A 55,520-nucleotide genomic window follows, 5' to 3' on the forward strand; every position below is an offset into this window, starting at 1 on the left:
CGCCGATCGAGTTTGAAATAATGGACCAACCGGCCTCACTCGCGGCCTAAATGAAGTGTCAACTAAACCTTCAGCAGTCCCAGCTTGGCTTGCCGGCAGCCCCGGCGGTCCAGAACCGCACTGCATGGGCTTCGAACGCCGCACTCGACCAGCTCGGAATGCCCGACGCCACTGGCGGCGTCGTCACGGGTGCCGGGGCGGAATTCGCCATTGCGGGCCGCATTCCAGTTCCCGACTACTTGCGCTTCCTCGAACCTCTGATCGTCGCCCCCCAGCAAATCGACTCTGACGACCCTCATACCGTCAGCATCCTCGTCGTGATCGCGGAACGCCCCGACCTTGTCTCCCCAGTCTCCCAAGTGGTCCTGTCGGTGCTGGCCGTCGACGATCCGACTAAAGTTACGCTGACGACCAGCGAGGGCCTCGCCACCCTTCGCGCCCTCATCGAAGGCCAGCTTGGCAGCTTCGGCCGTAACCTCGTAATCGTTATATTCGCCCTCACCGCCTTGCTCGTAGCGGCGATCCTCTACGGTTTCGTGATGCTTCGCCGCAAGGATTTCGGACGCCGCCGCGCACTTGGCGCATCCCAAGGCCTGATCATTGGGCTGTTATTGACCCAGATGGCCTTCCTGAGTGGGATCGGTGCGGTCATCGGGTGCGCCGCGACTGCGATCAGCCTCGTCATTATTGGCGACCCACTCCCTGGAATCGCGTTCTTCGTCGCCGTCAGCGTGCTCGCGATCGCCGTCGGCGTCATCGCCGCACTGTTACCCGCTAGCGTTGCCGCACGACGAGACCCCCTCGCCGAGCTAAGAGTTCCGTGAAGCCCTGGTTTCAGCGGCTTGCAGGGCACTAACGACGTTGATCCCTCCTACGGTGAGAGAGTCAGGCGTTGAGCGCAGAGCATACACGTCAGCAGGGTGCGCAATCCGCAGCACCCGATACACATGGCTGGTAGACCCCATCGACCACGCGCAGAAAAGCGATTTCAACTTGGTACAGGACCAATCCCGTTCCTCCGCTCGGCGGCCGAAGAAGGCCCGCTCCCGGTGAGTCTGAGCAAGGGAAGTCTGCTGTCCGCCGACCTCCCATGGGCAACCGCCGCACCATCAGCCGAACCAGGGGCGCTGGAAATGGTCGTCGCCGCTTGCCCAGCCCGACATGAAGCCCGATCAAGCGAGCGTCTAGCACGACAACCTATCCAAACCAATTGAGCCGACGAGCCCCCTCGTTAGGCGAGCGACCAGCCGGTTGTGCAGGCGTGTGCTGACATTTGTGCAATCGTGAACGGAAAATGACACGCTCGCTACGCGACGTGGGGTGAAACAGAACGGTGGCATGCCACGATCGGTTCGCTGGAGTGTGGCCGCAGCGACAGCTGAACTGTGCGCATTGAATCGACACGAAACCGACTGAAAGCCGAAGATCTCAAGGTGGGGGTCAGGTCGAGCATGACTCCACGATTTCGATCGTGGATTTTCTCGACAAGGCGAACGCGGATGGCCTGTGTGGGAACGTTCACTGCTCAGCGCTCCGACGAGCGCGGGCGGCTACCCTAGACTGACATCGACGCTGGCCTCGGCCGCGTCACCCGATCACTGCTAATGGAGGCAGACGCTCATGGGATACGGCTTGAAGAGTTCGTCGTCGGTCCCGACCGGCGACGCGCGGGAGAGCATTGTCGCCCTGGAGCGGGCCCACGAATCCGCCATCACCGATCGGGTCTTTCAATCCGGGGTGCGCCAGCTCGTGCAGGACTCCTGGCAGCGTTCCCTGTCGCTGCGCCTCGACCCGTCGAGTGTGGCTCCCGAGCGGGCGCTGACCGACGGCGAATTGCGCGACCTGCGCAATCAGCATCCGCTCGCCGCGGTCTTGCCGGTCGTGCATAACCTGCTCATCCGCCACGCGACCGATGCCGAGCTGATCGTTGCTATCGGTGACGAATCGGGTCGACTGCTCTGGATCGACGGCGATCGGGTGCTTCGCCGCCGGGTTGAGGAGATGCTCTTCGTCGAGGGCGCCGACTGGTCGGAAAGCCGGGTCGGCACGAGCGCACCGGGAACGGCGCTCGCCCTCGACCGCGGAATCCAGATCTGGCGAGCCGAGCACTTCAACACTCTTGCGCACCCGTGGAGCTGCACGGCCGTGCCGATCCACGACCCGGACACCGGCAAGATCCTCGGGGTCATCGATATCACCGGCGGCGACCAGGCTGTCGCGCCACAAACTCTGCCGCTGGTCGAGGCTGCCGTCGCCGCGATGGAAGCGGAGCTGCGCATCCAACGACTCGACCGGCCGGCCGATTCACCGCTTGCCCAGCGGTCGCGGGCATCGATGTCGGTGAGTGTGCCGCGACTGGTGCCGGCCGGTCTGAGCGTGCTCGGTACCGATCACGGCCAGCTGCACTGCGCCAGCAGCACAGTGGATGCCTCGCCACGCCACACCGAAATTCTCACGCTCCTGGCCTGGCACCGCGAAGGACTATCCGCCGATCGCCTGGCCAGCTTTCTATCGGACCAAGACACGGCGGTGGAGACGCTGCGCGCCGAAATGGTGCGGGTACGCAAAGTGCTCGCGCTCCTCGACTCCCCCATCATGATCACTTCCCGCCCGTATCGGCTGGAATCCAAACTCGAGCTAGATGCCCAACGCGTGCTTGCCTTTCTGGAACGCGGCGCCCACCGCGTCGCCCTCGGCGCCTACCGCGGGGCTGTACTGCCGGGATCGTCAGCCCCCGGCATCGTCGAAATTCGCCAGGAAGTGAGCAGTCGGCTGCGCGAAGCGCTGCTCGCCGATGCATCAGTCGATTTGCTGCTCAGCTACGCGCGCACCGAAGAAGCCACCTGGGACACCGAGGTGTGGCGTGCCTGCCAAGAGCTGCTCCCGGCCCGTTCACCCAAACGCGCAATGGTCGTGGCGCATCTGGCACGCATTGAAGACGAAATCGGTGGGCATTGCAACATTCTGCAACGTTCCCGCTCTTAGAGTCGAAGCAGGTCGCAGCTTTGCGAATCCGACACCGTCGTCGATATACAGGAGTGACATGACCGTCTATGCAGTACCCGGAACACCCGGCTCCAAAGTTACCTTCAAGTCGCGGTACGAGAACTGGATCGGCGGCGAATGGGTCGCCCCGGTCAAGGGCCAGTACTTCGAAAACATCACCCCGGTCACCGGCAAGCCGTTCGCCGAGGTGGCTCGCGGAACCGCCAAGGACATCGAGTTGGCTCTCGACGCCGCGCACAAGGTGGCACCGGCCTGGGGCAAGACCAGCCCCGCCGAACGCGCTGCCGTGCTCAACAAAATCGCCGACATCATCGACGCCAACACCGAAATGCTCGCCGTCGCCGAAACTTGGGATAACGGCAAGGCTATTCGCGAGACGCTCAACGCCGACATCCCTCTCGCCGCCGACCACTTTCGCTACTTCGCCTCTGCGATCCGCGCCCAGGACGGCGACCACGCCCAGCTCGACGGCGACACCGTCTCATACCAGTTTCACGAACCGCTCGGCGTCGTCGGCCAGATCATCCCCTGGAACTTTCCCATTCTGATGGCTGTCTGGAAGCTCGCCCCGGCCCTCGCCGCTGGCAACGCGATCGTGCTCAAGCCCGCCGAGCAGACCCCGGTTTCGATTCTCGTGCTGTTGGAACTCATCGGCGACATCCTTCCACCTGGCGTCGTCAACGTGGTCAACGGTTTCGGCCTGGAGGCCGGCAAGCCGCTCGCCTCGAGCAACCGCATCCGCAAGATCGCCTTCACCGGTGAGACCACGACCGGCCGCCTCATTTTGCAGTACGCCTCGGCCAACATCATCCCCTCAACCGTCGAACTCGGCGGTAAAAGCCCGAACATCTTTTTCAGCGACGTCGCCCAAGAGAAGGATGCCTTCTACGACAAAGCCCAAGAAGGCTTCGTGCTGTTCGCCCTCAACCAGGGCGAGATCTGCACGGCCCCGAGCCGTGCGCTGCTGCAGAAGTCGATCTATGACAGCTTCCTCGGCGACGCCGTCACCCGCGCCGGGAAGATCATCCAGGGCAACCCGCTGGACACTGATACCCAGATGGGTGCACAGGCCAGCAATGACCAGCTTGAGAAGATCCTCGCGTACATTGACATCGGTACCAAGGAGGGTGCCAAGCTAGCCCTCGGCGGCGAACGCGTCGATCTCGGCGGCGACCTCACCGACGGCTATTACGTACAGCCGACCATCTTCGAGGGCCACAACAAGATGCGGCTGTTCCAGGAGGAGATCTTTGGACCGGTGCTCGCCGTGACGAGTTTCACCGACTACGACGACGCCATCTCGATCGCCAACGACACCATCTACGGCCTGGGCGCCGGGGTCTGGTCGCGCAACGGCAACGTCGCCTACCGGGCCGGCCGTGACATTCAGGCCGGTCGCGTTTGGGTTAATAACTATCACTCCTATCCGGCCGGAGCAGCTTTCGGAGGCTACAAGAGCTCCGGAATCGGCCGCGAAAACAACAAGCTCGCCCTCGGTCACTATCAGCAGACCAAAAACCTGCTCGTGTCATACTCCGAGAACAAGCTCGGCTTCTTCTAAACCGAACCGCTAGACCAATGGATGCTCACCCGTTCGATGGGAGTTCACTGAAGGTCTGGCCTGGGGGCTGTCGACGACGTAACGTCGGAGACAGCCCCCTTCTTCAGCAGAAAGGTCCGTCCTCAGCAGAAAGGTCCGTCAATGTCGACTCCCACAATAACCGCATCGGTCACGATCGCCGGTGAAACCATCCCTCGCGTCGAGCTCAGACCCGTTGCTGTTGACCTTCTCCGCAGCCTGTGGGAGGAGTACGGCCCGCTCATGTTTCACCAGTCCGGCGGCTGCTGTGATGGCAGTTCGCCGATGCTGTTCATGGCCGGCGAATTCATCACCTCCGACCAAGACGTGCGGCTCGGCCAGTTCGATCTCGCGCCGACCGGCGGGCCAGCCCAGCCGCTCGACTTTTGGATGTCGATCGAACAGTTCAACTACTGGAGCCACACCTTTCTCACCGTCGCCGTGGTGCCCGGCCGCGGCAGCGGCTTCAGCGCCGAGGCCCCGCGCGGCGTGCGCTTTCTCATCCGTTCCGAGCTCATGACCACGATCACCCCGTTCGCCGGTCCCGCAGCTATCCCCGCGTAGCGTCCCGTCCACCGCCGCCGAGCAGTGAGTGGCAAAGCCATAGCTTCCGCGCCGTGGGAAAAGGTGATGCTGCTACTGCCCGATGGCCTGGTACGCGCTAAACAGCAACGAGGCATCCGGGCCTTCGAGGATGGTGGCCTTGCCCACATCGTCGAGTACCACGAAGCGCAGCATGCCGCTACGGGTCTTCTTGTCGCGCTGCATGGTAGCGAGCAGGGTGGGCCACCGACCCACCGGGTAGCTGGTCGGCAGGGTCAGCGATTCGAGGATGCTGCGGTGCCGGTCGACGGCCTCGACCGAGAGCCGGCCGCTCAGGGCGGCCAGTTCCGCCGCGAACATCATGCCAACGGCGACGGCAGCGCCGTGGCGCCAGCCATAGCGTTCGGCGTGTTCGACCGCGTGGCCGAGGGTGTGACCGTAGTTGAGGATCTCGCGCAGGCCGGCTTCCTTGAAGTCCTCCCCCACGATGCGCGCTTTCATGGCGATCGACAGTTCGATCAGACGACGGAATTCGGGGGTGGTCGGGTCGGTGGCGCGCTCGACATCCGCTTCGATGATGTCGAGAATCTCGGGAACCTGAATAAAGCCGGCCTTGACGATTTCGGCGAAGCCGGCGAGGATTTCGTTTTTCGGCAGGGCATCGAGCAGGTCGAGGTCGCACAATACTGCGGCGGGCGCGTAGAAGGTGCCGACGAGATTCTTGCCCTCGGCGGTATTGATACCGTTCTTACCGCCAATGGCCGCATCGACCATGCCGAGCACGCTCGTGGGAATCTGCACGAGCTTCACGCCGCGCAGCCAGGTCGCGGCCACGAAACCGGCGAGGTCGGTGACGGCACCGCCACCGAGCCCGATCACGGCGTCGGTGCGGCTGAAGTCGGACTGACCCATGACCCCCCAGCAGAACGCGGCGACCTCGACCCGTTTAGCTGCTTCCGCGTCGGGAATCTCGGCTAGCAGAACCTCGGCGTAGGTTTCGAGCAGGCTGTCACGCAGGGCGACAGCGCGGGCGCCGACGGTCGAGGTGTGCACGATGAGCACCTTGTTGACACCGGTTCCAAGCTGCTCGGCGACGGTATTGACCAGGCCACGCCCTACGCTGACCGGATAACTGTCGACCCCAGTCACGGTGATCACGGTAGTACTGGTCTGTTCGATCATCTGTGTTGTCCCTGACTTCTCAATCATCATTTCTTTCTTGTACCCAGTTCACGATCTCGTCGGCAATGCCGGTGATCGGTCGGTTGGAGGTGTCCAGGCGAATCGTCGCGAGGGCCTCATAGGTGGGGCGGCGCAGGTTGTAGATGCGCTCCCAGTCGTTGATACCGCCGACCAGGAGCGGCCGTTTACTGCCGCCGAGGCGGGCCTGCACGGCCGCGGTGGTCACGCTGAGGTAAACCACCGTCGCAGATTCGAGGTCGCCCTGCGTCTCGGCGTGCAGCACGGCGCCCCCGCCGAGGGAGATGACGGCCGGCTCGCCGAGGGCCCAATCCACGGCTTCGCGTTCGACGATGCGAAAGTACTCTTCGCCCTCGCGCGCGAAGATCTCCGGAATTGGGCCGTAGCTTTCGACGATGCGCTTGTCAGTGTCGATGAACGGCAAATTCAGGTCGCGCGCCACTCGACGACCGATCTTGGTCTTGCCGGCTGCCATCGGACCAATGAACACGATCGGCAGCAAGGCGTTCCGCAGGGTCAGCATCGCATCGGCCTGTCTACAGCGACGCGTCGCTCGACGCGCCCGTGCGCAGGTTCGCCGGAATGTTGGCGAGGTACGACTCCAGGTTGCGACGGGTCTCCTCGATCGAGTCTCCGCCGAACTTCTCCAGCACCGAGTTCGCAAGCACGAGTGCCACCATGGCCTCGGCCACGACGCCGGCTGCTGGAACCGCGCAGACGTCGGAGCGTTGGTGGTGCGCCGGTGCCGGCTCACTCGTGGCGACATCGACGGTGCGCAACGCCCGCGGAATGGTCGCAATCGGCTTCATGCCGGCGCGCACGCGCAGCACGGTTCCGGTACTCATGCCGCCCTCGGTACCGCCGGCCTTGTCGCTGACTCGCTGAATGGCGCCATCCGCTTGAACGAGTTCGTCGTGCGCCTCTGAGCCGCGGCGGCGCGTGGTCTCGAAGCCGTCACCGACCTCGACCCCTTTGATCGCCTGGATTCCCATGAGCGCGGCGGCCAGCTGCGAATCCAGTCGGCGATCCCAGTGCACGAAGGAGCCGAGCCCGGGGGGAAGGTTGTAGGCAAGCACCTCAACGACGCCGCCGAGGGTGTCGCCGTCCTGGTGGGCAGCATCCACTTCAGCCACCATCAGAGCGGATGTCGCGGCGTCGAAACAGCGCAGCAGATCGGCATCGAGCGTGTCGACGTCCCCAGGCTCAGGAATCGGCGCGCCGTCGGGCACGCGTACCGGCCCGATGGCGATGGTGTGACTGACCAGGTGAATTCCGAGTTCGTTCAGGAACGAGCGGGCGACGGCGCCGAGCGCCACGCGGGCGGCGGTCTCGCGGGCGCTCGCGCGCTCCAGCACGGGGCGCGCCTCGTCAAAACCGTACTTCTGCATGCCGGCGAGGTCGGCGTGCCCGGGGCGGGGGCGGGTCAATGGTGCCCCACGGCCACGGCTCAGGGTGGCCGGGTCAACCGGCGCCGCACTCATCACATCGACCCATTTGGGCCATTCCGAGTTGCCGATACGCAGTGCGACCGGGCCGCCGAGGGTGAAGCCGTGCCGTACGCCGCCTGAGAGAGTGAGCTCGTCCTCTTCAAATTTCATGCGCACACCCCGGCCGTAGCCGAGTTTGCGGCGCGCGAGATCGAGGCGGATCGAATCAAGGGTGACCGGGATTCCTGCGGGCAAACCCTCGACAATAGCGATGAGTTCGGGGCCGTGGGATTCTCCGGCGGTGAGCCAACGAAGCATGATTCCTATCTTTCCACAGCATCGTGCTGGCCAGCGTCACCCGGGGTAGCGTCGCGGGTTAGGGCACTGCGCATGGCGGCGAGCACGTCCGGCTCGCTGGGGAGTGGTTCGAAGGGGTCTGCGGTCACGAAGACCCGTACCTGGATGAGCGCCTGATGCAGCAGCATGCCCAGACCGTTCAATACGGTTCCGCCGGCCGATTCCCATGAGATGGCCACCGCGCTCGGCCACGGCGAGTAGGCAACGTCGAACAGCGTCGTGCGCTCGCGCAGCTCGAGCGGCAGCGTGGTCGGCAGCACCGTCCCACCGGGCAGCGTGCTGATCACAAGGTCGCTGCCGGTGCCGGCGGACCCGCTGAAATCACCGAGGTCGACGACGACTCCGAGCGACCGGCCGAGTTCAACGAGCGACTGCGCCTTCGTGAGGTCGCGCACGAGCACGCTGACGAACTCAGCTCCAAGTTCCGCGGCGGCCATCAGAGCAGATGCCGCTGTCGCGCCGGCTCCGAGCAGAGTCACGTGCTTAGCCCGGGAGACGCCGCCTTCGGCCAACGCTCGCACCAGACCAGCGACATCCGTGTTGTAGCCCGTGAGAGTGCCTCGCCCAGCAACCTGACGTAGTAGCACTGTGTTGACCGACCCGGTCAGCTGTGCGACCCGGTCGCAGTCGTCAATGAAGGGCAACACCTCGTGTTTGAGCGGCATGGTGAGCGAAAGCCCACGCCAGTCCGGCCCGACGGAGCTCAGAAACATGGCGAGCAATCCGGCCTTCACCTCGACGGCGTCGTAGGACCAGTCGAGGCCCAGCTGCCGGTAGGCGGCCCGGTGCAGCAGCGGCGAACGGGAATGTTTGATTGGTGAGCCGAGCACCGCGAGCCGATTTGACGTGGCATTATCCATATTCGGGGTGCTCCCTCATCCAGTTCTGCCAAACGATAACGGCAGCATCGTGTTCCCCAACCGTGGTGGAGAAAGCCGTCTCGCCGGAGTCGAGGTTGATCGTCACGAAGAACAGCCAGGATCCGTCTACCGGGTGCAGGGCTGCGTCGATCGCGAGGTCCCCGGGATTCGAGATCGGGCCGACGACCATACCGGGGTGCGCATAGGTGTTGTAGAGGTTGCCGGCGTCGGCACGTTCAGCGTCGGTCGTAGTGACCAGGTGGGTTTTGCCCGTGCCATAGGCGACAGTCGCGTCCGACTGCAGCAGCCCGCTGTCCCACTGGGCCGGGTCGAGTCGGTTTAGAAATACCCGGGACACCTTGTAATAGTCATCACGCAGGCCGGCCTCCCGCTGGATCAGCGAGGCGAACACGATCGTCGACCAGCGGTCCGCGACGGCCACACCGGCCGCATCGAGGGCCTCATACTGCCGGTTAACCATGGTCTGCAAAGCAATCTCGGCGGTGTCCTCCGGCGAGAAGGTGTACGTCGCGGGAAAGAGAAAACCCTCAAGAGTGGTCGCTTCGGTGGGCAGGCCAAACTGGGCCACGTTGGCGGCCGCGGCCTGCAGGTTCGCCAGGGGAATGTCTGTTCCCTCGGAGATCGCCGCCAGCACGTCGACGGCCGCGGTCCCCTCAGGCACGATAACGGTCTGGTTCAGTCGAGTGTTTTCATTTAACAGGGCGTCCAGCGCGGTGCTCGCGACCATCTTCGTTTTGAGTTGGTACGCACCGGGCTGGAACACCGGCTCTGGGGCCGTCTGCAACAGGAGGGAGTAGAACGCATCAAAGCTCTTGACCACGCCCTCTTCGACGAGGGTTGCGGCGATCTCCGAACCGCCGTTGCCGTTATGAATCATGACGATCACGCTTTCGCCGGTCGCCGCTTCCTCCGCGGTGAAGTCGGCCGGGCCTTGCGTGGCAGCAATGATCTGGGAGATCGGTCCCTGCAGAAACAGCGCAACTCCAGCCACGAGAGCGGCGAGAACGACGAAGACGATCAGGCAGCCCCAAGCTCCCTTGCGGCTCCTCTTTTCCCGCCGCGGTTCGTCCGCGAGCAGTGAGCGCCGGTTCGTGCGTCCCCGACCGGAGCCACCGATCTCGCTCGCCGTCAGGAACGTGGCGGCATCATCGCTTGGTTCTGCCAACTCGGCTGCTCGTCTCGGCAGCAACGGCGGTTGAACAGATGCCGTTCCCCCGGACGGTGCCGCCGGCTCGGCTCGAGATTGCTCGACGCCAGTTCGATCTGTCGCCCCCGGTTCCGTCGCGCTCGTCTCCGCCGCAGCGGCCTGCTCCGCGCGTAATTGGCGACGGCTCGGCAGGGGCTCTTCCGGAGTACTCGGCACGATTACGGCCTCTCGGTCGGTTCGACGGGTGACCCTGGCAGCCGCCCGGAGGAACGCTCACTATTGAGCGCATGTTGCAAAATGATAGTCGCGGCCACCTGATCGATCACTGGCCGCTGCGTTTTCGCGGCACGACCGGATGCCCGCAGCGCGGATTGCGCCGACACCGTCGAGAGACGTTCGTCGACGAGCCGCACCGGAACGGCCAGAGTTGCGGCCAGGCGCGCGGCGAAACCGACCGCGTCGTCCGTGGAGGCGGTGGCGTTGCCTGACAATGCCAAGGGCAGGCCGACGATGACCTCGACGGCGTCAAGCTCGAGGGCCACCGCGAGAATGCGGGCCAGATCGGTCACTCCGGTCTGGTCGCGGACGACGGTTTCCACCGGGGTCGCGAGCATGCCGTGGTTGTCGCTGCGGGCTAGACCGATGCGTACCTTGCCCACATCCACGCCGAGGCGTACTCCTGAGCGCATCTTGCCGGGGACCGCATCCGGCACGACACCGCCGGACAGCTCCGCCGAACGACAAGGTTCGGCGGAGCCAGAGCGTGAGGGAGCTCGGTCAGACCTCATCGTTAGCGACTGACCGCCGCGACAACCGCCTGGAGAGCGGCCGGTAGGGCGTCGCCGTTGGGGCCACCGCCCTGGGCCAGATCGTCCTTGCCGCCGCCGCCGCCGCCGAGAATTCCGGCGACGGTCTTGGCGAGAGCCCCGGCCCTGTGGCCGGCATCCCGAGCAGCCTGGTTGGTGGCAACGATGACGACGGGCTTATCGGCGGCAACGGCCGACAAGGCTACGACGACCGCGTCCGTGCCGAGACGTTCCCGGGTCGCGAGGGCAAGCATGCGCAGGTCGTCCGGGGAACCGAGCACGCCGAGGTCTTCGGCCACGATCGTCACAGCACCGACCCGGCGAGTCGCTGCCAGCAGGGCAGGAACCCGGTCGGTCAGGGCGTGGGCTTCGAAGGCCGCAATCTTCTTCTCGGCCGTCTTGAGGCTCGTCACCAGATCGCTGATGCGTTCGGGCAGCTGGTCACGCGGAGTCTTGAGGCTCGAGGTCAGCTGCGAGACCAGCATGCGCTCGGTGGCAAGGTCGCGGAACGCTTCGAGACCAACGAGCGATTCGATGCGACGGTTGGTCGATCCGACAGACGCCTCGCTGATCAGGTTGATCATGCCGATTTCAGCACTGCTGCCCACATGGGTGCCGGCGCACAGTTCGCGCGACCACGGGCCGCCGATGTCGACGACGCGCACGACGTCACCGTACTTCTCTCCGAACAAGGCCATGGCACCGAGCGCCTTGGCTTCGGCAATGGGCAGTTCACGCGTGGTGACCGGCAGATTATCCCGAATGGCGTTGTTGGAGATTTCTTCGATTTCGGTACGGGTCGCCGGTGACAGTGCCTGGTTCCACGAGAAGTCGAGGCGAAAGAAGCCGGCTTTGTTGTACGAGCCGGATTGGTGGGCGTTCGGGCCGAGCACCTGACGCAGGGCTGCGTGCAGCACATGAGTGCCAGAATGTGCCTGGCGGGCGCCACGTCGCCAGCTTTCGTCGACCACGCTCGTCGCACTGTCCCCCACACCGACCTCGCCGGACTGCACGAGCACCTTGTGACTGATCAGGCCCTTGACCGGCTTCTGCACATCGAGCACCTTGAGCTCGTAGCCGGGACCGACGATGCGGCCGGCATCCGCGACCTGCCCGCCCGCTTCCGCCCAGAGCGCTGTCTCGGCGAGGATGACTTCGGCTGTTTTTCCGGCGACGGCGGTCGTGACGGACTCACCGTCGACGATCAGGCCGAGCACGCTTGACTCGTTCTGCAGATCGTCATACCCGGTGAACACGGTCTCTCCGATGGCGCGGAAGGCGCTATAGACACCAAGGTCGGCGAGGGTCGTCTTCTTCGACTTCGCATCGGCCTTGGCCATGGTGCGCTGCTTGGTCATGAGTACGTCGAACGCATCACGGTTGACACTGAGGCCAGCTTCTTCGGCGATTTCCAGGGTGATCTCGATCGGAAAACCGTAGGTGTCGTGCAAGAGAAAAGCGGTCGGTCCGGCGAGTTCGGTCTTGTTGGCCTTCTTGGTCTTAGCTACGGCGAGGTCGAGCACTGCGCTACCACTGGCGAGGGTGCGCAGAAAGGTTTCTTCCTCGGCAAACGCGGCCTGGCTGATTCGACCGAAATCACTCTTGACCTCGGGGTAGGCGGCACTCATTGCATCACGCGACGCTGGCAGCAGTTCGGGCATACTCACGGTGTCGACGCCGAGCAGGCGCATCGCACGCACGCTGCGCCGCAGCAGGCGGCGGAGAATGTAGCCGCGGCCTTCATTGGATGGCATGACGCCGTCGCTCATGAGCATGAGCGAGGAACGCACGTGGTCGGCGACGATGCGCATGCGTACGTCGTCGTCGTGGTCGGCGCCGTAACGTCGTCCGGAGAGCGCGGCGGCGCGGTCGAGTACCGGGCGTACCTGGTCGATCTCGTACATATTCTCGACACCCTGCTTCAGGAAGGCGACGCGCTCGAGGCCCATGCCCGTGTCGATGTTCTTCTTCGGCAGGTCGCCGAGAATCTGAAAGTCGCCCTTGCCGTTGCCTTCGCCGCGCAGGTACTGCATGAAGACGAGGTTCCAGATTTCAACGTAGCGATCGTCGTCGGTAGCCGGGCCACCGTCGACGCCAAAGGCGGGGCCGCGGTCGAAGAAGATTTCCGAGCAGGGGCCGGCCGGGCCGGGCTGACCGGTGGACCAGTAGTTGGAGTCCATGCCGAGGCGTTGGATGCGGTTGTCCGGCACGCCGAGCGCACGCCAGTAGCGGTGCGCCTCATCATCGTCGAGGTAGATGGTTACCCAGAGGTCGCTCTCGCGAAAGCCGTAGCCGCCCTGGTTCTCCGGGGTGGTCAGCAGTTCCCAGGCGAAGCCGATGGCCTCTTCCTTGAAGTAATCGCCGAAGCTGAAGTTGCCGTTCATCTGAAAGAACGTGCCGTGGCGCGGGGTCTTGCCCACTTCTTCGATGTCGTTGGTACGAATGCATTTCTGCACGCTGGTGGCGCGCGGATACGGCGCCGGAACCAGCCCAGTCAGGTACGGCACGAACGGCACCATGCCCGCCACGGTGAAGAGAAGGGTGGGGTCGTCACTCACCAAGGAAGCGGACGGCACAACGGTGTGTCCACGATCGGCGAAGAAGTCGAGCCAGCGCCCGCGAATGTCAGCAGTCTGCATGGTGTCCGTAGTTTTTCTAGTGCATGAGTGAGGTGGTGCGGTAAAACCTGGTGTTTCAACTGAGCGGATGCTCAGGGCGCGCTGGGTGTCGGTGCGTCGCCAACGGCCGCGTCCTTAACAACCTCAGCGACATCACCGAGTGCGGCGTGCAGCTCGGCCTCGCGCTGCCGGTACCCCTCGGAGATGGCCTCGCCGAACTCCCGGGCCTTGGTGTCGAGTTCGGTGAAGAACTGCTTGCCCTGCTGAGTCTTGTTGACCTCGTGGGCAACGACGAAGCCAGCGGCCACACCGATGACCAACCAGATGACATTCTTCATGGCACTTCTCCCTGAATCTGCGCGGCCTGTGCTTTCAGTCAATAGAACCGAATTGAATGGAGCCAGGCACCGCTAGCCGTAGCTATCGATAAGACGGGCGTGAGAATATCAACGCCGTATCCAGAGTAGCCGGTCAACCCCGATTTCGCCCGGACCCCGGCCGTCCGACGCGAAAGGCCGCCCGAACCCCGGCCGAGAAGCCCGCGAGCTTGATTAGCGGACCGCCGACGGTGGCGGCGAACAGAGCGACGAGCGCTGAGACGTTACCGGTGACATCCGCTACGTTGCTGGTGATGGTGTCGACGCGGGCCAACTGCTGGTTAGTGGAGCGGATGGTCTCGGTCGTCTCGGCCAGCATCGGGGTGATTCCCGCGCTGACGTCATGGATGGCCGCGGTGGTTTCGTCAAACACCCGGCCCAGCTTGACCAGTGGAACGGCGATGACCGCCACCAGAATCGCAAATACGCCGGCGGCCACCAGCCCTGCAATATCTCCACCCGTCACTGTGACTCCACTCAGATCAATGGGCCCCTGGGGAGCCCGGGTATACAAAAAGGGCGGATCATCCAGAGACGATCCGCCCTTCAGCGTACCGGTCAAAGACCGGTTAACGAGCTAGCGAGCTAGCGAGCTGCGTAGTACTCCACGACGAGCTGGACTTCACAGGTCACGGGGATCTCGATGCGCTTCGGGGTGCGCACGAGGCGGGCCTGAAGCTTGTCGAGCTCAACCTCGAGGTACGGCGGGAGCTTGGGAAGCAGGTCGACGTGTCCGCCGGCTGCTGCAACCTGGAAGGGCTCCATGCCTTCGCTGCGAGCCTTGACGTGCATGAGTTGGCCGGGCTTCACGCGGAAGGAGGGCCGGTCGACGAGCTCTCCGTCGACGAGGATGTGCCGGTGCACGATCATCTGGCGAGCCTGAGCGGTGGTGCGGGCGATAGCCGAACGAACGAGGAGAGCGTCGAGACGGGTCTCGAGGATCTCAACGAGGTTCTCACCGGTCAGTCCCTGACGACGACGAGCCTGCTCGAAGGCAATCTTGAGCTGGGCTTCGCGGATGCCGTACTGGGCGCGTAAGCGCTGCTTTTCGCGGAGGCGCACGGCATAGTCCGAATCGGTCTTGCGCTTGGTGCGGCCGTGCTCACCGGGTGCATAGGGGCGCTTCTCGAGGAAGCGGGCTGCCTTCGGCGTAAGGGCAATGCCCAGTGCGCGCGAGAGGCGGGTTTTACTGCGGGTACGTGACTTGGTAGACACGGTTTCCTTTCAATCGGACTCAATAACAGGGATACCAGGGCGAGTGCGAACGTGATCGACACAGGTCATGGGAGATCAGAGGATTGGGTGCCACGGGACGTTCGGCTACAGAACGATTCCCCTCCAAACTGGAAACGGACGCAGCCGCATGCCGAAACCAGTTGTAGGCAGAATAAAGGGTAGCACACGGCCGTCTTGAGCGGATGCGGTAAGTCCGGTTGGTGAGACCGCCATCGGCGGTCACGGACGATCTCCTTAGTGCTGGTCACGCACTCTACTCATTGCGTACTATTCGGCGGATTTTCAGGAGGCGGGCCGAGATGTCGCGCTCGTGGCCGTGCTCGGTCGGCTCGTAGTAGCGCGTGGATTTGAGTTCGGTCGGCGGGTATTGCTGGGTCACTACGCCGAGGGCGTCGTCGTGCGGGTACCGGTAACCCTTGCCGTGGCCGAGGCGCTTGGCGCCTGGGTAGTGCGCGTCGCGCATACCCTTGGGCACGCGGCCCATCTTGCCGGCACGCACGTCAGCGATCGCCGCGTCGAGCGCCACGTAGGCAGCGTTCGATTTGGGGGCGGTCGCGAGGTGAACGACGGCCTGGGCCAGCGGTATGCGACCCTCCGGCATACCGATCAGTTGCACGGCATCGGCGGCGGCGACGGCGATGAGGAGAGATTGCGGGTCGGCCATGCCGATGTCTTCGGATGCAAGGACGATGATGCGGCGGCAAATATAGCGCGGGTCTTCGCCAGCCTCGATCATGCGTGCGAGATAGTGCAGGGCGGCGTCGACGTCACTGCCGCGCACCGATTTAATGAACGCGCTGATCACGTCATAGTGCTCGTCACCGTTGCGGTCGTAGCGCAGCAGCGCACGGTCAACGGCGAGCGAGACGATGTCGGTCGTGATCACTGGCTTGCCGGGCGCACCAGCTTCGAGCGTTGACTCCGCAGAAACGGATGCCGCCTCCAGCGCGGTCAGCGCCCGCCTCGCATCTCCGGAGGCGAGGCGGATGATGGCGCCGCGGGCCTCTGGCTCCAGTTCGAACCGGTCAGCGAGGCCGCGCGCATCGGTGACGGCGCGGTCCACAACAATGCCGAGGTCGTCGTCGCTGAGCACCTCGAGGGTGAGCAGAAGGGATCGAGACAGGAGCGGGGAAATGATCGAGAATGAGGGGTTCTCGGTGGTTGCGGCGACCAGGATAACGACGCCGTTCTCGACCCCGGGAAGCAAAGTATCTTGTTGAGCCTTGGAGAAGCGGTGGATCTCGTCGAGAAACAGCACCGTCGACAGTCCATACAGGTCCCGGTTGGTTCGGGCGTCCTCCATCACCTGGCGCACATCGCGCACGCCGGCCGTCACAGCCGAGAGTTCAACGAAACGACGTCCGGAACTGTGTGCGATCGCCTGTGCGAGCGTGGTCTTGCCGGTGCCGGGCGGTCCCCAGAGAATGACCGACACGCTTCCGCGCTCCCCCGTCTTGTCACTGGCCAGACTGACCAGGGGCGATCCAAGGGTGAGCAGATGACGCTGACCTGCTACCTCATCCAAGGTTTTCGGGCGCATTCGTACAGCGAGGGGGGTTGCGCCGCTGCGCAGACCCGGTTGAGCATCCGACATTCCTCCAGCGTAGTTTGTGCGTAGAGTTCTACGAGGTCGGGAGCGTTGGCGCCCGATTGCGTTTGTCCGGTCGTCGCCAACCCCGACGGCCCTGGAGGGGTTCCAAGTGGCTTCGAATTACAAGCTTGAGCGTGCGGCACGTGAAGAGCGCGGACGTGTTCGTTCCTACCAGGCTCGACGGGCGGTGCACGCGCGCCAGACGAAGCGGCGCGTGCGAGACAACCTGATCGCCGGTGGGGGCCTGCTCGTCGTGCTCACGCTGATCGTGGTGGCGCAAGTCTTCTACTTCAACGGCGGACCAGGTACTCCAGGAGCGACCACTGCGGCAACCGACATCCCGACCACGACGCCGACAGCTGCCGACGGTGCCAATTCGGGTCAGGTGCCCGCCAGCACGCTGGCCGAAGGTCGCACCTGGACCGGCACCATGACCCTCAACGACATTCCGGTCGGAATCGAGCTCGACGGTGCTTTGGCGCCGCAGGCGGTTTCATCGACTATCAACCTCGTTCAGACCGGGTTTTACAACGGCCTCATCTGCCACCGCCTGACGGTGGAGGGCATTTTCGTGCTGCAGTGCGGCGATCCGGTGGGCGATGGCACCGGCGGCCCCGATTACAGCTACGGACCGGTGGAGAATGCACCGACCGACGACGTGTATCCGGCTGGAACTCTCGCCATGGCACGTTCCGGCGATGACGGTTTCTCCAACGGCAGCCAGTTCTTCATCGTCTATGAAGACAGCACCATCCCCGCCGACAGCGCGGGCGGCTACACGGTGCTCGGGCGCGTCACGAGTGGCCTCGACCGGATCAAGGCCGAGATCACGGAGGCTGGAATTACGGCAGGTGGCGCCTCGCCCGTCGTACCGACCACTATTACCGGCATAACAGTTCAGTAGGATCGATCGATCCCCCTGCGCTATTGCAATAGGCTTGTCAGCGTATGTCCTGGCTCCGCATTTTTTCTTCCCGCGGCGCCCACACAACAACTCAGCAAAGGTGAGACTCTTGACTACGACAGATCAGCAACCATGGGGTCGCGTAGACGAAACCGGCACGGTTTACGTGCGCGAGGCGGATGGCGAACGCGCCGTCGGCCAGTACCCGGATGCTACTCCGGAAGAGGCACTGGCCTACTTCGAACGCAAGTACGTTGAACTCAACGGGCAGGTAACTCTGCTCGAGCAGCGCGCCAAGGGTGGCGCTCCGGCCGCAGACGTCGCCAAATCGGTGGCCAATCTCACCGTCGCCGTTGCCAACGCCAACGCCGTCGGCAACCTGGCCGCGCTGGCCGAACGCCTCGGCGCCCTCGGCGGAGCCGTCAGCGAACTCACCGCGCTGCAGAGCATCGAGACCAAAGCAGCATCCGCTGCCGCCGTCGCAGAACGAGCCGAGATCGTGATAGAGGCCGAGCACCTCGCCGCCGAAGATCCGGCCAAGACGCAGTGGAAGCAGACCAGCGCTGCCCTCGATGCTCTCTTCGCGAGGTGGCAGGCACACCAGCACGATGCCCCGCGTATTCCCAAGGGCGAGGCCAACGACCTGTGGAAGCGCTTTCGTGCGGCCCGCACGACGATTGAGCAGAACCGTAAGGCGTTCTTCGCCGAGCTCGACAGCGCGCACAAGGACGTTCGTACCAAGAAGCAGCACCTGATCGAGCAGGCTGAGGCGCTCGCACCGCAGGGTGCCGACGGGGTGTCGGCCTATCGCAACCTGCTCGACGATTGGAAGCAGGCCGGCCGCAGCGGCAAGAAGCAGGACGATGCGATGTGGGCAAAGTTCAAGGCTGCCGGCGACGTGCTTTACTCCGTCAAGAGCGAGGTTGAAGCTCAGGACAACGAGGAATTCTCCGCGAACCTGATGCTCAAGCTGGAGCTGCTGACCGAGGCCGAGACCCTGCTGACGGCCACTGACCGCAACGTTGCCCGCGACACGCTCACGGTTATCCAGCGCAAGTGGGACGTTATCGGCAAAGTTCCGCGCGACCAAGTCAAGCCCATCGAGGATCGTCTGCGCAAGGTCGAAGCCGTCGTGCGCATGCTCGACGACGACCACTGGAAGCGCAACAACCCAGAGACCAAGGCTCGAACCGAGGGCTTCGCCGGCCAGCTGAACGACGCGATCGCCAAGCTTGAAGACAAACTGGCCACCGCTCAGAAGAGCCAGAACGCTCCCGCCATCAAGGACGCCACCGAAGCGCTCGAGGCTCGCAAAGCCTGGCTCAAGGCAATGGGTCAGTAGGTAGTACCGCAGCACGACCCGGCAGAAATTATCCCCACCTGCACAGGCGGGCGTTTTCTCCACAGATCCAGGCTCCTTGGGGGGCCTGGATCTGGTTTGGGGCAGTATGGCGCCATGATGAATCAAGGGGAACGAACGCTCACAGTCAACGACCTGCCCCTGGCCGAACTGTGCGGCGCCCGGCTCGACGGGCAGGTTTTTCAACTCGCCGACTCCTGGTGTGTGATCGATGAAATAGACGGATGCTCCAACCGGGCCGTCTCCGCCAGCCGGTTGGTCCCACCCCGCGCCATCGCGGAGCGCCTCACCACCGCGTGGATCTACGGCGTAGCACCTGAGCCCCTGCGCCACCAGTTCTGCGTGCTCATCGGCGCCCGCACGACCGCCGTCTGGTCACCACGAGTGCAGCTGCGCGAAATCGTGCGCTCTCCCGAGGATGTGCATAGCATTGCGGGCGTACGGGTGACCACTCCGCTGCGCACCGCCGTCGACCTGGCGCGCTACTGGTCACCGACCGCGGGGCCCGAAATCATCGCGCTTCTGACCCGACTACTGCACTGCGGCGGGTATCCGGATGTCGACGCGGCCGTGCGCCTCTGCCAACGCGGCAGTCCAGCCTTCAGCGTCATCGCCGTGGCCAGGTTCGCCGCGGTCAACGAAGCGTTGCGAGCCCTGTAACGGCCGACCGAAGCACCGAGTCAGCAGTGGGCGTCTAGCCGTCGTTGACCCGATAGACGTCGTAGACAGCATCGATACGCCGCACGGCATTGAGGACGCGATCGAGGTGGGTGGTGTCACCCATCTCGAACACGAACCGGCTGAGCGCGAGGCGGTCACTCGACGTGTTAACTGTGGCGGAAAGAATGTTCACGTGATGCTCAGACAGAACCCGGGTGACATCGGAGAGCAATCCGGATCGGTCGAGTGCCTCAATCTGAATGTGCACCAGAAACAGGCTCTTCGACGTTGGCGCCCAGTCGACCTCGATCATGCGCTCGGGTTCCTTGAGCAGCGACTGCACGTTGTGGCACGCCGCCTGGTGCACCGAGACACCGGCACCACGGGTGACGAATCCGACGATTTTGTCGCCGGGAACCGGCGTACAACAGCGGGCAAGCTTGACCAGAATGTCCGGGGCACCGCGCACGAGCACACCAGAATCAGCGTTCCGGGTGGTCTGCGGCCGGCCGCGGGCAGCAACCGGAAAGTCGTTGCTGTCGTTGTCTTCGATGCTCTGCACCGAGGACACAACCTTTTCGAGTACGGACTGGGTCGAGACGTGGCCTTCACCGACCGCAGCATACAAAGCCGACACGTCGTCATACTTGAGTTGAGCCGCGACCTCCGCGAAAGAGTCTTGGTTCATCAGCTTCTGTAGCGGCAAGTTCTGCTTGCGCATGGCCCTGGCTATGGCGTCGCGGCCCTGCTCGATAGCTTCGTCGCGGCGCTCCTTGGTGAACCACTGCCGAATCTTATTGCGCGCTCGGGGACTCTTGACGAAATTGAGCCAGTCCTTGCTGGGCCCGGAGTCGGGGTTCTTCGAGGTGAATACCTCGACAACGTCTCCGGTGATGAGTTCGCTCTCCAGGGGAACCAGACGGCCATTGACTTTAGCGCCCATGGTGCGGTGGCCGACCTCGGTGTGCACGGCGTAAGCGAAGTCAACCGGGGTCGCGCCCGAGGGCAGCCCGATAACGCGGCCCTTCGGCGTGAAGACATAAACCTCTTTGGCACCGATTTCGTAGCGTAGTGAGTCGAGGAACTCGCCGGGATCGGCAGTTTCGGCCTGCCAGTCCGATATGTGGGCCAGCCAGGCCATGTCGGTGTCGCTCTGCGGGCCGGGGCCCCCGGCGCTCTTGCCGTTGACCTGTTCCTTGTATTTCCAGTGCGCGGCGACACCGAATTCGGCGCGCTGGTGCATTTCGGTGGTCCGAATCTGAATCTCGACCGCACGACCGCTCGGGCCGAGCACTGTCGTGTGCAACGACTGGTACAGGTTGAACTTCGGGGTGGCGATGTAGTCCTTGAACCGGCCGGGCAGTGGGGTCCAACGGGCGTGAATGGATCCCAGCACGGCGTAGCAATCCCGTACCGAATTCACGAGAATGCGGATGCCGACAAGGTCGTAGATTTCGTCGAATTCGCGGCCGCGCACGACCATCTTTTGGTAGATCGAGTAGTACTGTTTGGGGCGCCCGGCAACCTTGCCGCGAATTCGAGCGGACTTGAGGTCATCATTGATGATGTCGATGATCTGCTGCACGAACTCTTCGCGCTGCGGGGTGCGCTGTTTGACCAGACTTTCGATTTCAGCGTAGAGCTTGGGGTACAACACGGCGAACGAGAGGTCTTCAAGTTCCCACTTGATGGCCTGAATACCCAGGCGGTGTGCCAGCGGTGCATAGATCTCAAGGGTTTCGGTGGCCTTGCGCACGGCAGATTCGTTCGGTACGAAGCCCCAAGTGCGCGCATTGTGCAACCGGTCGGCGAGTTTGATGATGAGTACGCGGATGTCCTTGGACATGGCAACGATCATCTTGCGCACGGTCTCGGCCTGAGTCGAGTCGCCGTACTTCACCTTGTCGAGCTTGGTGACGCCGTCGACCAACATCGCAATTTCATCACCGAAATCGGCGCGCAGGGCATCGAGGGTGTAGTCGGTGTCCTCCACCGTGTCGTGCAGCAACGCCGCAGCAATCGTCTTGGTGCCAATGCCGAGGTCGGCCAAAATCTGGGCCACCGCCACTGGGTGAGTGATGTACGGCTCGCCGCTGCGGCGCATCTGCCCGTCATGGGCACGTTCGGCGGCCGTGTAGGCACGCTCAATGATCGACAGGTCGACCTTGGGGTGGTTCAGCCGCACCGTTTTGACCAGACGGTCGACGGCCCCGGCGGGCTGAGCGCGGGAGAAAATGCGCGGGACCAGACGGCGCAGCGAGGCTGGCGATGGCGTCGTCGTGTCCGTCATGGTCTCACCTCCGAGTCCCCGCGGTAGAAACCGCGCGGGTTGTGCTTGCGTTCCCTCAATTATGCCGGTTCGTGACGCCTCCCCCGTACGCTGCCAGCGATCCGTCCCGACCACATGCAGCGAAACGGCCAGTCCCAAAGGACTGGCCGTTTCGATCAAGGTGCGGAAGCTAGGCGGTAACGGACTCCACAGCGGGTGTGGAGGCCTTGGCGCGCGCGGCCAAAGCCTGCTTGTCATGCTTGCCAATCGCTGCTTCACCGACGCGCAGCTGAACGTACAGCGGTGACGCGATGAAGATCGTCGAATAGGTACCGACCAAGATGCCGATCAGCAGGGCCAGTGAAATGTCACGCAGGGTACCAGCGCCAAGCACGAATGCCCCGATGAACAAAATGGATGCCACGGGGAGGGCGGCGACGACGGAGGTGTTGATCGAGCGCACCAGCGTCTGATTCACGGCGAGGTTGACCGATTCCGCAAAGGTGCGGCTTGAGCCCGAACCGTCGAAGTTGGTGTTCTCCCGAATCTTGTCGAAGACCACTACGGTGTCGTAGAGCGAGTAGCCGAGAATGGTCAGGAACCCGATCACCGCGGCCGGCGTGATCTCGAACCCCGTGATGCCATAGAACCCGGCCGTGATTACGAGGTCGTGCAGTAGGGCAACCATGGCCGCGACCGACATCTTCCAGGTGCGGAAGTAGACCGCCATGATGATACCGGCGAGCACGAGGAACACCACCAGGGCGCGCAACGCCTGGCCGGTGATGTCCTGTCCCCAGGTGGCCCCGATAAAGGAGGTGGCGACTTCGGTGACCGGAACGTCATAGCCGGCGGCGAGGGCGTCCCGCACGCCAGTGGTCTCCCCCTCTGACAGCTGGTCGGTCTGGATCCGAACACCGTCTGAGCCGACGGTGGAAACTTTCGATACCGCTTCCGGAACGACGCTTGCGACGGCATCCGTTGCCGTGGTCTGCGACTGACTCGTCGTCTGGGAGACGACGAATTCGCTGCCACCGGTGAATTCGATGCCGAACACGAAACCGCCGCGCAGCAGGAAGGGGCCGACCAGTGCGATGAGGATCATGCCACCGGCAATGAGATACCAGAGTTTGCGGCGCCCGACAATATTGAGCGACCGTGCCCCGGTATAGAGGTCATTTCCGAACTTCGAGAAGCTGGCCATCAGGAATCCTTCCCACCTGTCGATCGATCAGTACTGGTGCCTACAAGTTCTGAAGCCTTACGTTCGGCGATCGTTTGTCGCTTGGCCGCCTCTTTGCTCGAGGAAGCCACCTTCGTCGCCGACACGGCCGACGAGGGTACGAAGCGGGCACGGCCACGGTAAACCGCGCCGAGGGCACGAGGATCAAGGCCGCTGAACTTGTGACCCTCATTAAAGAACTTCGTCTTGGCGACTAGTTGCAACATCGGGTGGGTGAACATGCTGACCACGAGCAGGTCGACGATGGTGGTGAGGCCGAGGGTCAGGGCGAAGCCGCGCACGTTACCGACGGCCAACACGAACAGTACGACGGCGGCGAGAAAGTTCACGACGTCGGAAGCAACGATGGTGCGGAAGGCACGCTTCCAGCCGGATTCGACCGACGATTCCAGACCGCGACCGTCACGCAGCTCGTCGCGTACGCGTTCGAAGTACACGATGAAAGAGTCGGCGGTGATACCGATCGCCACGATCAGGCCGGCAACTCCGGCCAGCGACAGGCGGTAGCCCTCACGCCAGGACAAGATCGTGATGAGCAGGTAGGTGATCACGGCCGCCACTCCGAGCGAAGCCACAGTGATGAGGCCGAGCAGACGGTATTGGGCGAGCGAGTACATGACGACGAGGATCAACCCGATCAGGCCGGCGATGAGTCCGTTGAGCAGCTGTGTTGATCCCAGGGTGGCCGAGATTGTGTCCTGGCTCTGCACTGTGAAGCTGATCGGAAGGGCGCCGAACTTGAGCTGGTCGGCGAGGGCCTTCGAGCTGTCCTGATCAAAGGAGCCGGAGATTTCTGGCTTGCCGTTGAGAATAGCTCCCTGCGTGTTCGAGGGCGCCGAGATGACGGCACCGTCAAGCACGATGGCGAACTGGTTCTGTGCCCCGCTGAGGCTGTTCAGCCGGGTCGTGACATCGGCGAACTTCGTGGTTCCCTCGCTGTTGAAGACAATGTTGACGACCCACTCACCGGTGGTCGCGCCCGACGATGTGGTGCGCTGGCCGTTGGTGGCGTCTGTAATGGTGGAACCATCTACCTCAACTGGACCGAGGATGTACTTGATCGAGCCATCCGTTTCGCAGGTGATGAGGGGCTCATCGGCCGGTGCGACGTTGGTGGTGTTGATCGCGGCACAGTCGAAGGCGTCGTACTCGGCCTGGAGGGCCGGGGTGACGTAGTTGAGGTCGCTCGCGTCGGTGGGCTCGACCGTTGGAGTCGTCGACAGGCTCGGGTCGACGGTCGCTTCCGGTGCGGGGGTCGCGGTCCCGTCCGCGCCGACAGTCTGACCGGACGGCTGACCGGCCACGAGCACGGCGCGAAACTCCAATTTGGCCGAGGACTTGATGCGTTCCAGGGTGGCATCATCGGGGGTACCGGGGATCGACACGACGATGTTCTGGCCGCCCTGCGTGTTGACCTCGGTTTCGGAGACTCCCGAGGAGTTGATCCGCTGGCGAATGATGCCAACGGCCTCGGTGAGCTGCTCAGAAGTGACGGTCGCGCCGCTCTCGACCTGCGGGGCAAGAATAATCTGCGTCCCACCCTCAAGGTCGAGGGCCAGTTTCGGCGTCCACGACCCGTTCTGGGTGAACACCCCGAAGGCGTTGAGGGCGATCAGGCCGACGATGAGCACGCCCAGCCAGGTCAGGGAACGCCAGGCCTTTTTGGCTGGAGACGACGACTTAGCCACCTATGAACTCAGCTTTCTGTTGGCGCCCACACCAAAATGTGTGGGCGCGCCGCGTGTTGCAGTACGTGCGTTGTTGGTGCGGACTGGGACCTAGACTAAGCGTCGCCCTTTTTCGGCTGTTCGGTGGTGTCGATGTCGCTTTCGGCAACGCGCTGGCCGAATTCCGGCTCCTTGAGCGAGTCGATGCTATCAACAGTGGAGTCGTCTTCGACATCGTCGGCGACAATCGGCTCGACCACCCGAGCGATGGTCTGACGGTGGATCTCAACGATGACGCCGGGAGCGATCTGCAGCTCGACTTTGTTGGCCTCTTCGTCGATGGCAATGATTGTGCCGTACATACCGAAGTTGGTCATGACGTCGGCACCGGGAACCATGGTCGCCTGCAGGGCTTCCTGGTCCTTCTTGCGCTTGCGGCCATTGCGGAACATGAAGAAGACGAGTACGGCCAAAACGGCCAGCATGACGAGAGTCAAAGAATCCATGGAGCGGTGAAACCTTCCGATTGCGGCGCGGGTGGCCGAAGCTTGTGGGTGAAGAGCCGACAGCAGGCCTAGAGAGAATATGCCTCTAGACAGGCGGGCCAAACTGAATTATAGGTCAAGAAGGGTTGCACTTCCCTGTGGAGTCGCGCCCTGAGGTGGTGCGAGACCAAAATGTTGCCAGGCCGCACTGGTCGCAACACGGCCGCGCGGAGTACGCGTGAGGAATCCTATCCGTACCAGGAACGGCTCGACGACCGCTTCGACGGTTTCCGACTCCTCGCCGACCGAGACGGCCAGAGTGTTGAGGCCGACCGGACCACCACCGAATCGCGTCAGGATGATCTTCATGACCTCCCGGTCCAGACGATCCAGGCCGATTGCATCGACGTCGTAGAGTTCGAGCGCCGCGTGCACCGCGGCGATGTTGGCGCCGCCCCCGTGCACGAGCGCGTAGTCGCGCACCCGTCGCAGCAGGCGGTTCGCGATGCGTGGTGTGCCCCGGCATCGGCCGGCGATCTCGGCCAGCGCGTCGCGCTCGATCGGCAGGTCGATCAGCTGGGCGGCGCGATAGAGCACCTGTTCCAACTCGCTCTCGGCGTAAAACTCCAGGTGCGCGGTGAAGCCGAATCGGTCACGCAGCGGATTCGGCAGCAGGCCGGAGCGCGTCGTTGCCCCCACCAGGGTGAACGGGGCGAGCTCGAGCGGAACCGAGGTGGCCCCGGCGCCCTTGCCCACCATGATGTCGATGCGAAAATCTTCCATCGCGAGATAGAGCATCTCTTCAGCCGATCTTGCCATGCGATGAATTTCGTCGATGAACAGCACCTCACCCGGAACCAGGGAGGAGAGCACCGCAGCGAGGTCGCCGGCGTGTTGAATCGCCGGTCCACTCGACATGCGCAGCGGCCGGTTGCCCTCGTAGGCGACGATCATGGCGAGGGTGGTTTTGCCGAGGCCGGGCGGGCCGGCCAGGAGGATGTGGTCGGGCGTGCGGTTTTGCATCGTCGCGGCGGTCAGCAGCAGTTGCAACTGCCCGCGCACCTTTTTTTGGCCGACGAATTCGGCCAGGCTCGCCGGGCGCAGCGCGCCCTCGAAGGCGAGCTCAGACTCGCTTTCAAGGGAGGGGTTACTGAGTTCAGCGGCGGCGTGTTCAACACCGGAGTGTTCAACACCGGAATCGGTACTCATGGGTGATCCTTGCCGGACGCGGCTGCCGCCGAGCCGGTGGCGTGGTGCGCTGCCGGGCCGAGTCGGCCGAGGGCAAGCCGGAGCACAGCGGCGACGGTTGGGGGCGCTGAATCGGTACCGGCAGCATCCGTCAGCTCAGTAAGGGTCTCATCGACAGCCACAGCGGCGACCCGCTCCGACCAGCCGAGACCGATCAGCGCCGCCTGCACGCTTGCTGCGGCCGAGGTGGCGCCGGCCGGGCGGGTCGGGGTACTCGCCGCCGTGACGGCGATCTTGCCGGCGAGGGAGAGCACGATGAGCTTCGCGGTTTTCGGCCCGATACCGCTGACCTTGCGGAACGCGCCGTCGTCGTCGCCATTGACGGCCTGGCCGATCTGATTGGGGGTAAGCACGGCGAGCACCCCTAGAGCAGATTTAGGGCCAACGCCCGTGACGCCGACGAGCAGTTCGAACACGGCCAGTTCGTCAGCCGTGGGAAAACCGTAAAGGGTGAGGGAATCTTCGCGCACGATGAGCGTGGTCACAAGGCGGGCCTCGTCACCGATGCGCACGTTGAGGGCGGTGGCCGGCGTCACCTGCACGCCCAGCCCGACTCCCCCCACCTCGATTACCACCGTTGATGAGCTGGCGGTTGAGCCCACGGCAGACAGGACAAGGCCACGTACGGAAGAGATCACCGCTTAAGACTACGGGGCACCGCCGACACCGCTGGCACCGACCCACGTTCGGCGGCGCGCCAGGCCTTTTGCGCCGGGGTCAGCGCGGCAGGCGGGCCCGTGGCCGCTTTCACCGAGACGACGGTCGGCAGCGTGCCACCGGAGGCGCCGGTGCGCCAGGCATGGCAGATCGCGAGGGCGAGGGCATCCGCTGCATCGGCAGGTTTGGGAATTTCGGTGAGGCCTAGTATGCGAGCGACCATGGTGCCGACCTGCTTCTTGTCGGCGGCCCCGTACCCGGTGATGGCAGCCTTCACCTCGCTCGGGGTATGGAGGGTCACCGGCAGACCGCGCTGAGCTGCCAGCAACAGGGCGACGCCGCTGATCTGGGCCGTTCCCATGACCGTGCGCACGTTGTGCTGGGCAAAAACCCGTTCGATGGCGATGAATTGCGGCCGGTGCCGGTCGAGCATCTCTTCGAGGCGTTGGGACAGCAGCAGCAGCCGCCGTTCCAAGGGCAGTTCGGGCGCGCTGCGCAGCACGGTCACGTCCACCAGGCGGGCCGTGCGGTTGCCCTCGACATCGACGACGCCGACGCCGCAGCGGGTGAGGCCCGGGTCGATGCCGAGAACCCGGACCGCCATCGAACTACTCGGACTCGGCGGAGAGTGCGGCCTGTACCTCGACTGACAGGTCGTAGTTGGAGTAGACGTTCTGCACGTCGTCGAGGTCTTCCATGGCGTCGATCAGGTGGAACACCTTGCGGGCAGTTTCGGCGTCGACCTCGATTTTAAGCGACGGGATGAAGGCAATATCGGCGGACTCATAGTCGATGCCGGCGGCCTGCAGCGCGGTGCGGGTGGCGACGAGGTCACTCACGTCAGAGTGGATCTCGAAGGTCTCGCCCTCGTCGATGACCTCTTCGGCGCCGGCGTCGAGCACGGCAAGCATGATGTCGTCCTCGGTGATCGTGGGCAGGTGCTTGACCACAACGACACCCTTGCGGTGAAAGTTGTACGCGACGCTGCCCGGGTCGGCCATGGCTCCCCCGTTGCGGGCCATCGCGGTGCGTACCTCGGCCGCAGCACGGTTCTTATTATCGGTGAGGCACTCGATCATGATCGCGACACCGTGCGTGGCGTAGCCCTCGTACATGATGGTCGTGTAGTCGACCTGTTCGCCAGACAGCCCGGCACCACGCTTGACGGCCCGGTCGATGTTGTCGTTGGGCACCGAGGTCTTCTTGGCCTTCTGAATGGCATCAACCAGGGTTGGGTTACCCGAGAGATCAGCGCCGCCCAGCCGTGCCGCAACCTCGATATTCTTGATGAGTTTGGCGAACGCCTTGGCCCGTCTGGAGTCGGTGACCGCCTTCTGGTGCTTGGTGGTGGCCCATTTGGAATGCCCGGACATACATCTCCCGTTGTTGTGCTCGAACAAACTGTGCTCGAATAAGTTGTGCTCGATCGAGCTCTGGTGATCGCTGCGAAGTTGGTGCACGCTTGGTGCCGCCTCAGTCTATCCCGGTGTGACTTCCAGCAGCTTGTGCAGGGTGTGCAGGTTGCGGATGGTCGTGGTGTCACGGTACTTGAGCTTGGCACTCTTCTTGCTGAAGGCGCTCTTGATACCGACTGCCTTGCGAACCTCCCAGTACAGCACGCCGTGGCCGAGTTCGATGCGTTCGTCGGTCGTGTCGAGTTCCTTGGCGTGTCCAGCGAGCTCGCTCAGGTGGCTAGGGTCGGAGGAGAACATGACATAGGGATGCCAGCCATCGCGGTCGGCGTTAAAGGGGTACGAGCGCACGATGCGGTCGAGCGATTCGGCGTCGACGAGCACGATCCACGCTTCGTACTCGAAGCGAGCTGTCAGGGCTGCTTCGATGCGCGCCTTGAGGGCTGCAGTTTCCATTTTGTTAGCCAGCGGAGCATCGGCGAGTGGACTGTCGATGCTGAACAGCACATTTCCGCTGGCCAGCACCGTCTTGATATCGGTGTAACCAAGTTCGTGAAAGGTATCAGCGAGATCGGCCATGCTGACGGTGATGCCATTGACATTTATACCGCGGAGGAGTGCTACATAGCGGGTCATCGTTGACCACTGCGTGTCTGAGTCATGTCTGAACCCTAGCCACACTCGCGCGCCCGGCACAATTCCGGCATCGGTCAGCGCGCGGCAGCGATAAGTTTCTGCAGGAAATACTCGTGAAAACGGTATTCGCCGGTGATTTCGGGGTGAAAGGAGGTACCAAGCAGGTTTCCTTGTTGCACAGCGACACAGCGGCCGTCGGCGAGGGCGGCGAGGGCGGTCGCTTTTGGCCCGACGGTCTCCACGACCGGCGCCCGAATGAAGACCGCGTGCACGGGCTGGTCGCCGAGCGCCGGAATATCAAGGTCAGTCTCGAAGGAGGCGGTCTGCGAACCGAAGGCGTTGCGGCGCACAGCGATGTCAAGTCCACCGAGGCCCTGCTGGCCGTCCATGCCATCGAGAATCGTGTCGGCAAGCATAATCAGCCCCGCGCAGGTGCCATAGACCGGCAGCCCGCCGCGGATGGCAGCGCGGAGCGGTTCGGCGAGGCCGAAGGTGCGGGCGAGTTTGTCCATGACGCTCGATTCGCCGCCCGGAATGACCAGACCGTCGATCTGGTCCAGTTCTTCCGGGCGGCGCACGAGGGCGACGTTCACGCCGAGCTCGCGCAATACCTGCGCGTGCTCACGAAAGTCGCCCTGCAGGGCGAGTACCCCAACCCGCAGTCTTGCCGGTACAGCGATTTCTGCCGGTCGGGTACCCATCGAGAGAATCGTCACGAACGGATGCGCTACCAGCCGCGCGTTGCGAGGCGGTGCGGTTCAGCGATGTCGGACACGTTGATGCCGACCATGGCCTCGCCGAGACCGCGCGAGACATCCGCAATGACCTTGGCGTCGTCGTAGAACGTGACAGCCTTGACGATGGCCGCTGCACGCTGCTCCGGGTTGCCCGACTTGAAGATGCCGGAGCCGACGAACACACCGTCAGCGCCGAGCTGCATCATCATGGCGGCGTCGGCCGGGGTGGCCACGCCTCCGGCGGTGAACAGAACGACGGGGAGTTTGCCGGTCGCGGCGATCTCGGCGACGAGCTCGTAGGGTGCCTGCAGTTCCTTGGCGGCAACGTACAGTTCATCGCGGCTCATCGAGCTGAGGCGCTTGATCTCACCGTTGATGGTGCGGATGTGCTTGGTGGCTTCGGAGACGTCGCCGGTTCCGGCCTCGCCCTTGGAGCGAATCATGGCCGCACCTTCGTTGATGCGGCGGAGCGCCTCACCGAGGTTGGTGGCGCCACAAACGAAGGGGATGGTGAAGTTCCACTTGTCGATGTGGTTCACGTAGTCGGCAGGGCTGAGCACCTCGGATTCGTCGATGTAGTCAACGCCGAGCACCTCGAGAATCTGCGCTTCGACGAAGTGGCCGATGCGGGCCTTCGCCATGACCGGAATGTTGACCTCGGCGATGATGCTGTCGATCAGGTCGGGGTCGCTCATGCGGGCCACGCCGCCCTGCGAGCGGATGTCGGCGGGAACGCGTTCAAGAGCCATGACGGCGACAGCGCCGGCATCTTCAGCAATACGAGCCTGGGCAGCGGTGACGACGTCCATGATGACGCCGCCCTTGAGCATTTCGGCGAATCCGCGTTTAACGCGGCTCGAGCCGAACTGCTCGGCAGAGGTTGATTCAGTCATAACTACGATCCTATTCCTTACGCGGTGGTGGTCTGACCGGGACTGGTATCGGTCGAACGGATGACCGGGGCGAGCCAGCACACTGCCCGGTCTTGAGAAAAACTAGAGGGCAGCTGTCGTGGCGTCTGAGGGAGTCAACGCGCCCGGCCAGGCGTCGGAAATCTCGCGGCGCACGTCGCCGAGTAGGCGCGGGATGGCCTTGGTGCCGGCGATGATCGGAAAGAAATTCGAGTCGAGGGCCCAGCGCGGCACGATGTGCTGGTGCAAGTGCTCGGCGATGCCGGCTCCGGCAATGCGCCCCTGGTTCATGCCGATATTAAAGCCGTCACAATTCGACACCTGAGTGAGCACCCGCATGGCAATCTGGGTGAGCTGGCCGATTTCGGCGATCTCCTCCGGCGTGGCCTGGTCGTAGGTGGCGACATGCCGATACGGACAGACCAATAGGTGGCCGCTGTTGTACGGAAAAAGGTTGAGCAGCACGTAGGCATGGGTGCCGCGCGCAACGATCAGCGCCTTCTCATCGTCCAGGGTCGGAGCGATGCAGAACGGGCAGTCGTCGGGGTGCGGCTGCTGCCCGTCCTGGATGTAGACCATCCGATGCGGCGTCCAGAGCCGCTGAAAGGCATCCGGAACACCGGCGAACTCGGCAGCGGTCTCCCCCGCGCCGGCGTCCACCGCGTCGGAACCGCGCAATCGATCTGCGGGAATGGCCGGCATGCTAGGCCTCCACTTCGGACACAGCCACGAGTGGAATCGTGGTCACCTGCGCGCGGTTCTCGATCGACTCCACGATGATGCGCACGGCCTCGGTGACCGGAACCCCGTTTTGCTGCGTGCCATCGCGGAAGCGAAAGCTTACCGCGCCGTTGGCCTGGTCGTCTTCGCCCACAATGAGCTGGTACGGCACCTTGGCCTTGGTGTGGGTGCGGATCTTCTTCTGCATACGGTCGCCCCCGTGATCCACCTCGGCGCGCACTCCGGAATTCTTCAGAGTCGCGATCACGTCATCGAGGAAGGGGCCATACTGCTCGGAAACGGGAATACCGACAACCTGTACCGGGGCCAGCCAGACCGGGAACGCTCCGGCGTAATGCTCAGTGAGCACGGCAAAGAAACGCTCGATCGAGCCGAACAGGGCACGGTGAATCATGACTGGGCGCTGGCGGCTGCCGTCATTCGCGGTGTATTCGAGGTCGAACCGTTCCGGCAAGTTGAAGTCGAGCTGAATGGTCGACATCTGCCAGGTGCGCCCGATGGCGTCCTTGGCCTGCACCGAGATCTTGGGGCCGTAGAAGGCCGCTCCACCCGGGTCGGCGACCAGATCGAGACCGGATGCCTCCGCGACCTCGCGGAGAGTCTCGGTGGCTTCAGCCCAGGCTTCGTCGCTGCCCACGAACTTTTTCGGGTCTTTGGTGGAGAGCTCGAGATAGTAGTCCTCGAGGCCGTAGTCGGCGAGCAGCTGCAGCACGAAGTTGAGGGTGGTCGTCAGCTCCTCTTTCATGCCTTCCTTGGTCGTGTAGATGTGGGCGTCGTCCTGGGTCATGCCGCGCACGCGGGTGAGGCCGTTGAGCACGCCGGACTTCTCGTAGCGGTAGACCGATCCGAATTCGAACAAGCGCATCGGCAGATCACGGTAGCTACGGCCACTGGACTTGAAGATGAGGTTGTGGAACGGGCAGTTCATCGGCTTGAGATAATAGTCAACGCCCTGGCGGGTGACGTGACCGGTGTCGTCGCGTTCCTCGTCGAGGTGCATCGGGGGAAACATACCTTCGCGGTACCAGTCGAGGTGGCCGGAGGTTTCGAACAGGGTCGACTTGGTGATGTGCGGTGAGTAGACAAAGTCGTAGCCGGCTTCGGCGTGGCGTTTGCGGGAGTAGTTCTCCATCTCCTGCCGAATGATGCCGCCCTTGGGATGGAACACGGCCAGGCCGGAGCCGATCTCTTCCGGGAAGCTGAACAGGTCGAGTTCGGCGCCGAGCCTGCGGTGATCGCGCTTAGCCGCCTCTTCCTGACGTACCTGGTAGGCGCGCAGTTCGTCCTTGGTGGGCCAGGCGGTGCCGTAGATGCGCTGCAACTGCGGGTTCTTCTCGGAGCCGCGCCAGTAGGCGGCGGCCAGGCGGGTGAGCGAGTAGCCGTTGCCGATCATTCGGGTGTTGGGCAGGTGTGGGCCGCGACAGAGGTCCTTCCAGACCGTCTCGCCCGTCTTCGGGTCGACGTTGTCGTAGATGGTCAGTTCGGCTCCGCCGACCTCGACCGACTCTTCGTCGGCAGTTGCGCTGTTGTTGCCACCCGCGTCGCCGCCCTCGCCGGGGCCGCCTTTGATTCCGATGAGCTCGAGCTTGTACGGTTCGGCGGCCAGTTCGGCGCGGGCCTCGTCGTGGGTGACGACGCGGCGCACGAACCGCTGGCCCTGGCGGATAATACGGTCCATCGCCTTCTCGAGCGACTTGATGTCCTCGGGAGTGAACGGGTCGACCACATCGAAGTCGTAGTAGAAGCCGTCGGTGACGAATGGGCCGATGCCGAGGCGGGCGGCCGGGTTGACGGTCTGCACGGCCTGGGCCAGCACGTGGGTGGCCGAGTGACGCAGAATATTCAGTCCGTCGGGAGTGTCTATGCTGACCGGCTCGACAATATCCGTCGGCAACACGGTGGCCGCCAAATCTTTCAACTCACCGTTGACGCGCATCGCGACAACGGATCGGTCGGTGAAAAGCGCAAAGCCGTCAGCCACGTGTATTACTCCCTGTTGTTTGCCTACTCGTCAACTTTAGCGGCGTGCGCAGGGCTGATCGTCGGCTGAGCGACGGGGAGCCCACGATAGTGCTCGCACGCACTACAAACCGAGCCGATATGAGAGTACTTTGTCCGTGATTTGGGGGCCCGAGCACCACCGACTGCAAAGAAGCGAGACATGACACCATTACCGCACCCGTCCCCATCCCCCCGCCCTGGCGCGAAGCGCTCCTGGCGCCTGCCCGCGCTGGTTATTGCGTCCGTGCTCGGCGCCCTGATCGTCGCACCCGCCGCCTCGGCAGCAACGGATGCCCCGACCCTTTCGACGGGGCGGGGCACGGTCAGCATTAACGCCGGCACCTATGACTTCTACTTCGCCGGCCAGGCGGCTTCCGTTTACGGCGAGATCTCGGCCGTCGCCCCCGCCACCGCCGTTCCGACGGGGGGTGTGCGCGTCGTGTCGCTTGAGCCCGGCAACCGCACCGAGACACCCGTGCTCCTGCCGAGCGACACGGCCGGTATTTTCTACTCCGATGCCTACCCCAGCAAAGCCGGTACGCGCCAGTTCCGAGTGGACTATCTCGGGGATAGAAACTTTGCCCCGGCATCGAAAACCTTCAGCTACTTCGTTCCGACCGGACCGGACACCAAAACGACCCTGACCGCGACGCCGTCCGGCATTATCACGGCCGGCCAGCACACCACCTTCACCGCGGACGTCACGGACAGTCAGGGCCGCGCCCTGAACGGTGATCGTTCCGGCGAGGAGATCACCTTCTTCGACAATGGCCGACCGCTGGTTGGCGATCAGGTATTCGGAAAGTGGCACTCCACGCTGACGACGACAAGGCTGTCCGTGGGGGTGCACCGCATCACGGCTGAGAGTTTCGCGGTCTTCTACAACTCCTCGACGTCACCAATTGTCGTCATTACCGTCGTGGCGAAGCCGGCCAGAGTCAGTGGAACGCTGACCATAGCGCCCCGAGGCGATGTGCACGTGGGCGTGCCCGTCTCGGCGACGGCGAACTTCACCTCCGCGACCAAAACGGTGACCGGTTTCGTACAGTTTTATAACCTGGTGACGAAGGTCGGCCAGCCGGTGGCGCTCGTTCAGGGTTCAGCCACACTCACGTACGCATCATTGAAGGTCGGCAGGCACGCGCTCGCCGCCCGCTATCTGGGTACGACAAAGCATGCTCCGGCGGTGACCCTGCCGCGATTGGTACGGGTTATTCGGTAACGGGTGCGGGGTGAGAGTTCAGTGCGGCTGAACTCTCCCCCTCCCGGTGATCTGGGCGCGGCATCCGCTTTCGCGGGTTGGTCGACGCGCAAATCAGGCGCTGACCTAGACCGATTCCGACGAATGTTCGATCACGAAGTCGGCGCCGGGGTACACGATGCTCTCATGCCGGTCGTCGAACAACACGAGGTACGGCGGCCCGCCGTCGATCCCACGAACCTCGAGTATCTCGCCGCGACGGTCCGGCCGCTCCACCGTTTTGCCGCGAATGACAATCCGATCTCCCTCTGTGGCGCGCATTGCACTCACCTCCTGCGCGTAAAACTACGCGGGCAGCGGATGCTGCACAAGGGCGCATCAGCTGGCTTATCGCCCAGATCTTGCACGGCCGGTTCTGGGTACAAAAAAACCCCGGCTGACCGGGGTTCCTGTGTTTTGTTGCGATGCTCTGTGGGCGATACTGGGATCGAACCAGTGACCTCTTCCGTGTCAGGGATAGGATCACGATGTTAGGCAGTCCCGTTCACGCCTGAACCGTGTTGTTTACTGGCATCGGTTCAGGCCTGAATGCTGTCTAGTACCCGGTTAGATTGTCCTGAACCGCGCAGTGTGCACACACGAATGCACACACGAGTCGCGCGATTACGTCTAGTACTCGGTGCACTGATCAAGTGCAGCGGGTGAGTCCGGGGAGTACATTACAAATGACGTCCCATCGTCTTCCGCCACTCGCACGAACGTGGTGCCCTCAAGGTTCGTTGCGGCCTCACAAATCGTGATAGCTGACAGGGCTTCGGCGCTGCCGTTGTCGCCGCGAGGATCAACTATTGATGTCTCAATCTCGAGCTCCCCAGGGGCGACTTCTTCGGCGGATGTTACAAGGGCCGCCGTGTCAGCATCCAAGCCCGCCGTAACATCGGCCGTCACATCGACGCCGCTCTCTGCTACCGGCGCCGTCTCCTGAGGCTCTGAGTCGGCTGGGCTGGAAGAACAACCAGACAAAAGAAGGGCGGCGACAATGGCTAAGGGAGCTAGTATTTTCATTCCTTTACCGTAAGGGGCACGCTACAGGCGTGGGCGTTCCCACGCCGAAGCCCCCTAAACCAGCATCGGCAAGGTGGCTTCGACATATGGTTATGCAGTCAGGCTGATCTTTTGGATCGCCGCCGCCTGCGGGAAAGCGAACGTCACACGCAGAGTCGCCCGAATCGCCGTTCGGTCACTGGTGAAATAGGCGCTCTTATCCGTCTGAAGGTCGACATCGTTACGGCGAACGATGATCGAGCGCACCTTCGGGATACCCCAAACAGTGCCGACAGCCACACCGGGCGACGTAAGCAACGGCACACCCTGCAACAGTCGCCGGGTCGCGTTTGTCGGATCGGAGCCAAGCAGAGGCTTGTTCGAGCCGGTGGACTCTTTCAATGTCGCCAACAGCAGAGCGTCGGCAGGGTTCGCGATGAACGTATCGACGGCGAGGCCGAGGCCTTCCACGTTCGAGATTGCCTCAGCGAACGGGTCAAGATTGGCCCATGCCGTCGAACCGGTTACATCGGTAACACCCGCCAAATCGCCAAGACCGGCAGGCTGAACGACGCTTGCACCCTTCGAGCCGAAGAAAGCAACGTCAATCTTTCGCGCGATGTCGCGGGCAAGACCATCACCAACAATCGCGGCTGCCTGCGGCGATGTATCCGCTGCCAGCTCGTTAGTGATGATGGTCAAACCGGCAATCTTGGCAGGCTCTGCCACAATGTCGTCAATGGTCGGATCGGATGCCCCGATTTCGTCACCTTCCGCAACCCATGCGGCGGACGGGTCGCCCGTCACGAGCGGAATGTGTGTTCGTGTCGCATCGGTCGGAATGAGCGTCGAAGCCTGCACGGCGACGGATGCCGCCTCAACGGGCAGCACAAGCAGCTGAGAAATGGCATCGGGTGAAATGCCCTTGACGTTATCGGTTGAAGTGAAAACGGTCATCAAAAAAGCCTCCTTAAAGGCAGTCAGAAATGGTATTGGATGACTGCCCCGCATGGAGGCTGATCGAAAGGGGCGCACGGCCTTACTTGACATAATACCGCACGCCCCCTGATATTCACCCGCCGATTACGTCGCCCCATGTCGCGGCATGCTGAAAATCAGTCTGGGAACCAGTGAACGACTCCGCACTCGACGCTATCGCTGCCCCTGATTGCGTGAACAGGTGCGGGCGTTCACTCCTGAGGCTGCTCAGCGCCGCCGACGTTTTCGCCGCGTCAAGTGTGCCGTCGTCTCCGAGAATCTGATCGAGCTGTAAATGCGCGTCCAGGTCTGTAAGCGCGGTAGGTGCCACGCCTGCCTCAGTAGCAAGATCGTTTAATGCGCTGCGTTGAAAGCCGGTCACAACGCCGCTGAGCTTGTCGCGTTCCCCTTCCACGTCACGCAACCGCGCGCGCACGTTCGCCTCAGCTTTGCGCTTGTCTCGGAGCATTTGCGCCAACCGTTCGGCGGGAAGTTGCGCGAGCTGATCGTCGGCAACCTCTCCCGTCTGCATTCCGGTGCTGGCGTCGGTGTCTACCATGTTGTTCCCCTTCCAAGGATTTCCGTATTCTCGACCACATCCGGTCGAGAAATTGTGTTCGGCTGGAACAAGGCAAACGACAGCGCGCTCACAAGGTCGCCGTGCCCCTCCCCTGCCCGACGAGCAATGTCGTACGAATCGCGGCCTGACTGGCTGACCGTCTGCCTAAACGCGGTCAGTTCCCGTTCCAACTGCTCACCCAACAGGAGGCGTTCCGCAATTTTCAGGTTGCCCTGCTGCAACGGCACTTGAATTGCCGCCAGCAGATCGGACTTTGGCACATGCCAACCGTTACGGTCATGGCCTGCCGTCACCGTCACCGCGACAGGTCGCCAACACCCGAAATTGTCTTGCTGCCACTCGTCGCGGAACATATCTCGAACCGCCCGCCCGACACCGGTTCCATCAATAAAAAGCATCGCGTCGCTCATTGGCGGGGTTCGCATCATGGCGGCAACATCTTTGACAATCACCGGGTACGGTGTGCCAAGCTCCCAGCGCCGCAAATGCCGCACCCTCAGCTCGTCTTTCAGCGCGTCGCCATACGTTGCGGGCTGACGGTAGAACGCGCCCAAGCTAATCAGCGGCGGCAACACGAGCACCCGTTCGACCACGGCGAGCGCCGAGAAATCCTGTCCCTGTCCCAGGTCAAGGCCAACAGTGTAAGAGGTCATGCGAACTCCAATGGTTTGATAGCGGGTGTGAATGCGGCGCGCACCATCTCAGTGCCGAAAAGTTGGCTGTCGGTGTCGCCGAACTCGCACTCGTAATCTGACGCGAACACGTACGAGCCGAGCGCCGCTTTCACCTCCGCGATACGGTGCGGGCCGTACTGCCCCGACTCATACACGGTCACTTTGTGCCGCTGCCAACCGTTCGCCACGTCATCGTGCAGTTCGTAAAACCAGCCGCGCCGCCCCCACGGTGTCGAGAGCGCCCAGATTGCGCCGTCGCTGGCTACCATCGGCAGTACTGAGGCGAAAATGGAATCTTCTACCCGCGAAGCCTCATCCAGCACAATCAGCTGAGCGCCCGAAAAGCCGCGCGACGTGCCCTCAGTACCCGGCAAAGACACAATCCGCGAGCCGTTCTCAAGCACCAGCTCAGAGCCGGAATCCTTCGCCAGCTTCGCCCGCCCAAGCGTCCGATACAGCGCCTTCACCCTCAGCAGCATCTCGTCAGACTGGCGCTGAGACGGCGAAATAATCAGCACCAGAGAACCCGAACGATACAAAGCCACATGCACAGCCTTGAAGCTCGTCGTCTGCGTCTTACCCACCTGCCGAGCACACCGCACCAACACCCGCGAAGCCGTCGAACGCAACAGCCGTTGCTGCCACGTCTCCGCGTCGAAAGCCAACCGACCAGCAAACGCTACCGGGTCGAGAGCCGCCGCCAAATCAGAGCCGAGATCAAGCACCCGGCACCCCCTCCGCGAGCGCGCCAGCGACGGCCTGCGCGGCGTCAGGGTACGGTGCGAGAGCTTGCATCAGCGCTCCGCGTACTTGCACCCACTCCGGCGACGCCGTGACGTTCAGCACCTGTACGGTCGGCCTCTCGTCAAGCTCCCCTGTCAGCTTCGCCAGCAGTTCCACAATGCCGCGCAGCTCACGGATCGCCGCCAGGGACAGCGACGCTTTACCGTCGGCTTCCGCAGCTTCGAGCACGCCCATAGCTTTGCCGTGTAACGCCTCCACTCGGTCAAGGGCTTTGACCGCTCCCGCCGTCTCCCGTCTCGACACAGCCGCCCGTAGCGCAGGTGACAGGTGCGATTGCCGGTGCCGCCTCACACTGTCTTTCGAGAATCCCCACTTGTCTACCGCACCGGTGTTCGTCAGCCCTGACACCAGCTGCCGGTCAATCTCTGCCCGGTCGTGGTGCTGGCATACCTTGCATCGTGCTTCACTCATTGGTTGCCCCTTTCGAGCTGTGCGCGCAGGGCGCGCGCTCTGACACGAGCACGGGCGCACTCGTCGCGTAATGCGGACACGTAGACGCGGATCGGCTGCACTGCTTCAGGCACCTGCTGCCCTATGGACTCAAGGGCTGCGCCGTACCCACTGAGTAAGCGGCTACGCCTGTTGTCCGGGTTGCGCGGGTCGCGCGGAATGGCGCGGGCCTGAATGCTTCCGCGTGTGGGAAGAGACCCGCTGGAATCCTTTACGTTTACTGGGCTCTTTTCCGCGTGTGTGCGCTCTGTGTGCATCTCTGCGCGCTCCCCAGCAGAACCCGCGCGGACAGGAGGGCTCGCCGCTGCGTGTGCCCATTGCTTCCAGATGGTTACGATAGTGTCCCGGGGTAGCAGTTGCCGACTGTTGAGTTCGTGCATGAGGTCGTTGAGCGCGAGTTTCTGCCGGGTGGTTGTGAGCTGGTTGCTGAAGTCTGTAATTGCGTCGTTGATGATCATGATGTCTCCCTTTCTGAGTTGTTTTGTGGGCTGCTTCCGCTTCCCTCCTTAGAGGAGTGGGAAGCGGGAAGCGCTATGCCTACTTCCTTGCTTCCTTGCGCTTCTGGGAAGCGGGAAGCGCGCCAGTGTTTGAGTGCCACGACTGCGCGTCGTGATGACCAGTGCATGCGTGCTTCTACGTCGCGGGTGCTGATCGGCTCTGGATCGAGGCCGTCGAGTTGGAGGGCGTCGGCGGCGATTTTCGGGTCAACGGTTTGGTCGTCGTTACCTTTCGGTGCCCAGAATCGCCAGTCGATGGCTCCGTCGCGTTGTATGAGTTGGAACACGGCGGCGAGTGGTTCGCGGTCGCCTACAGGTGATACGGCTTTGAGGCCCCCGTGGCGATCTTTGGCGATTGCGAGGGATGCTTTCCCGCCGTGCCCTGGTGAGAACGGTTGTTTGACTGTGAAGCGGAGCATGGCACCATCGACGGCGCGTTTCTTTGCTGCGGTGCCGCTGCTGCCGTAACTGCGGGAATCTGTGCCTTTCGCTTCGTGGTCGATTGCGATTAGTGCCGTACCCGACGAGACGAGCGCGGTCATGACCGCCCGGTTTACGCGGGTGTAGTCGTCGGCGTCGTTTGAGTTCGCTCCAAACATGGGGAGCAGTTCGCCGATGGAGTCGAGGATGGTGAAGGTTGGTTGCCAACGTTTTGCTTCCGCGACGATGGCGCGCATGGTTTCGGCGTCTTCGGGTGCCGCGTACCGGAAACGGGCTGGGTTGCTAAGAGTGTCTCCGCTCACGCCAAAGCTCCGGAACCGTGCGAGGGTCGCATGTGCGCCGTTGTGGTCAATGTCGATCACGAGCACGCTGCCGCCATCGAAGAGAGTGTCGGCGGCGATAGTCGAGGCGGCGAGGGTCTTTCCACTTTCGGGCGGGCCGAAGAACACGTTCAGCGCGTCGGCGTACACCAGCCCGGAGCCGTCGCTGCGTCTGCCTACCGTGGGTTGTGGCGGTTCGGGCGTGCCTCCCGCGAACATGGCGGCAACGTCGGCATATAGGGAGGGCGTGTAGCTGACGGGAGTCATGAGGCATCCCCGAAGCGGCGTCGGTTGTCGGCGTCGATTTGGTCGGCGTGTTCATGGTTGCCGCGTATGCGTTCAAGCTCTGCATATGACGGGCCGGGTTTGATCGCCGAGCGCGGGTTGAATGCGGCTGCGTAGTACCGGTCGGCGTCGGCGTTCGCCTGGTAGAGGGCGGGTCGCAACGACTCGATGCCGTTGGTGTGGCCGAGGTTGTAGAGGTCGGCGAGGCACAGCGGCAGCTGGTACAGCTCGACGTGCCCGATGATGAGGTCGTCAACGAGCCGGGTCAGGTAAGAGTCGGCGCGGCGGCTGAGTCGAATACGTGGGGGGTAGTCGTTGCTCATGCGTCGTCCCCCTCAAGCAGAGCGAAAAGACGAGCGGTTGGGATGAGAACGCGCCCGCCGATGCGGAGCGAGGGTAGATCACCGGTGTGAACGGCGATGTAGGCGGTGTTCCTGCCGATGCCGAGCACTTGGGCGGCTTCGGCGACGGTGAGGGTGGGTCGAGCGCGTAGCTCGTCGAGTGTGGGCGGGTTCGCGAACATCGGGGGGGGGGCCTTCCTGAGGCTTGAGTCGTAAGGACTCGCTCAACGGCCCCGCCGGATGTTGCGATGTGCCAAGCCTGCCCGATGCGTCCTTGCTTGTCAACTCATAGCGTGTAAGAATATGAGCTAGTTACACACAATGAGATGGGACAGGATATGCCTAAAGTGAGCGAACACCGGCTTCGCGCGGTCGAGGATCAGATCGCCCAGCGCATTGAGCGCGAGCGCACCGAACGCGAATGGAGCTACGAGAAGCTCGCGGAGCAAATGCGTGAGCGAGCCGGGTACACGATCCATCCGAGCGCCATTCACCGCGTGGAGCGAGGTAGTCCGCGCCGTCGCATCGTCGTCGATGAGTTCGTGGCTTACGTTCGCGTGTTTCAGGGTTCCGTACTCGAATGGCTAATGGACGGCGACGAGCGCGAACGAATGCAGTTCGACCGCTACCTGCGTGACGGCTCCCAACTGCACGAGCTTGTCGAGGTCAAGCGGCGCGAGCTTGCCGACGCCGAGCTGCAACTTCACGACGCAATCAACGAGGCGACGAAGAGGCTCGCCGCGATGTCGGATGATGCGCGCGCCGACGCTGTCGATGAAGCGAGCGAACTCGACGAGGACTTCGGCGAACACTGGACAGCATTCCGAAATGCAGTCGTCGAGCACGACCAGAAGTAACCCCAGCTTCGCCGACTCAGGTGGTCGGCGATGAACAGGAAGAGAGAACCATGAGTGCCGCAATTTATCGACGCTGCGGATGCCGCAACGAGTCAGGGAAGGCGTACCCCGTACTGCCAGACAAACCGACCGCCGGTCAGATTACGCGCGCCTGCCCTCGCCTCACGGCTGATAAGGATCATGGGAGTTGGGGTTACTACATCTCCGCCGGTCGTGACCCAAAGACCGGCAAGCGTCGGCAGGCCAGGAAGATCGGATTCCCCAATGTGACTGTCGCGAGGCAAGCACGCAACAAGGAAGCCGTGAAGGTCGATCAGGGGGCTTACTTGCCGCCGAGCAAAGACACGCTGGCCGATTATTTGGATAAGTGGCTCCCCCGCTATGCTCTCACCGCAAATCGCGGTAAAGGGCTCCGGCAGACCACGCATGAGCAGTACGCGCGGTACATCGAGAACGACATCAAGGGAAGCCCGTTGGCGGCGATGAAGCTCAGTGACATCCGTCGGCACCATGTTGTGAGATTCTTCGACGAGTTGCGCGCCAGTGGCCGGGGAGTGCCAACACAGCATCAGGTGCTCAAGAAAATTCGCGCTGCCTTCACGTCTGCCGTCGACGATCAGCTGATCGACAGTAACCCCGCCGCACGAATCCCAATGGAGGCGGAACGCCCTAAAACGTTCGAGGCATGGACTGCGGGGCAGGTCGGCGGGTTTCTGGATGTTGCCGTGAAGCACCGCCTGGGTGCACTCTTCGAACTCGCGTTTCTGAGTGGACTCAGGCGCGGCGAGCTAGTCGGCCTGAAATGGTCAGAGGTTAACCTATCCAGCCGCACGCTGCGTATCTCGTCGATTCGTGTGCAAACCGCCGACGGCGTTATCGAGGGCGCACCTAAGACAGATGCCGGTGTGCGGGTGGTGTCTTTAGACGACACAGCTACCGGTGCCCTGATCGCGTGGAAGCTACGTCAGGAAGGCGAGCGTGACGACTGGGGCGACGCCTACGCCGACTCCGGGTTCGTGTTCACCTATGAGGACGGCCAACCGCTGAAGCCGGATTATGCGACACGGCTCTTCGAGAAACTGCGCGTGAAGGCCAAACTGCCGAAGATCACCCTCCACGGCACGAGGCACGAACACGCCTCAATGTGGGTCGATGCCGGTGGGGACATCACGCTTCTATCGAAACGGCTAGGACATGCGAGCATCCGGATCACATCCGATATTTACACGCACCGGATCGGTGACGCCGACCGTGCAACAGCCGAGCAAGTAGCAAGTTTGATCCCCCGAAGAATGACGGATGCACACAAGGTGCACACAAACGCGGCTATTTCCAGTGAGACCGCTGCTTAGTTAAACAGAAAAACCCCGGCTGACCGGGGCTTCTCGTTGTGGGCGATACCGGGATCGAACCGATGACCTCTTCCGTGTCAGGGAAGCGCGCTACCGCTGCGCCAATCGCCCAAGATTCTGGGAAGTACGGTGTCTATGCAATGCAGTTCTCGGCGAGTGCACCAGGAATTGAGGTGGATACGGGATTCGAACCCGTGTTAACGGCTTTGCAGGCCGCTGCCTCGCCTCTCGGCCAATCCACCAGTTGGGTTCATACCAAACGAATTGGAACCGGTCCGTAGGCCGATTCCATTTCATTCGAGCGGATGACGAGATTCGAACTCGCGACCCTCACCTTGGCAAGGTGATGCGCTACCACTGCGCCACATCCGCAACTGTCCGCATTTCTGCGTACTCAGTGACTCTAGCTGAATAGCAAGACGGAAACCAAACCGAGGCTTGTACGGCGTGTTGCGCGGGCTGTTGCGGGTGGTGTGCGGGGTGTTGCGGGTGGTGTGCGGACAGGGCCGGGCGACGCGACTCTGCCGTCGAGCTGGAGTAGGCGATGACCCGCGCCACACCGGTGTGCGGTGTGGATGTGCGGCGACCCGCCAGTCTGGGCTAGTATCAGAAGTCGCACCAGCAACTTCGATTTTGCGGTGTGAGTACAACTGGGCGATTGGCGCAGCTGGTAGCGCGCTTCCTTCACACGGAAGAGGTCGTGGGTTCAAGTCCCGCATCGCCCACCACGACTACACGAAAAGCCCCGAGAAATCGGGGCTTTTTTGTGCCTTCACTCCGCATTAGTGCAACCTAGTCTGAGACGCATGGACCTGCTCTTGGACATCTGGCAGCGCATGACGACTTCGCACGCCGCTCTAGCCCCCCTCACCGCGTGGCTGACCGTGGCGGCGGCCGCGGCGACCGTGCTGTTTCCGCCGGTTTGGCGCATCGCCCGTCACGCCATCACCATCGTGCACGAGGGCGGCCACGGAGTCGTCGCGGTGCTCTGTGGGCGGCGGCTGGGCGGCATCCGCATGCATTCGGATACCTCGGGGCTCACCGTGAGCCGCGGCCGCCCGAGCGGGCCGGGCATGATCTTCACCCTGTTGGCCGGGTACCCAGCCCCCGCGCTGCTCGGCTGCGGTGCAGCCTGGCTACTCAGCCGGGGGTTCGACGTAGGACTGCTCTGGGCGCTGCTCGCGGCGCTGGCCCTTCTCCTCGTGCAGATACGCAACTGGTTTGGGCTCTGGTCGGTCGCTGTCACGGGCGCCGTCGTCTTCGGCGTCTCCTGGTTCGGCACGCCGCAGATGCAGGGTGTGTTCGCCTTGCTGGTCACCGCACTTCTCCTGCTCGGTGCGCTGCGCACGTCCCTTGAGCTACAGCAGTCCCGATCCCGCACGGCCGGGTTATCGTCGGACGCCGACCAGCTGGCTCGGCTCACCCACATTCCGGGGCTTTTCTGGGTAGCCGTCTTTCTCGGCATCCAACTGGGCTGCGTTGCGCTCGCCGCGATACTGCTGCGTTTTCTTCAAGCCTGAGCGCTTCCCGCAGCCAATCGTGACAGGCTGAATGATATGACAAAAATTGCGATCATTGGCGGACACGGAAAAGTTGCCCTCCACCTAGCCCACCTGCTCACCACTGCCGGCCATGAGGTCAGCTCCCTTATCCGCAACCCCGAGCATGCCTCCGACGTCTCAGCGACCGGCGCAACCCCGCTGCAAGCGGATGTCGAGAATCTGTCCACGGATCAGCTCACGACGCTCCTGGCCGGCCACGACGCCATCGTCTGGTCAGCCGGGGCCGGCGGGGGCAGTACTGCGCGCACCTACGCGGTCGACCGCGATGCGGCCATCCGCTCAATGGTTGCCGCCGCGCAGGCCGGTATCTACCGTTACGTGATGGTCTCGTATAAGGGATCGCGCGCCGTCCATGGCGCCTCTCCCGACGACGGCATGTTCGCCTACTACGAGGCTAAGGCGGCTGCCGACGGCTACCTGCGGGCAACCTCACTGAACTGGACCATCCTCGGACCGAGCGCGCTGACCCTCGATGCCGCGAGCGGTTCCATCAGTGTGGGATCAGGCAGCACGGACAGCGACACCTCTCGCGAGAACGTCGCGCTCGTCGCCGCAGCCGTGCTCGCGAGCGACAACAGCATCGGCAAATTCATCGAGTTCACTGACGGCGACGTTCCCATTGGTGAGGCCATCGCCGCCCTCCACTAACGGCTCTGGAAGATTAGAACCCGAAGTCTCCACCGAAATCACCGCCGCCAAAATCTCCTCCAGCGTCTCCACCGGAGTCGCCGCCCGAATCGGCGTTGGTTTCGCTGTTCGCGTCGGCACCGGCATCCGTGCCGCCGCCGTCCATCGACATGAAAGCGCTCACCAGCGCTGATCCGATGAAGAATCCGGCGACCGGACCGAGCAGTGATCCGCCGACCATGCTGCCAAAGCCCATGCCATTCTGGTTTCCGAAGGTTCGGGTGAGTGTGCCCGGCTCGCGGAGCTCGGCCCGGGTCGCCGCCTGGGCCAGGTGGGCCGGTACGGCATCCGCTGGACGCTCACTCGGTTCAAGGTTCTCGGTGAGTTGGCGAAAAAGAATATCGCGCTGTTCCTCAGTCAATTTGGAGAACGCCTCGGTGTGCACCTTCTCGATGGTCTCGGGCGGTGCAGTGCGTAGCAGGTACTGGTACCGCTCGACGGCAATCTCGTCCTCGCTGCCTGCCGAACCATTGTTTACCGGACCATTGTTAAACCGAGGCGACCGGTCGCCGGTCGGTGCCTAGTCCTTTCGGCCCAGCAGAAAGTCAAGAAATCCCATGCTGTAATACTCCCTCGATGACGCGGTTGTTGTCGGTATTTTTTTAGAACTTTCTAAGTGCTGGCACCATGTCAACGACCCCGGCCGAACCACGTCGTCACTCCGGGAGAGTACAGAACCGAGTCGGGAGCGCGTTCGGTCAGACCGGTGAAACCGGCGGCGGCCAGCAGCGTGTCGTCGAGACTCACGAGCTCGGCACGGTACAGCGGCCACGGCTCGTGATGGTTGCGCAAATGCACGGTGCGACCGCGGACGCGCGTGAACAGCGCCCAGCGCGCGGTCAAGAAGTCGGCCAACGAGTCATCCACCACGGCGACTGAACTCGGCCGAGCAACCACCTCGGTGTGCGCCATTCTGTCGCGGTGGCGCGTCGCGGTGTACCGGTACTGTCCCGAATCAACCGATAGCCGCGTACGCGACCAGATGTAGGGCAGTGAGAACAGCGCACGCGCAGCGAGCACGGCGGCGAGGCGGCTGGCCTCCAGCGATACGAACACAACGCCGCGACGCCCCTGGGCGTCGACGGCATAGAGGCGCACGTTTACTTCAACGAAAGTGCCGAAGTACGGAATCGGCATGCTTCCAAGAACTGTCGCGCGATCGAGGACGAACGGGATGAGGCCCACCCAGCTCGATCCGTCATGCTCATCGGGAACCAGGCCGCTGGGCAAAAGCGGCGCGATCAGCGCAGCATCCACTCGCCAATGCAGAAACACCAGGTGCGACCAGCGCTGGCTGGCCACGGCCCGCCCGGCCAGGGGTGGTGCGATCGTTGAGATGGGCAAGGACTCTGCTGGAGTCACCGCTGTACTTTCGGGCCAACGTCGGTCATCGCTTCACGATACTTCAGTTTGGCGTGCCCCGCGCCTGTTGATCGGCCGGGAAAGAACGCGGGGCGGGGGCTGCGCTCAGCAATCGCGAAGGAGGCCTGTGTAACCATGAATAAGGCGAAATCGTGACCAAACAACACGTGCAGCATCAACTCAGGGAGAAGCATGTCAGGCTCAACCGTGCTCGACTTCTTGCTCATTCTGTTGTTGGTCGTCGCCCTCGTCAACGGCTACCGCAGTGGTCTGTTACGCAGCCTGACCGGCATCATCGGCGCGGTCGCCGGTGGATTCGCCGCCTTCTTCGTCGTGCCGCTGGTCGGCGGCTGGATTCCCGCTCCGGAATGGCGCACCCCCGGCACGATTGCCGTGGCCGTTCTGCTCGTGCTTATTGGGCACTCGATCGGTGCTTCCGCCGGCAGCATGGTCGGCCGCAAATCGAAGCGTTCCCCACTCGGCACCATCAACCGCGTGCTTGGTGCAGCATTCGCGGCGGTCGCATCGGCTCTCGTGGCGTCGATGGTCGCGTTCAGCATCGGTGCCCTGGGAATCCCATTCCTCTCTCCCGCCATCGCTGAATCTACCGTGGTGTCCCGCATCGACTCGGCGACTCCTGACCGGGTCAAGGCCTTGATGGCGCAACTTCGCTCCGTTGCAGTGTCACAGGGTCTGCCACGCATCGTCGATGCTTTCACCGGCCCGACACCGGATGCTGCTCAGGCCGACACGAGCAGTCCGGCCCTGGCTGTTGCCGCGCAGTCCGTCGTGCGCATCACCGGAACGGCCTACGCCTGTGGCCAAAGCCAGTCGGGCAGCGGATTCGTGGTGTCCGACGGCCGCGTCATCACCAATGCCCACGTCGTGGCCGGGGTGAACCAGCCCGTGGTTGAGACACCGTCTGGGGAAGCCCTTGCCGGGGAGATCGTCTACTTCGACCCGGTCGATGACCTCGCCGTCATTTCCGTGCCTGGCCTCGGCGCAGCCCCGCTCGCCGTCGGCAACGATCTCGCCGCGGGCAGCGGCGCGGTCGCTGATGGGTACCCCTTCGGCGGACCGTACGTCTCCGACCTGGCCCAGGTCATCTCGCTTGGAACCATCAGCGTCGCCGACATTTACGGCCAGGACCCGACACCGCGCCAGGTGTACACCGTGGCGTCCGACGTGCAGCAGGGCGAGTCGGGTGGTCCGCTGCTGAGCGAGTCCGGCCTCGTCGTGGGCGTCATCTTCGCCAAGGCGTCGAACACCGACAACGTCGGCTATGCGCTTGCGCTCGATGAGGTTCAGCCGGTCATCAACGAGGCACCGGGCCTCGACGCCCCGGTCTCCTCCGGCACCTGCGTTCGCGGCTGAACCAGCGGCATCCGTTCACCGGCAGCACCCTGGTCGGGCATGCAAAGGGCGAGACTGAAGCGGATGATTCCGCTCCAGTACCGCCCGATTGCCTGACCAGTCGGGAGTGTCAAAGACTAGACACGCTCGAGGGCGTAGCCAGTTTCGCCATGCACGCTCGTGTCGATTCCGGCCAGTTCGTCTTCGTTCCTGATGCGGAAGCCGATGGTCTTTTCGATCGCGAGACCGAGCAGGTAGGCGATGACGAAGGAGTAGACGAGGACCGAGAAGGCCGCGATGGCCTGAACGGCGAGCTGACCGAAGTTTCCGCCACCGGTGAAAAAACCGGTGTCGATGGCGAATAAGCCGAGGTAAAGCGTCCCGATAATCCCGCCGACAAGGTGGATTCCGACCACGTCGAGCGAGTCGTCAAAGCCGAGCTTGAACTTGAGTTCGACGGCAAGAGCGCAGACGGCACCGGCGACGGCACCGAGCAGCAGGGCCCAGCCGGGCTCGAGGTTGGCGCAGGCCGGGGTGATGGCGACCAATCCGGCAACGGCACCGGAAGCCGCACCGACCGAGGTGGCCTTGCCGTCCTTGAACTTCTCGACCAGCATCCAGGCGAGGATGGCCGCTGCAGTGGCACCGAGGGTGTTGACGACGATGAGGCCGACGTTGGCGAGACCAGTGATCCATTCGGCGCCGGCGTTGAAGCCAAACCAGCCGAACCAAAGGATTGCGGCACCGAGCAGCACTAGCGGAACGTTGTGCGGCTTGGTGATGCCCTTCTGGAAACCGATGCGCTTGCCAAGAACCAGAGCGAGAGCGAGAGCAGCGGCACCGGCGTTGATGTGCACCGCGGTGCCGCCGGCGTAGTCGATGACGCCCGGCAGGCCCATGCTGTCACCGAGGTTGAGGATCCAGCCGCCGCCCCAGACCCAAGCCGCGACCGGGAAGTAGACAAGGGTCGCCCAAACGCCGGCGAAGATCATCCAGGAGCCGAACTTCGCCCGGTCGGCGACCGCACCACTGATCAGCGCGACGGTGATGATCGCGAAGGTGGCCCCGTAGGTGGCGCTGAGGAGACCAACATTGCCACCGACACTCGTCGCGAGCTGACCCAATCCGAAATCGGAGAAGGGGTTTCCGGAGAAAGCCGTTGGACTGCCAGCAACGCTCATGTTGTAGCCATACAAAATCCAGAGCACACTGATGAGCCCGAGAGCCCCAAAGCTCATCATCATCATGCTGATGACGCTCTTGGCCTTGACCAGTCCGCCGTAGAAGAAGGCGACACCCGGTGTCATGAACAACACCAGGGCGGTGGCTGTGATCAGCCAGGCAATGCTTCCGGTATCCATAAAAAAATCCTCACGCGTGTCGAGTGTGTACGGTGTAGCGCGAGGTGAACCGCCTCGGATACGACTCCAGTATCTGAGGCGGCTGTTACAACAAACGTTCCGACGTGTTTCGTACCGGTTACGAGCCTGAGTGATTTGTTAACGTCACGTTTCGCACACAGCAGCTTCATGTCCGGTCAAATTGTTCCGGGTCAATCCGAACTAATCGGTGTGCGGCGGCAACTCTCCGGTGGTGAGGGCGACCATACGCGACTGCGAACGCTGGTATTTCTTGCGGTAGCCACCCGCCATCATTTCGTCGTCGAAGACCTCATTGAGTGGGCGCCCACTCGCGACGATGGGAATTTCAGCGTCGTAGACGCGGTCGATGAAGGCCACGAGGCGGAGGGCATCCGTTTGATCGGTCAGCAGGTACACCCCGCGGATGGCGATGACCTCGACGTCGCGAATGACCTTCACATACTTGGAAGGATGCACGGTACCGAGGTGGCGCATGAGGGCACCGAAGTCGTCTTCGGTAACCTTTGAACCGCGCTGAAGAAGGGTATTGACCAGGTGTTCGCGGGCTTCGGGTTCGACGGAGACTGCCTGGCCGGATACGTTACGACGACGGTAGTCGAGGCCGTCGATGCGCAGGGTCTCGAAGTTGGCGCTCATCGCGGAGATCTCCCGCAGAAAGTCCTGCGCGGCGAACCGTCCCTCGCCGAGCGAGTTGGGCGGGGTGTTCGATGTGGCGGCCACCCGGGTGCCGGTGGCGACGAGTTCGCCGAGCAACCGGGTCATCACCATGGTGTCGCCCGGATCGTCGAGTTCGAACTCGTCGATGCAGATGAGTTTCGCGCTGCGCAGTTCCTTGATGGTTTCCTGGTACCCGAGCGCACCGACCAGTGCGGTGTACTCGATGAAGGTGCCGAAATACTTGGGGCCGGTCGCCGCATGCCAGAGCGCCGCGAGCAGGTGGGTCTTGCCGACGCCAAAGCCGCCATCGAGGTAGATTCCCGGCAGGTCGTCCTTGGCCTGACGGCGGCGGGAGAAGAACCCGGCCGGCCGAGGATTGACAAACTCGATGAGTTTCTCGACCGCGGTCATCTGGGACGGATAGTCATGGTCGGGGCGGTAGTTCTCAAACGAGGCGTGTTCAAACTGGGGAGGCGGCACCAGCTCGGCCACGATTTCGCGACCGGTGATCGTCGGCGTGCGGTCGGCGAGTTGCGGAACCGTGTGCTGTGCCTTCTCGTGGGCCTCTGGTGCCATGCTGAAACGCCCATTCTCGTTCTTCGTGCTGCAAAATGCGCAGTGATACCAAAATGCGTAGTGTGCCGGCACCGCGTAGGTTTAAGTGGTGGGCATCGATAAGCCTAATCCGCGGTCAACCCGACTTGCGAATGCATCCCCGGTCCACCTGGAGGTTACATGTCTGCCCCGTTCGACACGACCGAGAAATTTTCCGCCTACGCGCACCCCTCGAAACTGGTTTCCACACAGTGGCTGGCCCAACACCGGGGCGACGCCGGTCTCGTGGTGGTGGAGTCCGACGAGGACGTGCTGCTCTACGAAGTCGGCCACATTCGCGGTTCGGTCAAGATCGACTGGCATACCGACCTCAACGACAAGGTCAATCGCGACTACATCGACGGTGCCGCCTTCGCCGCTTTGCTGTCGAGTAAGGGCATCGCCCGCGAAAGCACCGTAGTCATCTACGGTGACAAGAGCAACTGGTGGGCCGCCTACGCCCTCTGGGTCTTCACCCTGTTTGGCCACGACGACGTTCGCCTGCTTGATGGTGGCCGCGAGAAATGGCTCGCCGAGGAACGCGAGATGACCACGGATGCCTCAAGCGTCACCCGCACCGACTACCCCGTCGTCGAACGCGACGACGCTCCCATTCGGGCGTTCAAGGACGACGTCCTTGGCCACTTCGGTCAGCCACTCATCGACGTGCGCTCCCCCGAGGAATACAGCGGCGCCCGCACGACGATGCCGGCCTATCCCGAAGAGGGTGCCCTGCGCGGCGGCCACATTCCCTCGGCTGCTTCGGTGCCGTGGGCTCGCGCCGCAGACACGGACTCGACCTTTCGCTCGCGCAGCGAACTCGACGCGATCTATCGGGATGAAGCCGGATTGACCGACGGCGACAACGTGATCGCCTATTGCCGCATCGGCGAACGGTCAAGCCACACCTGGTTTGTGCTGACCTACCTACTCGGCTTCGAGAATGTGCGCAATTACGACGGATCCTGGACCGAGTGGGGCAACGCCGTCGCCGTACCGATCGCCGTCGGCACCGAGCCCGGCGACGCCCCGGCTCCGGCTCCTCGCCGATGACCACGGACCTGCTGGCCGAGATTCGGGAAGATTTTCTCGCCCTCGAGCAGAAGGATCGGCTGCTGTTGCTGCTCGAGTTCGCCAACGAGCTGCCGAAACTTCCACAGAAGTTTCAGGATCACCCCGACCTGCTCGAACGCGTCGTCGAATGCCAGTCGCCGGTTTTCATCTTCGTTGAAGTGGATGCCGATGGCTTGTTCCACCTGCACGCGACGGCTCCGCGCGAGTCACCCACCACCCGCGGCTTCGCGTCGATCCTCGCGCAGGGCCTCGACGGACTGAGCGTAGAGCGGGTGCTGGCCGTTCCCGATGACTACCCGCAGTCGATCGGACTGAACGAGGCTGTCTCACCACTGCGCCTGCGCGGCATGAGCGCCATGCTCGGCCGGGCCAAGCGTCAGGTGCGGGAGCGCGTGGAGGCGTGACCCTCGGCGCGGTCAGCGCTGCGCTAGCCGAGCCAGCCAGCCGGCAATTTCGGCGTTCCACCGGCCAGGGTCGTAGTTCCACAATTTAGTGTGACGCGCCTCGGTGAACGCTACAAAGGTCACCTCGTCGGGCCGCCGGTCGGCGAGGCGGCGCGACCCGGTCGCCGGAACAAAGCCGTCATCGTCGCTGTGCAGTAGCAGAATGGGCCGGTGCAGGTCGCGGGCGCGCGCCACGAAGTCGAGCCGCCCGAAGTCGATCGGCGCTCTGAGTCCGGTCAACCACTGTCCCCGACGTGACCCCATCAGCGCGACTGCTCCGCGGGCGATCTGCCTCGGTAACCGGCGATCGATGGCCTGCGCGGCCACGACGTCGGCCCAGTCGATCACGGGAGATTCCAGCACCATCCCGACGATCAGGGGTGCCTGCGCGCTGCGGGTGAGGGCCTGCAAACAGATCGCTCCCCCCATCGACCAGCCCATCAGCACGACGCTGGTCGCGCCCTGGTCGGCGGCAAAGCTGATGGCCGCATCGACGTCGGCCCACTCCGTGTCGCCCAGCCCGTAGCGCCCGTCGGGGCTAGCCGGGGCGTCTCCGTCGTTGCGGTAGGAGACGAGCAGCGACGTGTAACCGGCCGCCCGAAACACGGGCACCGCCCGCAGCGCCTCCTCTCGGCGCACCGCCCGTCCGTGCACCTGGACCACCCAGCGACCACCGGCGGCTGCGGCATCCGCTGGAATGAGCCAGGCGGGGGCCGGGCCAAGCGCGGTCGGGACGATGACATTTTGCCAGGTAAAGCCGAGATCGTCGGGACCGGTGTAGAGCCAGCCGCTGAACCGGCCGTGCCGGGCCGCCTGGAGGTCGCCGTAGTCCACCGCGAGGATGCGCCGGCTGACGGTTGCGGCCGTTCGCTCGGTGATCGCGCCGACCCGGGCGTGGCCAGTGTCGTTGCCGAAGAAGAAGCTGTAGTCGCCTGGGAGCATCGAATCACGGTGCCGTTGCAGGGTGATCAGGCCGCGTCCGAGGTCGACCGCGAATACCCGCGTGTCATCCTCACGTCTGGTCGGAGGTGTGACGATGGTTTTGGCCATGACCGCGGCGAGAACGGCGCCGGCGGTAAGACCAGCGACGGCCGCGCCGGCGATGGCCATGCCGGTGACAGCCAGCATCGGTCCCAGAATCGACCGTTGTGCAGCGTCTCCGCGCCCGTTTGGGGGCTGTGCCTCGTTCACCTGCACCTCCAACTGGTCGGCGTGCCTCACGGACAACACCCAGAAAAAACTCTAGTCTGCAGACGTGCCCGAAACTGATCAATCGCTGCCCGTCGAATTTGCCGCGGCTTTGTCAATGATTCGTCGCGCCACGAGTCGGGCCGAATTAGTTGTCACCGAGATTTCCGCGCCGGCCCAGCTGGCGCCGTACTCCTTCGCCCTGGCGGCAAATATCACGCCGGTCCGACACGGCAAGGACTCCGAACTCGGAACCGGCCGATTCATTCTGTTGTACGACCCGGATGAGCCAGACGGGTGGAACGGTGCGTTTCGCGTCGTCTGCTTTGCACAGGCGCCGCTCGAGGTAGAAATCGGACTCGATCCCTTTCTGGCGAAGGTCACCTGGGCCTGGCTGGTCGATGCTCTGAACTCCCGCAAGGCCAGGTACACCGCGGCGTCGGGAACGGCGACTAAAATAATCTCGTCAGGCTTTGGCGAACTCGCCAAACAGGGAGATGGCGCGCAGATTGAGCTGCGCGCGTCGTGGACACCCCTGGATCACAATCTCATCGCCCACGTCGAGGGGTGGGGCGAGCTGCTCTGCATGCTCGCCGGACTCCCTCCCGCTGGGGAAGGAGTCAGCATGTTGTCAGCACGCCGAGCAGCCCGTGGCTGAATCGCAATCCAACCAGACCATCGTTGTGCACCGGGTCGTGGATACCCACGAGGCCTACCTGGCCGCCACGGCCGCCCTGGCGGCCGGGAATGGGCCGATCGGGGTCGACGCGGAGCGGGCATCCGGTTTCACCTATTCGCAACGCGCCTATCTCATTCAGATTTACCGTCGCGGCGCCGGAACGTTTCTGTTCGACCCACCGCCGATCGGCGATTTCAGTGAACTGAACGAGGCCCTCGCCGACGTGGAGTGGATTCTGCACGCCGCCAGCCAGGACCTCGCCTGCCTGCGCGAGGTGGGACTTGACCCGGCACACATTTTCGACACCGAGTTGGCTGCCCGACTGCTCGGCATCCCCCGTGTCGGCCTTGGCACCGTGGTGGAAGAGCTGCTCGGCATTCACCTGGCCAAGGAACACTCAGCCGCCAACTGGTCGACCCGGCCGCTGCCGGAATCGTGGCTGGTCTACGCCGCCCTCGACGTGGAGCTGCTGCCCGACCTGCGCGACCGTATGGTCGATCTGTTGGTGGAATCCGACAAGACCGAAATCGCCGATCAGGAATTCGCCGCGACCCTGGCCAAGGAGGCCAAGGCCGCCCGCGTCGACCCGTGGCGACGATTGTCCGGTCTGCACTCGCTGCGCGGCCAGCGCAACCTCGCGGTCGCCCGGGAGCTCTGGCTGGCCCGCGACGAATTCGCCCGTGACGTGGATGTCTCCCCCGGCCGCCTGGTTCCTGACGCCTCCCTGCTCGCCGCGGCCCGGGTGCTCCCCGCGACCCGCCAGGCGCTGTCCGACCTGCGCGAGTTCAACGGGCGAGCGAGTCGCAACGAACTCGACCGCTGGTGGGCCGCCATTCAGCGTGGCCTCGCTACCACCGAGTTGCCGCCGCTCAAGGCGAGCAACGACACCCTCCCGCCACCGCGCGCCTGGGCCGACCGTAACCCCGAGGCAGACGTGCGCTACAAGGCGGCGAGGGCTGCGCTGCAGACCGTCACCGACGAGTTGGCGATTCCCCTGGAGAACCTGCTGACCCCGG

General features: G+C 63.3%; 58 protein-coding genes and 4 tRNA genes (1 of these 62 running past the window's edge). 18 read left to right on the forward strand and 44 right to left on the reverse strand.

What is annotated here, in order from left to right:
• Nucleotides 1-158: 158 nt before the first annotated feature.
• From CXY73_RS10110 to CXY73_RS10125, 4 genes are all read left to right on the forward strand, one after another.
• A complete protein-coding gene (locus tag CXY73_RS10110) occupies nt 159-824 on the forward strand; it encodes an FtsX-like permease family protein (RefSeq protein ID WP_158254098.1) in 666 nt (221 codons plus the stop codon).
• A gap of 808 nt (nt 825-1,632) precedes the next feature.
• Entirely contained in the window at nt 1,633-2,985 is a 1,353-nt protein-coding gene (locus CXY73_RS10115) for a GAF domain-containing protein (protein ID WP_233198255.1), read from the forward strand.
• Between the two features lie 58 nt (nt 2,986-3,043).
• The gene (locus CXY73_RS10120; RefSeq protein ID WP_104177630.1) at nt 3,044-4,567 is read left to right on the forward strand and encodes an aldehyde dehydrogenase family protein; all 1,524 of its coding nucleotides are present in this window, start codon (nt 3,044-3,046) and stop codon (nt 4,565-4,567) included.
• Between the two features lie 141 nt (nt 4,568-4,708).
• The gene (locus CXY73_RS10125) at nt 4,709-5,149 is read left to right on the forward strand and encodes a DUF779 domain-containing protein (protein WP_104177631.1); all 441 of its coding nucleotides are present in this window, start codon (nt 4,709-4,711) and stop codon (nt 5,147-5,149) included.
• 72 nt (nt 5,150-5,221) lie between these two features.
• On the opposite strand, the gene aroB is transcribed toward CXY73_RS10125, so the two are convergent.
• The 11 genes from aroB to CXY73_RS10180 form a co-directional block, all read right to left on the reverse strand.
• Nucleotides 5,222-6,310: a 3-dehydroquinate synthase gene (gene aroB, locus CXY73_RS10130; protein WP_104177632.1), complete on the reverse strand. Its 1,089-nt coding sequence runs from the start codon at nt 6,308-6,310 to the stop codon at nt 5,222-5,224.
• A 19-nt stretch (nt 6,311-6,329) separates the two neighbouring features.
• Entirely contained in the window at nt 6,330-6,851 is a 522-nt protein-coding gene (locus CXY73_RS10135) for a shikimate kinase (RefSeq protein WP_233198256.1), read from the reverse strand.
• A gap of 13 nt (nt 6,852-6,864) precedes the next feature.
• Entirely contained in the window at nt 6,865-8,073 is a 1,209-nt protein-coding gene (gene aroC / locus CXY73_RS10140) for a chorismate synthase (RefSeq protein WP_104177633.1), read from the reverse strand.
• A gap of 5 nt (nt 8,074-8,078) precedes the next feature.
• Nucleotides 8,079-8,972: a shikimate dehydrogenase gene (locus CXY73_RS10145; RefSeq protein ID WP_104177634.1), complete on the reverse strand. Its 894-nt coding sequence runs from the start codon at nt 8,970-8,972 to the stop codon at nt 8,079-8,081.
• A complete protein-coding gene (mltG, locus tag CXY73_RS10150; protein WP_146071721.1) occupies nt 8,965-10,356 on the reverse strand; it encodes an endolytic transglycosylase MltG in 1,392 nt (463 codons plus the stop codon). Before mltG ends, CXY73_RS10145 begins: the two co-directional genes overlap by 8 nt.
• Before the next feature lie 2 nt (nt 10,357-10,358).
• A complete protein-coding gene (gene ruvX / locus CXY73_RS10155; protein ID WP_104177681.1) occupies nt 10,359-10,829 on the reverse strand; it encodes a Holliday junction resolvase RuvX in 471 nt (156 codons plus the stop codon).
• Nucleotides 10,830-10,930: 101 nt separating this feature from the next.
• Nucleotides 10,931-13,585 carry an alanine--tRNA ligase gene (alaS, locus tag CXY73_RS10160; RefSeq protein WP_104177636.1) on the reverse strand — a complete coding sequence of 885 codons (2,655 nt, stop codon included), beginning with the start codon at nt 13,583-13,585 and terminating at the stop codon, nt 10,931-10,933.
• Between the two features lie 71 nt (nt 13,586-13,656).
• Nucleotides 13,657-13,902, reverse strand: a complete 246-nt coding sequence (locus CXY73_RS10165; protein WP_104135052.1) for a hypothetical protein — start codon at nt 13,900-13,902, stop codon at nt 13,657-13,659.
• A 133-nt stretch (nt 13,903-14,035) separates the two neighbouring features.
• On the reverse strand, nt 14,036-14,407 hold the full coding sequence (locus CXY73_RS10170) for a DUF948 domain-containing protein (RefSeq protein ID WP_104135051.1): 372 nt from the start codon (nt 14,405-14,407) through the stop codon (nt 14,036-14,038).
• Between the two features lie 119 nt (nt 14,408-14,526).
• Nucleotides 14,527-15,156, reverse strand: a complete 630-nt coding sequence (rpsD, locus tag CXY73_RS10175; protein ID WP_104135050.1) for a 30S ribosomal protein S4 — start codon at nt 15,154-15,156, stop codon at nt 14,527-14,529.
• A 274-nt stretch (nt 15,157-15,430) separates the two neighbouring features.
• Nucleotides 15,431-16,771 carry a replication-associated recombination protein A gene (locus CXY73_RS10180; RefSeq protein WP_104177637.1) on the reverse strand — a complete coding sequence of 447 codons (1,341 nt, stop codon included), beginning with the start codon at nt 16,769-16,771 and terminating at the stop codon, nt 15,431-15,433.
• A gap of 106 nt (nt 16,772-16,877) precedes the next feature.
• On the opposite strand from CXY73_RS10180, the gene CXY73_RS10185 reads away from it, so the two are divergent.
• From CXY73_RS10185 to CXY73_RS10195, 3 genes are all read left to right on the forward strand, one after another.
• The gene (locus CXY73_RS10185; RefSeq protein WP_104135048.1) at nt 16,878-17,672 is read left to right on the forward strand and encodes a peptidylprolyl isomerase; all 795 of its coding nucleotides are present in this window, start codon (nt 16,878-16,880) and stop codon (nt 17,670-17,672) included.
• A 109-nt stretch (nt 17,673-17,781) separates the two neighbouring features.
• On the forward strand, nt 17,782-19,014 hold the full coding sequence (locus CXY73_RS10190) for a DUF349 domain-containing protein (protein ID WP_104177638.1): 1,233 nt from the start codon (nt 17,782-17,784) through the stop codon (nt 19,012-19,014).
• Between the two features lie 114 nt (nt 19,015-19,128).
• Nucleotides 19,129-19,692 (forward strand): hypothetical protein, encoded by a 564-nt coding sequence (locus CXY73_RS10195; protein ID WP_104177639.1) that lies wholly within the window; start codon nt 19,129-19,131, stop codon nt 19,690-19,692.
• Nucleotides 19,693-19,726: 34 nt separating this feature from the next.
• On the opposite strand, the gene CXY73_RS10200 is transcribed toward CXY73_RS10195, so the two are convergent.
• The 13 genes from CXY73_RS10200 to thrS all read right to left on the reverse strand — a co-directional run bounded on the left by CXY73_RS10200 (nt 19,727) and on the right by thrS (nt 33,679).
• The gene (locus tag CXY73_RS10200) at nt 19,727-21,982 is read right to left on the reverse strand and encodes a bifunctional (p)ppGpp synthetase/guanosine-3',5'-bis(diphosphate) 3'-pyrophosphohydrolase (protein ID WP_104177640.1); all 2,256 of its coding nucleotides are present in this window, start codon (nt 21,980-21,982) and stop codon (nt 19,727-19,729) included.
• A gap of 169 nt (nt 21,983-22,151) precedes the next feature.
• Nucleotides 22,152-23,165 (reverse strand): protein translocase subunit SecF, encoded by a 1,014-nt coding sequence (gene secF / locus CXY73_RS10205; protein WP_104135044.1) that lies wholly within the window; start codon nt 23,163-23,165, stop codon nt 22,152-22,154.
• Nucleotides 23,165-24,892, reverse strand: a complete 1,728-nt coding sequence (secD, locus tag CXY73_RS10210; protein ID WP_104177641.1) for a protein translocase subunit SecD — start codon at nt 24,890-24,892, stop codon at nt 23,165-23,167. The genes secF and secD overlap by 1 nt, the downstream gene beginning before the upstream one ends.
• Nucleotides 24,893-24,987: 95 nt before the next feature.
• Nucleotides 24,988-25,377: a preprotein translocase subunit YajC gene (gene yajC / locus CXY73_RS10215; RefSeq protein ID WP_104135042.1), complete on the reverse strand. Its 390-nt coding sequence runs from the start codon at nt 25,375-25,377 to the stop codon at nt 24,988-24,990.
• Nucleotides 25,378-25,485: 108 nt separating this feature from the next.
• Nucleotides 25,486-26,565 (reverse strand): Holliday junction branch migration DNA helicase RuvB, encoded by a 1,080-nt coding sequence (gene ruvB / locus CXY73_RS10220; protein WP_104135041.1) that lies wholly within the window; start codon nt 26,563-26,565, stop codon nt 25,486-25,488.
• Nucleotides 26,562-27,242, reverse strand: a complete 681-nt coding sequence (gene ruvA / locus CXY73_RS10225) for a Holliday junction branch migration protein RuvA (RefSeq protein ID WP_104177642.1) — start codon at nt 27,240-27,242, stop codon at nt 26,562-26,564. The genes ruvB and ruvA overlap by 4 nt, the downstream gene beginning before the upstream one ends.
• Nucleotides 27,239-27,865 carry a crossover junction endodeoxyribonuclease RuvC gene (gene ruvC / locus CXY73_RS10230; protein WP_104177643.1) on the reverse strand — a complete coding sequence of 209 codons (627 nt, stop codon included), beginning with the start codon at nt 27,863-27,865 and terminating at the stop codon, nt 27,239-27,241. The genes ruvA and ruvC overlap by 4 nt, the downstream gene beginning before the upstream one ends.
• Nucleotides 27,866-27,869: 4 nt before the next feature.
• On the reverse strand, nt 27,870-28,634 hold the full coding sequence (locus CXY73_RS10235) for a YebC/PmpR family DNA-binding transcriptional regulator (protein ID WP_104135063.1): 765 nt from the start codon (nt 28,632-28,634) through the stop codon (nt 27,870-27,872).
• Between the two features lie 105 nt (nt 28,635-28,739).
• A complete protein-coding gene (locus tag CXY73_RS10240) occupies nt 28,740-29,309 on the reverse strand; it encodes a DUF1697 domain-containing protein (protein ID WP_104135038.1) in 570 nt (189 codons plus the stop codon).
• A 74-nt stretch (nt 29,310-29,383) separates the two neighbouring features.
• Entirely contained in the window at nt 29,384-30,010 is a 627-nt protein-coding gene (pdxT, locus tag CXY73_RS10245) for a pyridoxal 5'-phosphate synthase glutaminase subunit PdxT (protein ID WP_104135037.1), read from the reverse strand.
• A gap of 26 nt (nt 30,011-30,036) precedes the next feature.
• Complete coding sequence (pdxS, locus tag CXY73_RS10250; protein ID WP_104135036.1) at nt 30,037-30,939, reverse strand: pyridoxal 5'-phosphate synthase lyase subunit PdxS; 903 nt, start codon at nt 30,937-30,939, stop codon at nt 30,037-30,039.
• Between the two features lie 102 nt (nt 30,940-31,041).
• Nucleotides 31,042-31,659: an HIT domain-containing protein gene (locus tag CXY73_RS10255; protein ID WP_104135035.1), complete on the reverse strand. Its 618-nt coding sequence runs from the start codon at nt 31,657-31,659 to the stop codon at nt 31,042-31,044.
• A 1-nt stretch (nt 31,660) separates the two neighbouring features.
• A complete protein-coding gene (gene thrS / locus CXY73_RS10260) occupies nt 31,661-33,679 on the reverse strand; it encodes a threonine--tRNA ligase (protein ID WP_104177644.1) in 2,019 nt (672 codons plus the stop codon).
• A gap of 180 nt (nt 33,680-33,859) precedes the next feature.
• Here thrS and CXY73_RS10265 point away from each other — a divergent pair, with 180 nt between their 5' ends.
• The gene (locus CXY73_RS10265; protein ID WP_104177645.1) at nt 33,860-34,921 is read left to right on the forward strand and encodes an Ig-like domain-containing protein; all 1,062 of its coding nucleotides are present in this window, start codon (nt 33,860-33,862) and stop codon (nt 34,919-34,921) included.
• 105 nt (nt 34,922-35,026) lie between these two features.
• Here CXY73_RS10265 and CXY73_RS10270 read toward each other — a convergent pair whose 3' ends face one another.
• The 11 genes from CXY73_RS10270 to CXY73_RS10320 all read right to left on the reverse strand — a co-directional run bounded on the left by CXY73_RS10270 (nt 35,027) and on the right by CXY73_RS10320 (nt 41,496).
• Nucleotides 35,027-35,221: a DUF1918 domain-containing protein gene (locus CXY73_RS10270; protein WP_104177646.1), complete on the reverse strand. Its 195-nt coding sequence runs from the start codon at nt 35,219-35,221 to the stop codon at nt 35,027-35,029.
• 348 nt (nt 35,222-35,569) lie between these two features.
• Nucleotides 35,570-35,965, reverse strand: coding sequence for a hypothetical protein (locus CXY73_RS10275; protein ID WP_146071722.1), 396 nt, complete (start codon nt 35,963-35,965; stop codon nt 35,570-35,572).
• A 90-nt stretch (nt 35,966-36,055) separates the two neighbouring features.
• The gene (locus CXY73_RS10280; RefSeq protein ID WP_104177648.1) at nt 36,056-36,901 is read right to left on the reverse strand and encodes a phage major capsid protein; all 846 of its coding nucleotides are present in this window, start codon (nt 36,899-36,901) and stop codon (nt 36,056-36,058) included.
• 115 nt (nt 36,902-37,016) lie between these two features.
• Nucleotides 37,017-37,481: a hypothetical protein gene (locus CXY73_RS10285; RefSeq protein ID WP_104177649.1), complete on the reverse strand. Its 465-nt coding sequence runs from the start codon at nt 37,479-37,481 to the stop codon at nt 37,017-37,019.
• Nucleotides 37,475-38,155, reverse strand: a complete 681-nt coding sequence (locus CXY73_RS10290) for a hypothetical protein (RefSeq protein WP_104177650.1) — start codon at nt 38,153-38,155, stop codon at nt 37,475-37,477. The genes CXY73_RS10285 and CXY73_RS10290 overlap by 7 nt, the downstream gene beginning before the upstream one ends.
• Nucleotides 38,152-38,901 (reverse strand): terminase large subunit domain-containing protein, encoded by a 750-nt coding sequence (locus tag CXY73_RS10295; protein WP_158254099.1) that lies wholly within the window; start codon nt 38,899-38,901, stop codon nt 38,152-38,154. Before CXY73_RS10295 ends, CXY73_RS10290 begins: the two co-directional genes overlap by 4 nt.
• Complete coding sequence (locus CXY73_RS10300) at nt 38,894-39,391, reverse strand: hypothetical protein (protein WP_104177652.1); 498 nt, start codon at nt 39,389-39,391, stop codon at nt 38,894-38,896. Before CXY73_RS10300 ends, CXY73_RS10295 begins: the two co-directional genes overlap by 8 nt.
• The gene (locus CXY73_RS10305) at nt 39,388-39,888 is read right to left on the reverse strand and encodes a hypothetical protein (protein ID WP_104177653.1); all 501 of its coding nucleotides are present in this window, start codon (nt 39,886-39,888) and stop codon (nt 39,388-39,390) included. Before CXY73_RS10305 ends, CXY73_RS10300 begins: the two co-directional genes overlap by 4 nt.
• Nucleotides 39,885-40,955 carry an ATP-binding protein gene (locus CXY73_RS10310; RefSeq protein WP_104177654.1) on the reverse strand — a complete coding sequence of 357 codons (1,071 nt, stop codon included), beginning with the start codon at nt 40,953-40,955 and terminating at the stop codon, nt 39,885-39,887. Before CXY73_RS10310 ends, CXY73_RS10305 begins: the two co-directional genes overlap by 4 nt.
• Nucleotides 40,952-41,296 carry a hypothetical protein gene (locus CXY73_RS10315; protein WP_104177655.1) on the reverse strand — a complete coding sequence of 115 codons (345 nt, stop codon included), beginning with the start codon at nt 41,294-41,296 and terminating at the stop codon, nt 40,952-40,954. The genes CXY73_RS10310 and CXY73_RS10315 overlap by 4 nt, the downstream gene beginning before the upstream one ends.
• Nucleotides 41,293-41,496, reverse strand: a complete 204-nt coding sequence (locus CXY73_RS10320; protein WP_104177656.1) for a helix-turn-helix domain-containing protein — start codon at nt 41,494-41,496, stop codon at nt 41,293-41,295. Before CXY73_RS10320 ends, CXY73_RS10315 begins: the two co-directional genes overlap by 4 nt.
• A gap of 165 nt (nt 41,497-41,661) precedes the next feature.
• On the opposite strand from CXY73_RS10320, the gene CXY73_RS10325 reads away from it, so the two are divergent.
• Together CXY73_RS10325 and CXY73_RS10330 are read left to right on the forward strand one after the other, a co-directional pair.
• Nucleotides 41,662-42,171 (forward strand): hypothetical protein, encoded by a 510-nt coding sequence (locus tag CXY73_RS10325; RefSeq protein ID WP_104177657.1) that lies wholly within the window; start codon nt 41,662-41,664, stop codon nt 42,169-42,171.
• Nucleotides 42,172-42,221: 50 nt separating this feature from the next.
• Nucleotides 42,222-43,523: a tyrosine-type recombinase/integrase gene (locus CXY73_RS10330; protein ID WP_146071723.1), complete on the forward strand. Its 1,302-nt coding sequence runs from the start codon at nt 42,222-42,224 to the stop codon at nt 43,521-43,523.
• Between the two features lie 39 nt (nt 43,524-43,562).
• Here CXY73_RS10330 and CXY73_RS10335 read toward each other — a convergent pair.
• From CXY73_RS10335 to CXY73_RS10345, 3 genes are all read right to left on the reverse strand, one after another.
• Nucleotides 43,563-43,634 (reverse strand) — tRNA-Val (locus tag CXY73_RS10335).
• Nucleotides 43,635-43,694: 60 nt separating this feature from the next.
• Nucleotides 43,695-43,765, reverse strand: a tRNA-Cys gene (locus CXY73_RS10340).
• Nucleotides 43,766-43,823: 58 nt separating this feature from the next.
• Nucleotides 43,824-43,895: transfer RNA gene (locus tag CXY73_RS10345), tRNA-Gly, on the reverse strand.
• A gap of 280 nt (nt 43,896-44,175) precedes the next feature.
• On the opposite strand from CXY73_RS10345, the gene CXY73_RS10350 reads away from it, so the two are divergent.
• The 3 genes from CXY73_RS10350 (at nt 44,176) to CXY73_RS10360 (ending at nt 45,733) form a co-directional block, all read left to right on the forward strand.
• Nucleotides 44,176-44,251, forward strand: a tRNA-Val gene (locus CXY73_RS10350).
• Between the two features lie 78 nt (nt 44,252-44,329).
• Nucleotides 44,330-45,043: a M50 family metallopeptidase gene (locus CXY73_RS10355; RefSeq protein WP_104177659.1), complete on the forward strand. Its 714-nt coding sequence runs from the start codon at nt 44,330-44,332 to the stop codon at nt 45,041-45,043.
• A gap of 36 nt (nt 45,044-45,079) precedes the next feature.
• Nucleotides 45,080-45,733: an SDR family oxidoreductase gene (locus CXY73_RS10360; RefSeq protein WP_104135030.1), complete on the forward strand. Its 654-nt coding sequence runs from the start codon at nt 45,080-45,082 to the stop codon at nt 45,731-45,733.
• Nucleotides 45,734-45,746: 13 nt separating this feature from the next.
• Here CXY73_RS10360 and CXY73_RS10365 read toward each other — a convergent pair whose 3' ends face one another.
• The 3 genes from CXY73_RS10365 to CXY73_RS10375 form a co-directional block, all read right to left on the reverse strand.
• Nucleotides 45,747-46,133 (reverse strand): hypothetical protein, encoded by a 387-nt coding sequence (locus CXY73_RS10365; RefSeq protein WP_233198257.1) that lies wholly within the window; start codon nt 46,131-46,133, stop codon nt 45,747-45,749.
• 269 nt (nt 46,134-46,402) lie between these two features.
• Nucleotides 46,403-47,134: a YqjF family protein gene (locus CXY73_RS10370; protein WP_104135029.1), complete on the reverse strand. Its 732-nt coding sequence runs from the start codon at nt 47,132-47,134 to the stop codon at nt 46,403-46,405.
• Nucleotides 47,131-47,328 carry a hypothetical protein gene (locus tag CXY73_RS10375; protein ID WP_104135028.1) on the reverse strand — a complete coding sequence of 66 codons (198 nt, stop codon included), beginning with the start codon at nt 47,326-47,328 and terminating at the stop codon, nt 47,131-47,133. Before CXY73_RS10375 ends, CXY73_RS10370 begins: the two co-directional genes overlap by 4 nt.
• Here CXY73_RS10375 and CXY73_RS10380 point away from each other — a divergent pair.
• Nucleotides 47,327-48,508: a MarP family serine protease gene (locus CXY73_RS10380; RefSeq protein WP_104177660.1), complete on the forward strand. Its 1,182-nt coding sequence runs from the start codon at nt 47,327-47,329 to the stop codon at nt 48,506-48,508. The two genes, CXY73_RS10375 and CXY73_RS10380, sit on opposite strands and share 2 nt — an antisense overlap.
• Before the next feature lie 116 nt (nt 48,509-48,624).
• On the opposite strand, the gene CXY73_RS10385 is transcribed toward CXY73_RS10380, so the two are convergent.
• The gene (locus CXY73_RS10385) at nt 48,625-49,848 is read right to left on the reverse strand and encodes an ammonium transporter (RefSeq protein ID WP_104177661.1); all 1,224 of its coding nucleotides are present in this window, start codon (nt 49,846-49,848) and stop codon (nt 48,625-48,627) included.
• Between the two features lie 201 nt (nt 49,849-50,049).
• Complete coding sequence (zapE, locus tag CXY73_RS10390; protein WP_104135025.1) at nt 50,050-51,102, reverse strand: cell division protein ZapE; 1,053 nt, start codon at nt 51,100-51,102, stop codon at nt 50,050-50,052.
• 159 nt (nt 51,103-51,261) lie between these two features.
• On the opposite strand from zapE, the gene CXY73_RS10395 reads away from it, so the two are divergent.
• Nucleotides 51,262-52,173: a sulfurtransferase gene (locus CXY73_RS10395; protein WP_104177662.1), complete on the forward strand. Its 912-nt coding sequence runs from the start codon at nt 51,262-51,264 to the stop codon at nt 52,171-52,173.
• Nucleotides 52,170-52,598: a SufE family protein gene (locus tag CXY73_RS10400; RefSeq protein ID WP_104177663.1), complete on the forward strand. Its 429-nt coding sequence runs from the start codon at nt 52,170-52,172 to the stop codon at nt 52,596-52,598. Before CXY73_RS10395 ends, CXY73_RS10400 begins: the two co-directional genes overlap by 4 nt.
• 12 nt (nt 52,599-52,610) lie before the next feature.
• On the opposite strand, the gene CXY73_RS10405 is transcribed toward CXY73_RS10400, so the two are convergent.
• Nucleotides 52,611-53,828: a S9 family peptidase gene (locus CXY73_RS10405; protein WP_146071724.1), complete on the reverse strand. Its 1,218-nt coding sequence runs from the start codon at nt 53,826-53,828 to the stop codon at nt 52,611-52,613.
• A gap of 115 nt (nt 53,829-53,943) precedes the next feature.
• Between CXY73_RS10405 and CXY73_RS10410 the strand changes: the two genes are divergently transcribed.
• A complete protein-coding gene (locus tag CXY73_RS10410) occupies nt 53,944-54,483 on the forward strand; it encodes a DUF3000 domain-containing protein (RefSeq protein WP_104177682.1) in 540 nt (179 codons plus the stop codon).
• A 19-nt stretch (nt 54,484-54,502) separates the two neighbouring features.
• Nucleotides 54,503-55,520 carry the 5' portion of an HRDC domain-containing protein gene (locus CXY73_RS10415; RefSeq protein ID WP_104135061.1) on the forward strand. 179 nt of this gene lie beyond the right edge of the window, so the window shows 1,018 of its 1,197 coding nt (coding positions 1-1,018); the start codon lies at nt 54,503-54,505; the stop codon falls past the right edge of the window.

Origin of the sequence: Cryobacterium sp. Y50 (assembly GCF_002929805.1) — a bacterium.
Lineage (GTDB): Bacteria > Actinomycetota > Actinomycetes > Actinomycetales > Microbacteriaceae > Cryobacterium.

Excerpts from the sequence above, each read along its gene's own strand:
- CXY73_RS10110 (WP_158254098.1), top strand. The coding sequence starts at position 159 with ATGCCCGACGCCACTGGCGGCGTCGTCACGGGTGCCGGGGCGGAATTC.
- CXY73_RS10120 (WP_104177630.1), top strand. The coding sequence starts at position 3,044 with ATGACCGTCTATGCAGTACCCGGAACACCCGGCTCCAAAGTTACCTTC.
- CXY73_RS10125 (WP_104177631.1), top strand. The coding sequence starts at position 4,709 with ATGTCGACTCCCACAATAACCGCATCGGTCACGATCGCCGGTGAAACC.
- aroB (WP_104177632.1), bottom strand. The coding sequence starts at position 6,310 with ATGATCGAACAGACCAGTACTACCGTGATCACCGTGACTGGGGTCGAC.
- CXY73_RS10135 (WP_233198256.1), bottom strand. The coding sequence starts at position 6,851 with ATGCTGACCCTGCGGAACGCCTTGCTGCCGATCGTGTTCATTGGTCCG.
- aroC (WP_104177633.1), bottom strand. The coding sequence starts at position 8,073 with ATGCTTCGTTGGCTCACCGCCGGAGAATCCCACGGCCCCGAACTCATC.
- CXY73_RS10145 (WP_104177634.1), bottom strand. The coding sequence starts at position 8,972 with ATGGATAATGCCACGTCAAATCGGCTCGCGGTGCTCGGCTCACCAATC.
- ruvX (WP_104177681.1), bottom strand. The coding sequence starts at position 10,829 with ATGCGCTCAGGAGTACGCCTCGGCGTGGATGTGGGCAAGGTACGCATC.
- alaS (WP_104177636.1), bottom strand. The coding sequence starts at position 13,585 with ATGCAGACTGCTGACATTCGCGGGCGCTGGCTCGACTTCTTCGCCGAT.
- CXY73_RS10165 (WP_104135052.1), bottom strand. The coding sequence starts at position 13,902 with ATGAAGAATGTCATCTGGTTGGTCATCGGTGTGGCCGCTGGCTTCGTC.
- CXY73_RS10180 (WP_104177637.1), bottom strand. The coding sequence starts at position 16,771 with ATGTCGGATGCTCAACCGGGTCTGCGCAGCGGCGCAACCCCCCTCGCT.
- CXY73_RS10195 (WP_104177639.1), top strand. The coding sequence starts at position 19,129 with ATGATGAATCAAGGGGAACGAACGCTCACAGTCAACGACCTGCCCCTG.
- CXY73_RS10200 (WP_104177640.1), bottom strand. The coding sequence starts at position 21,982 with ATGACGGACACGACGACGCCATCGCCAGCCTCGCTGCGCCGTCTGGTC.
- secF (WP_104135044.1), bottom strand. The coding sequence starts at position 23,165 with ATGGCCAGCTTCTCGAAGTTCGGAAATGACCTCTATACCGGGGCACGG.
- yajC (WP_104135042.1), bottom strand. The coding sequence starts at position 25,377 with ATGGATTCTTTGACTCTCGTCATGCTGGCCGTTTTGGCCGTACTCGTC.
- ruvB (WP_104135041.1), bottom strand. The coding sequence starts at position 26,565 with ATGAGTACCGATTCCGGTGTTGAACACTCCGGTGTTGAACACGCCGCC.
- ruvC (WP_104177643.1), bottom strand. The coding sequence starts at position 27,865 with ATGGCGGTCCGGGTTCTCGGCATCGACCCGGGCCTCACCCGCTGCGGC.
- CXY73_RS10235 (WP_104135063.1), bottom strand. The coding sequence starts at position 28,634 with ATGTCCGGGCATTCCAAATGGGCCACCACCAAGCACCAGAAGGCGGTC.
- CXY73_RS10240 (WP_104135038.1), bottom strand. The coding sequence starts at position 29,309 with ATGACCCGCTATGTAGCACTCCTCCGCGGTATAAATGTCAATGGCATC.
- pdxT (WP_104135037.1), bottom strand. The coding sequence starts at position 30,010 with ATGGGTACCCGACCGGCAGAAATCGCTGTACCGGCAAGACTGCGGGTT.
- pdxS (WP_104135036.1), bottom strand. The coding sequence starts at position 30,939 with ATGACTGAATCAACCTCTGCCGAGCAGTTCGGCTCGAGCCGCGTTAAA.
- CXY73_RS10255 (WP_104135035.1), bottom strand. The coding sequence starts at position 31,659 with ATGCCGGCCATTCCCGCAGATCGATTGCGCGGTTCCGACGCGGTGGAC.
- CXY73_RS10265 (WP_104177645.1), top strand. The coding sequence starts at position 33,860 with ATGACACCATTACCGCACCCGTCCCCATCCCCCCGCCCTGGCGCGAAG.
- CXY73_RS10270 (WP_104177646.1), bottom strand. The coding sequence starts at position 35,221 with ATGCGCGCCACAGAGGGAGATCGGATTGTCATTCGCGGCAAAACGGTG.
- CXY73_RS10275 (WP_146071722.1), bottom strand. The coding sequence starts at position 35,965 with ATGAAAATACTAGCTCCCTTAGCCATTGTCGCCGCCCTTCTTTTGTCT.
- CXY73_RS10280 (WP_104177648.1), bottom strand. The coding sequence starts at position 36,901 with ATGACCGTTTTCACTTCAACCGATAACGTCAAGGGCATTTCACCCGAT.
- CXY73_RS10285 (WP_104177649.1), bottom strand. The coding sequence starts at position 37,481 with ATGGTAGACACCGACGCCAGCACCGGAATGCAGACGGGAGAGGTTGCC.
- CXY73_RS10290 (WP_104177650.1), bottom strand. The coding sequence starts at position 38,155 with ATGACCTCTTACACTGTTGGCCTTGACCTGGGACAGGGACAGGATTTC.
- CXY73_RS10300 (WP_104177652.1), bottom strand. The coding sequence starts at position 39,391 with ATGAGTGAAGCACGATGCAAGGTATGCCAGCACCACGACCGGGCAGAG.
- CXY73_RS10305 (WP_104177653.1), bottom strand. The coding sequence starts at position 39,888 with ATGATCATCAACGACGCAATTACAGACTTCAGCAACCAGCTCACAACC.
- CXY73_RS10310 (WP_104177654.1), bottom strand. The coding sequence starts at position 40,955 with ATGACTCCCGTCAGCTACACGCCCTCCCTATATGCCGACGTTGCCGCC.
- CXY73_RS10315 (WP_104177655.1), bottom strand. The coding sequence starts at position 41,296 with ATGAGCAACGACTACCCCCCACGTATTCGACTCAGCCGCCGCGCCGAC.
- CXY73_RS10320 (WP_104177656.1), bottom strand. The coding sequence starts at position 41,496 with ATGTTCGCGAACCCGCCCACACTCGACGAGCTACGCGCTCGACCCACC.
- CXY73_RS10330 (WP_146071723.1), top strand. The coding sequence starts at position 42,222 with ATGAGTGCCGCAATTTATCGACGCTGCGGATGCCGCAACGAGTCAGGG.
- CXY73_RS10355 (WP_104177659.1), top strand. The coding sequence starts at position 44,330 with ATGGACCTGCTCTTGGACATCTGGCAGCGCATGACGACTTCGCACGCC.
- CXY73_RS10360 (WP_104135030.1), top strand. The coding sequence starts at position 45,080 with ATGACAAAAATTGCGATCATTGGCGGACACGGAAAAGTTGCCCTCCAC.
- CXY73_RS10380 (WP_104177660.1), top strand. The coding sequence starts at position 47,327 with ATGTCAGGCTCAACCGTGCTCGACTTCTTGCTCATTCTGTTGTTGGTC.
- CXY73_RS10375 (WP_104135028.1), bottom strand. The coding sequence starts at position 47,328 with ATGCTTCTCCCTGAGTTGATGCTGCACGTGTTGTTTGGTCACGATTTC.
- CXY73_RS10385 (WP_104177661.1), bottom strand. The coding sequence starts at position 49,848 with ATGGATACCGGAAGCATTGCCTGGCTGATCACAGCCACCGCCCTGGTG.
- zapE (WP_104135025.1), bottom strand. The coding sequence starts at position 51,102 with ATGGCACCAGAGGCCCACGAGAAGGCACAGCACACGGTTCCGCAACTC.
- CXY73_RS10395 (WP_104177662.1), top strand. The coding sequence starts at position 51,262 with ATGTCTGCCCCGTTCGACACGACCGAGAAATTTTCCGCCTACGCGCAC.
- CXY73_RS10400 (WP_104177663.1), top strand. The coding sequence starts at position 52,170 with ATGACCACGGACCTGCTGGCCGAGATTCGGGAAGATTTTCTCGCCCTC.
- CXY73_RS10410 (WP_104177682.1), top strand. The coding sequence starts at position 53,944 with ATGATTCGTCGCGCCACGAGTCGGGCCGAATTAGTTGTCACCGAGATT.